46 protein-coding genes and 1 pseudogene (2 of these 47 running past the window's edge) are annotated in these 57671 nt (G+C 71.0%); 18 read left to right on the top strand and 29 right to left on the bottom strand.

The features are described 5' to 3' along the window. Positions 1 to 680 carry the 5' portion of an acyl-CoA dehydrogenase family protein gene (locus tag C6Y14_RS05900; protein WP_107015821.1) on the bottom strand. It extends 463 nt beyond the left edge of the window, so 680 of the gene's 1143 nt are visible here — the first part of the coding sequence; its start codon is at positions 678 to 680; its stop codon lies beyond the left edge, outside the window. Between the two features lie 206 nt (positions 681 to 886). Continuing rightward, on the bottom strand, positions 887 to 1795 hold the full coding sequence (locus C6Y14_RS05890; protein ID WP_107015427.1) for an SDR family oxidoreductase: 909 nt from the start codon (positions 1793 to 1795) through the stop codon (positions 887 to 889). 101 nt (positions 1796 to 1896) lie between these two features. Between C6Y14_RS05890 and C6Y14_RS05885 the strand changes: the two genes are divergently transcribed. Further along, a complete protein-coding gene (locus tag C6Y14_RS05885; RefSeq protein ID WP_107015426.1) occupies positions 1897 to 2823 on the top strand; it encodes a cyclase family protein in 927 nt (308 codons plus the stop codon). Positions 2824 to 3311: 488 nt separating this feature from the next. Here the strand turns inward: C6Y14_RS05885 and C6Y14_RS05880 are convergent, their stop codons facing one another. The 4 genes from C6Y14_RS05880 to C6Y14_RS05860 all read right to left on the bottom strand — a co-directional run bounded on the left by C6Y14_RS05880 (position 3312) and on the right by C6Y14_RS05860 (position 7621). Continuing rightward, a complete protein-coding gene (locus C6Y14_RS05880) occupies positions 3312 to 3830 on the bottom strand; it encodes an ATP-binding protein (RefSeq protein ID WP_199854668.1) in 519 nt (172 codons plus the stop codon). 516 nt (positions 3831 to 4346) lie between these two features. After that, positions 4347 to 5264 (bottom strand): acyl-CoA dehydrogenase family protein, encoded by a 918-nt coding sequence (locus C6Y14_RS05870; RefSeq protein ID WP_107015424.1) that lies wholly within the window; start codon positions 5262 to 5264, stop codon positions 4347 to 4349. 3 nt (positions 5265 to 5267) lie between these two features. Further along, on the bottom strand, positions 5268 to 6422 hold the full coding sequence (locus tag C6Y14_RS05865) for an acyl-CoA dehydrogenase family protein (protein ID WP_107015423.1): 1155 nt from the start codon (positions 6420 to 6422) through the stop codon (positions 5268 to 5270). Next, entirely contained in the window at positions 6422 to 7621 is a 1200-nt protein-coding gene (locus C6Y14_RS05860) for an amidohydrolase family protein (protein ID WP_107015422.1), read from the bottom strand. The genes C6Y14_RS05865 and C6Y14_RS05860 overlap by 1 nt, the downstream gene beginning before the upstream one ends. Positions 7622 to 7772: 151 nt before the next feature. Here C6Y14_RS05860 and C6Y14_RS05855 point away from each other — a divergent pair, with 151 nt between their 5' ends. Further along, on the top strand, positions 7773 to 9284 hold the full coding sequence (locus tag C6Y14_RS05855; RefSeq protein WP_107015421.1) for a class I adenylate-forming enzyme family protein: 1512 nt from the start codon (positions 7773 to 7775) through the stop codon (positions 9282 to 9284). Here the strand turns inward: C6Y14_RS05855 and C6Y14_RS05850 are convergent. After that, on the bottom strand, positions 9263 to 9775 hold the full coding sequence (locus C6Y14_RS05850) for an EF-hand domain-containing protein (RefSeq protein WP_107015420.1): 513 nt from the start codon (positions 9773 to 9775) through the stop codon (positions 9263 to 9265). The genes C6Y14_RS05855 and C6Y14_RS05850 overlap by 22 nt on opposite strands. A 162-nt stretch (positions 9776 to 9937) precedes the next feature. Then, positions 9938 to 10312 (bottom strand): STAS domain-containing protein, encoded by a 375-nt coding sequence (locus tag C6Y14_RS05845; protein ID WP_107015419.1) that lies wholly within the window; start codon positions 10310 to 10312, stop codon positions 9938 to 9940. Positions 10313 to 10693: 381 nt separating this feature from the next. On the opposite strand from C6Y14_RS05845, the gene C6Y14_RS05840 reads away from it, so the two are divergent. Next, a complete protein-coding gene (locus tag C6Y14_RS05840) occupies positions 10694 to 11269 on the top strand; it encodes a sigma-70 family RNA polymerase sigma factor (protein WP_107015418.1) in 576 nt (191 codons plus the stop codon). Then, positions 11266 to 12504: a maleylpyruvate isomerase N-terminal domain-containing protein gene (locus C6Y14_RS05835; protein ID WP_107015417.1), complete on the top strand. Its 1239-nt coding sequence runs from the start codon at positions 11266 to 11268 to the stop codon at positions 12502 to 12504. The genes C6Y14_RS05840 and C6Y14_RS05835 overlap by 4 nt, the downstream gene beginning before the upstream one ends. Before the next feature lie 189 nt (positions 12505 to 12693). Here C6Y14_RS05835 and purU read toward each other — a convergent pair whose 3' ends face one another. Together purU and C6Y14_RS05825 are read right to left on the bottom strand one after the other, a co-directional pair. Further along, positions 12694 to 13545 (bottom strand): formyltetrahydrofolate deformylase, encoded by an 852-nt coding sequence (gene purU, locus C6Y14_RS05830; protein ID WP_107015416.1) that lies wholly within the window; start codon positions 13543 to 13545, stop codon positions 12694 to 12696. 167 nt (positions 13546 to 13712) lie between these two features. After that, on the bottom strand, positions 13713 to 14213 hold the full coding sequence (locus C6Y14_RS05825; RefSeq protein ID WP_107015415.1) for an SCO4402 family protein: 501 nt from the start codon (positions 14211 to 14213) through the stop codon (positions 13713 to 13715). Positions 14214 to 14330: 117 nt separating this feature from the next. On the opposite strand from C6Y14_RS05825, the gene C6Y14_RS05820 reads away from it, so the two are divergent. Beyond that, positions 14331 to 15647, top strand: coding sequence for an ABC transporter substrate-binding protein (locus C6Y14_RS05820; RefSeq protein ID WP_107015414.1), 1317 nt, complete (start codon positions 14331 to 14333; stop codon positions 15645 to 15647). A 120-nt stretch (positions 15648 to 15767) separates the two neighbouring features. On the opposite strand, the gene C6Y14_RS05815 is transcribed toward C6Y14_RS05820, so the two are convergent. Together C6Y14_RS05815 and C6Y14_RS05810 are read right to left on the bottom strand one after the other, a co-directional pair. After that, positions 15768 to 17654, bottom strand: a complete 1887-nt coding sequence (locus tag C6Y14_RS05815) for a hypothetical protein (protein ID WP_107015413.1) — start codon at positions 17652 to 17654, stop codon at positions 15768 to 15770. Between the two features lie 231 nt (positions 17655 to 17885). Further along, entirely contained in the window at positions 17886 to 19271 is a 1386-nt protein-coding gene (locus C6Y14_RS05810; protein ID WP_107015412.1) for a transcriptional regulator, read from the bottom strand. 300 nt (positions 19272 to 19571) lie between these two features. Here C6Y14_RS05810 and C6Y14_RS05805 point away from each other — a divergent pair, with 300 nt between their 5' ends. The 3 genes from C6Y14_RS05805 to C6Y14_RS05795 all read left to right on the top strand — a co-directional run bounded on the left by C6Y14_RS05805 (position 19572) and on the right by C6Y14_RS05795 (position 22897). Then, a complete protein-coding gene (locus C6Y14_RS05805) occupies positions 19572 to 20255 on the top strand; it encodes a bifunctional DNA primase/polymerase (protein WP_107015411.1) in 684 nt (227 codons plus the stop codon). 279 nt (positions 20256 to 20534) lie between these two features. Then, entirely contained in the window at positions 20535 to 21305 is a 771-nt protein-coding gene (locus tag C6Y14_RS05800) for an ABC transporter ATP-binding protein (RefSeq protein ID WP_107015410.1), read from the top strand. Continuing rightward, complete coding sequence (locus C6Y14_RS05795) at positions 21302 to 22897, top strand: transporter (RefSeq protein WP_107015409.1); 1596 nt, start codon at positions 21302 to 21304, stop codon at positions 22895 to 22897. Before C6Y14_RS05800 ends, C6Y14_RS05795 begins: the two co-directional genes overlap by 4 nt. A gap of 224 nt (positions 22898 to 23121) precedes the next feature. Here C6Y14_RS05795 and C6Y14_RS05790 read toward each other — a convergent pair whose 3' ends face one another. After that, complete coding sequence (locus tag C6Y14_RS05790; RefSeq protein WP_107015408.1) at positions 23122 to 24015, bottom strand: alpha/beta fold hydrolase; 894 nt, start codon at positions 24013 to 24015, stop codon at positions 23122 to 23124. 829 nt (positions 24016 to 24844) lie between these two features. Beyond that, positions 24845 to 25537 carry a metal-dependent transcriptional regulator gene (locus C6Y14_RS05785; RefSeq protein WP_107015407.1) on the bottom strand — a complete coding sequence of 231 codons (693 nt, stop codon included), beginning with the start codon at positions 25535 to 25537 and terminating at the stop codon, positions 24845 to 24847. Between the two features lie 272 nt (positions 25538 to 25809). Between C6Y14_RS05785 and C6Y14_RS05780 the strand changes: the two genes are divergently transcribed. Then, entirely contained in the window at positions 25810 to 26568 is a 759-nt protein-coding gene (locus C6Y14_RS05780; RefSeq protein ID WP_107015406.1) for an SIS domain-containing protein, read from the top strand. Between the two features lie 138 nt (positions 26569 to 26706). Here the strand turns inward: C6Y14_RS05780 and C6Y14_RS05775 are convergent, their stop codons facing one another. After that, a complete protein-coding gene (locus C6Y14_RS05775) occupies positions 26707 to 28083 on the bottom strand; it encodes a PAS domain-containing protein (protein WP_107015405.1) in 1377 nt (458 codons plus the stop codon). A gap of 645 nt (positions 28084 to 28728) precedes the next feature. Then, the gene (locus C6Y14_RS05770; RefSeq protein WP_107015404.1) at positions 28729 to 29829 is read right to left on the bottom strand and encodes a citrate synthase 2; all 1101 of its coding nucleotides are present in this window, start codon (positions 29827 to 29829) and stop codon (positions 28729 to 28731) included. Between the two features lie 329 nt (positions 29830 to 30158). Between C6Y14_RS05770 and pdxH the strand changes: the two genes are divergently transcribed. Next, positions 30159 to 30848, top strand: a complete 690-nt coding sequence (pdxH, locus tag C6Y14_RS05765; protein ID WP_107015403.1) for a pyridoxamine 5'-phosphate oxidase — start codon at positions 30159 to 30161, stop codon at positions 30846 to 30848. A gap of 158 nt (positions 30849 to 31006) precedes the next feature. On the opposite strand, the gene C6Y14_RS05760 is transcribed toward pdxH, so the two are convergent. From C6Y14_RS05760 to C6Y14_RS05715, 10 genes are all read right to left on the bottom strand, one after another. Continuing rightward, positions 31007 to 31621, bottom strand: a complete 615-nt coding sequence (locus tag C6Y14_RS05760) for a TetR/AcrR family transcriptional regulator (RefSeq protein ID WP_107015402.1) — start codon at positions 31619 to 31621, stop codon at positions 31007 to 31009. Continuing rightward, entirely contained in the window at positions 31609 to 32352 is a 744-nt protein-coding gene (locus tag C6Y14_RS05755; protein WP_107015401.1) for an enoyl-CoA hydratase family protein, read from the bottom strand. The genes C6Y14_RS05760 and C6Y14_RS05755 overlap by 13 nt, the downstream gene beginning before the upstream one ends. Beyond that, positions 32349 to 33914: a 4-coumarate--CoA ligase family protein gene (locus tag C6Y14_RS05750; protein WP_107015820.1), complete on the bottom strand. Its 1566-nt coding sequence runs from the start codon at positions 33912 to 33914 to the stop codon at positions 32349 to 32351. The genes C6Y14_RS05755 and C6Y14_RS05750 overlap by 4 nt, the downstream gene beginning before the upstream one ends. 119 nt (positions 33915 to 34033) lie before the next feature. After that, the gene (locus C6Y14_RS05745; protein ID WP_107015400.1) at positions 34034 to 35224 is read right to left on the bottom strand and encodes an acyl-CoA dehydrogenase family protein; all 1191 of its coding nucleotides are present in this window, start codon (positions 35222 to 35224) and stop codon (positions 34034 to 34036) included. A gap of 122 nt (positions 35225 to 35346) precedes the next feature. Next, the gene (locus C6Y14_RS05740; protein ID WP_107015399.1) at positions 35347 to 37227 is read right to left on the bottom strand and encodes an acetyl/propionyl/methylcrotonyl-CoA carboxylase subunit alpha; all 1881 of its coding nucleotides are present in this window, start codon (positions 37225 to 37227) and stop codon (positions 35347 to 35349) included. A 35-nt stretch (positions 37228 to 37262) separates the two neighbouring features. Next, the gene (locus C6Y14_RS05735; protein WP_107015398.1) at positions 37263 to 38861 is read right to left on the bottom strand and encodes an acyl-CoA carboxylase subunit beta; all 1599 of its coding nucleotides are present in this window, start codon (positions 38859 to 38861) and stop codon (positions 37263 to 37265) included. Then, positions 38858 to 40717, bottom strand: a complete 1860-nt coding sequence (locus tag C6Y14_RS05730) for an acyclic terpene utilization AtuA family protein (RefSeq protein ID WP_107015397.1) — start codon at positions 40715 to 40717, stop codon at positions 38858 to 38860. The genes C6Y14_RS05735 and C6Y14_RS05730 overlap by 4 nt, the downstream gene beginning before the upstream one ends. Next, positions 40714 to 41508: a TIGR03084 family metal-binding protein gene (locus tag C6Y14_RS05725; RefSeq protein WP_107015396.1), complete on the bottom strand. Its 795-nt coding sequence runs from the start codon at positions 41506 to 41508 to the stop codon at positions 40714 to 40716. The genes C6Y14_RS05730 and C6Y14_RS05725 overlap by 4 nt, the downstream gene beginning before the upstream one ends. 215 nt (positions 41509 to 41723) lie before the next feature. Then, positions 41724 to 42689 (bottom strand): EamA family transporter, encoded by a 966-nt coding sequence (locus C6Y14_RS05720; RefSeq protein WP_225890923.1) that lies wholly within the window; start codon positions 42687 to 42689, stop codon positions 41724 to 41726. 376 nt (positions 42690 to 43065) lie between these two features. After that, positions 43066 to 45882: an FAD-binding and (Fe-S)-binding domain-containing protein gene (locus C6Y14_RS05715; RefSeq protein ID WP_225890957.1), complete on the bottom strand. Its 2817-nt coding sequence runs from the start codon at positions 45880 to 45882 to the stop codon at positions 43066 to 43068. Between the two features lie 534 nt (positions 45883 to 46416). On the opposite strand from C6Y14_RS05715, the gene C6Y14_RS05710 reads away from it, so the two are divergent. From C6Y14_RS05710 to C6Y14_RS05695, 4 genes are all read left to right on the top strand, one after another. Then, positions 46417 to 48474 carry a sensor histidine kinase gene (locus C6Y14_RS05710; RefSeq protein ID WP_107015393.1) on the top strand — a complete coding sequence of 686 codons (2058 nt, stop codon included), beginning with the start codon at positions 46417 to 46419 and terminating at the stop codon, positions 48472 to 48474. Continuing rightward, complete coding sequence (locus tag C6Y14_RS05705) at positions 48471 to 48926, top strand: roadblock/LC7 domain-containing protein (protein WP_107015392.1); 456 nt, start codon at positions 48471 to 48473, stop codon at positions 48924 to 48926. The genes C6Y14_RS05710 and C6Y14_RS05705 overlap by 4 nt, the downstream gene beginning before the upstream one ends. Then, positions 48923 to 49279 carry a DUF742 domain-containing protein gene (locus C6Y14_RS05700; RefSeq protein WP_107015391.1) on the top strand — a complete coding sequence of 119 codons (357 nt, stop codon included), beginning with the start codon at positions 48923 to 48925 and terminating at the stop codon, positions 49277 to 49279. The genes C6Y14_RS05705 and C6Y14_RS05700 overlap by 4 nt, the downstream gene beginning before the upstream one ends. Positions 49280 to 49369: 90 nt before the next feature. After that, the gene (locus C6Y14_RS05695) at positions 49370 to 50599 is read left to right on the top strand and encodes a cytochrome P450 (RefSeq protein ID WP_107015390.1); all 1230 of its coding nucleotides are present in this window, start codon (positions 49370 to 49372) and stop codon (positions 50597 to 50599) included. 426 nt (positions 50600 to 51025) lie between these two features. Here C6Y14_RS05695 and C6Y14_RS05690 read toward each other — a convergent pair whose 3' ends face one another. After that, on the bottom strand, positions 51026 to 53935 hold the full coding sequence (locus C6Y14_RS05690) for an NACHT domain-containing protein (RefSeq protein WP_225890922.1): 2910 nt from the start codon (positions 53933 to 53935) through the stop codon (positions 51026 to 51028). 131 nt (positions 53936 to 54066) lie between these two features. On the opposite strand from C6Y14_RS05690, the gene C6Y14_RS05685 reads away from it, so the two are divergent. The 3 genes and pseudogenes from C6Y14_RS05685 to C6Y14_RS05675 all read left to right on the top strand — a co-directional run bounded on the left by C6Y14_RS05685 (position 54067) and on the right by C6Y14_RS05675 (position 56221). Further along, complete coding sequence (locus C6Y14_RS05685) at positions 54067 to 54279, top strand: hypothetical protein (RefSeq protein WP_107015389.1); 213 nt, start codon at positions 54067 to 54069, stop codon at positions 54277 to 54279. A 72-nt stretch (positions 54280 to 54351) separates the two neighbouring features. Further along, entirely contained in the window at positions 54352 to 55470 is a 1119-nt protein-coding gene (gene serC, locus C6Y14_RS05680; RefSeq protein WP_107015388.1) for a phosphoserine transaminase, read from the top strand. 44 nt (positions 55471 to 55514) lie between these two features. Continuing rightward, positions 55515 to 56221, top strand: a pseudogene (locus tag C6Y14_RS05675) (DUF6879 family protein). 162 nt (positions 56222 to 56383) lie between these two features. Here C6Y14_RS05675 and C6Y14_RS05665 read toward each other — a convergent pair. Together C6Y14_RS05665 and C6Y14_RS05660 are read right to left on the bottom strand one after the other, a co-directional pair. Continuing rightward, positions 56384 to 56569 (bottom strand): DUF397 domain-containing protein, encoded by a 186-nt coding sequence (locus tag C6Y14_RS05665; protein ID WP_107015386.1) that lies wholly within the window; start codon positions 56567 to 56569, stop codon positions 56384 to 56386. Then, positions 56566 to 57435, bottom strand: coding sequence for a helix-turn-helix domain-containing protein (locus C6Y14_RS05660; protein ID WP_107015385.1), 870 nt, complete (start codon positions 57433 to 57435; stop codon positions 56566 to 56568). The genes C6Y14_RS05665 and C6Y14_RS05660 overlap by 4 nt, the downstream gene beginning before the upstream one ends. A 177-nt stretch (positions 57436 to 57612) precedes the next feature. Here C6Y14_RS05660 and C6Y14_RS05655 point away from each other — a divergent pair, with 177 nt between their 5' ends. Next, positions 57613 to 57671 carry the 5' portion of an ATP-binding protein gene (locus C6Y14_RS05655; RefSeq protein ID WP_107015384.1) on the top strand. The gene runs 355 nt beyond the window's last position, so 59 of the gene's 414 nt are visible here — the first part of the coding sequence; the start codon lies at positions 57613 to 57615; its stop codon lies off the right edge, out of view.

Genomic DNA, 57671 nt, shown 5'->3' with positions numbered 1-57671 from the left:
GCGACCTGCCAGCCGTTGCCCTCGCCGCCGACGAGATGTTCGACGCGTGCGTGCGCCCCGTCGAAGAAGACCTCGTTGAACTCGCTGGTCCCGGTCATCTGCCGGATCGGCCGTACCTCGATCCGCCCGGGCTGGTCCATCGGTACGAGCAGAAAGCTCAGCCCGCGATGCCGCCGCGACCCCGCCTCCGTACGCGCCAGCACGAAACACCAGTCCGCCTCGTGCGCCAGCGAGGTCCAGATCTTCTGCCCGCTGATCCGGTACCCGTCGGCCTCCCGCACGGCCTGCGTACGGATCCCGGCGAGATCGGACCCGGCCCCGGGCTCGCTGTACCCCTGGCACCACAGCTCGTCCCCGGAGGCGATGGGCGGCAGGAACCGGTTCCTCTGCTCCTCGCTCCCGTGCGCGATGAGCGTGGGAGCCAGCAGCTTCTCCCCGATGTGCCCACTGCGCGCAGGCGCCCGGGCCCGCGCGTACTCCTCGGCCCACACGACCTGCCGCCCCAACCCGACAGCCCGATTCCCGTACCCCTCCACCCCCCACCCGATCCCGATCCACCCACCGGCCCCGAGCGTCCGCTCCCAGCCTCTGCGATCCCGGGCGCCCCCCAGATGCTCGGCGAGCCACCGCCGAACCTCCCCCCGAAACGCCTCGTCCTCCGCGGTGACCCCAAACTCCATGAACCCCTCCACCACCTACCGCCCGACCCACCCAGGGGCGCGGGGAACGGCGCAACCAACCACAGCCGACCCGCACCCAGTGCCTTTAGGGGCGCGAGGAACTGCGCAACCAACCACAGCCGACCCGCACCCAGTGCCTTTAGGGGCGCGGGGAACTGCGCGACCAGCCACAACGCACCCGCACCCACCCACCCACGTCAGCCCCCCTACGTCGCCCCCCTCGCGGCCCGAGCGGCCCGCTCCATATCCCCCACCCGCGCAAGCAACGGCATCGGATCCACCCCCACCGCCCCCGGCAAGAAGTCAGCAATCCGCTCAGGCGTCCACCCCCCTTCCGCATACCCGGAACGGAGTTCCCGCGGCTGAGCCCACACCGCGATCTTCGGCCCCGCGACGGTGTACACCTGCCCGGTGATGCCCTCCTCCCGGGCCCGCCCGGACAGCAGGTACACCACGAGCGCGGCCACATCCTCCGGCTCACCGATCTCCGTCAGCTCCATCGGCACGTTCGCGGACATCCGCGTACGGGCGACGGGCGCGACCGCGTTGGCCGTCACCCCGTACTTGTGGAGCCCGAGCGCCGCGCTGCGGACGAGCGAGATGATCCCGCCCTTCGCCGCGCTGTAGTTGGCCTGCGAGACGGACCCCTGGTGGTTGCCGCTGGTGAACCCGATCAGCGTGCCGGAACCCTGCCGCCGCATCACGGCCGAGGCCGCACGGAACACGGTGAACGTGCCCTTCAGGTGCGTGGCGATGACCGGGTCCCATTCGTCCTCGGACATGTTGAAGAGCATCCGCTCGCGCAGGATGCCCGCCACGCAGACGACTCCGTCGAGCCGCCCGTACGTCTCCAGGGCCGTGTCGACGATCCGCTGTCCGCCCGCCATGGTGGAGATGTCGTCGGCCACGGCGACCGCTTCCCCGCCGGCCGCCCCGATCTCCTTGACGACGGCGTCGGCGACCGTACTGCTCGGCTCCGAGCCCTCGATGGAGACGCCGTAGTCGTTGACGACGACCCGTGCGCCCTCGGCCGCGGCGGCCAGTGCCACCGCGCGTCCGATGCCCCGGCCCGCCCCGGTCACGGCGACGACCCCGCCTTCCAGGAAGTTCCCCACGTCCCGGCCCCTTCCCGCAGTTTCTGACGGTCCGTTAGATTTGCTACGGCTCAGATTCTACGACCCGTCAGATACCTGGAGACAAGCCCCGGGGAGTACTCATGTCACTGCCGGCCGAGTTCCACGAGATCGCCAAGCGCGTGAACAACTGGGGGCGTTGGGGTGCCGACGACGAGATCGGCACCCTGAACCTGATCACCGACGAGGTCGTGCGCGAGGCCGCCGCGAGCGTCCGCACCGGCCGCCGCGTACCGCTCGCACTCCCCCTGCGTCAGGACGGCGTGCAGACGGGGATGATCCCGGGCCGGGTCGATCCGCTGCACACGATGGTGCAGATCAACCAGGAGCTGTTCGGCCCCGGCACGATCGCGTGCAGCGACGACGCCGTGACGATGGGCCTCCAGGCGGCCACCCACTGGGACGCGCTCAGCCATGTCTCGCACTCGGGCCGGCTCTACAACGGCCGCCCCGCCGGCACGATCACCGCGCACGGGGGCGCCGAGTTCAACGGCATCGACAAGCCCCGGCACATCGTCTCGCGCGGCGTCCTGCTGGACGTGGCCCGCGCACGCGGCGTGGAGCGCCTGGACAGCGGGCACGCGGTGACCCCGGAGGACCTGGAAGCGGCCGAGGAGCTGAGCGGCACGAAGGTCGGCGCGGGCGACGTCGTCCTCGTACGCACCGGTCAGATCCAGCTGCTCCTCGCGGGCGACAAGCAGGGGTACGCCTTCCCCTCACCCGGCCTGTCCGTGCGCACCCCGGAGTGGTTCCACGCCCGCGATGTCGCGGCGGTCGCGAACGACACCCTCACCTTTGAGATATTTCCTCCCGAGATAGAGGACTTGTGGCTGCCCGTCCACGGCCTCCACCTGGTGGAAATGGGCATGCTCCAGGGCCAGAACTGGAATCTCGAAGAGTTGTCCACAGCCTGTGGAGAAGTCGGCGGCTCTACGTTCCTGCTGTCGGCGATGCCCGAACCGTTCACCGGCGCCACGGGAACCCCCGTAGCACCGGTCGCGATCCTCTGAAGAACCCAGAACCCAGAACCCGGCACCCGGCCGCCCGGTCACCACGGGCCGGACCGCCGGGGGCCGGCTGGCGGCGCGTCTCCCCCACGGACGAACCGCACCCGGGCGAGAGGTGCCCCCACCCCACCCCGGGCGCGGCATCGCGCGCCGCCATCCGGCTCTCCGGCGCGCCTGCCCCTGGCCCCGCAGGAGCCGACGCCGAATCGCGATCCGCGCTCGCCGAGGACTCCCGTCACCGAAGGCCTCGACGTCCCCTCACGGCGAATCACTGAACACAAGCGTGACGAAACGGACACGCGCCGTCAACACCTGTTCGGGGATTCATGCCATTAGCGCCTTTTGTGACGCGCACGAACGGAAGCACGGCCCGGCGCACTCGGCATCACCGGACGCCCGGACTCCGGACTCCGTGCCATCCGTGCGCCAGCGGGCGCACCCGTGCCCGAGCGCCCGCTCCCGCGTGACGAGCCCCAGCAGGGTGCCGGCGCCTACACGGCCTCGTACGCCAGATCCCCGTAGACCACGGGAGCTGCCACCGAGGACACCACCGGCGCCGCGTCGCATCCCGTGACAAGAGTGGTCGCCGACGAACATCGGTCCACCTCGCACCAGATGCGCTTCCCGGCGCCCTCGGCGCTCCAGCCCCACCGGTCGGCGAGGCCGTCGACGAGTGCGAGGCCGCGGCCGTTGGTGTCGTCGCCGTCCGCGCAGCGCGGGCGCGGAGCCCGGGTGCTGGCGTCGACGACCTCCAGGCGGACGGTCGCGACGACCTCTCCCACGGCCCGCTCACCGGCTGTCGGCGCGCTCGCCGCGTCCGGCACGAACAGCCGCAGGACGGCGGGGCGGCCGGTGTGCACCACGGCGTTGGTGACCAGCTCCGAGACGAGCAGGATCAGCGTCTCGGCCAGTGGCTCATCGGCCTCTATCCCGGAACCCGCGAGCCGCGAACGCGCCCACCTCCGGGCTCGCCCCACCTCCGCGGGGTCGGGCCGGATCTCCAGCTGCACTTGAAGCACCTGCACCGCTCACACCATCCGAACCGGCGGACACATCGCCTCGCGCCTCGCAAGGGCCACGATCGTGGTCAGAAAAGGGCTCACGGAACGTGATTCCCTCAGGAGACAGCATGGTTGACGTTCAGTCACCCCAACAAGCGCTTCGGGCATATTCCAGCGCGAAGGAGTACGCGTGCGGCATACTGTGCGACGCTCGCCACGGGGAGTCGAACAGGCAGGAACGGTCCTGCTTCCTGCCCTGCGAGCGGCGCGCATCGCCGGATCCGGGACTGCCCCAGGGGCAACACCGTGATGGCCCGGCCTCAGAACCACTCGCATCCCACACAAGGTACCGGAGCAGGCCGCCGACTCCAGGCCGTGACGAGTCACGCGTAGGACACAACCCGATATCAACGCTCGGTAATTCCGGTATGCCACGTTCCGCGACTTCCGTCCCCTCGGGCCGTTCCCGGCGCTCTCCCGCATGCCACGATCGGCGTCATTCGAAAGCGCCCGGCCCCCGGCGGCTCACGCCCCGGACCGCGCCGCCGACGTCAGCAGATCCTCCGCGAGCGCCTCCTCGGCCGCCGCGGCGCCCTCCCCGCGACGGGCCCGCGACCAGGCCCGTTTGAGGTGGAGATGGACATCGGACTCCCAGGTGAATCCCATCCCGCCGTGCACCTGGAGGCAGTCGCGGGCCCCGCGCTCGGCGGCCTCGTCGGCCAGCAGCCGGGCCGCCGCGATGTCCAGCGGATCGCCGGTGACGGCCGCCGCGTACACCGCCGCACGGGCCACTTCCACCCGCACCAGCATCTCCGAGCACAGGTGTTTCACCGCCTGGAAGGCCCCGATCGGCTGCCCGAACTGCTCACGGGTCCGGGCGTGTTGCACGGCCAGCGCACAGGTCCACGCGGCCGAGCCGAGCTGCTCGGCGGCGGTCAGCAGGGCGGCGACCGGGTCGGGAGGCGCGGCGCGGGGCACCCGGTGCAGGGGCGTCAGCGGATCGACGGACCGCAGGGCGACGGCTCCGCCCACGTCTCCCCGTACGACGTCCGCCTCGTCCAGCCATTCGACGAGGCTGCCGTCGACGGCGGCGACGACACACGTGCCGGTGGCCGCGCCGGGCACCTCACCGGCCGCGAGGTGGGTGGCCACGAGCGGTCCCGGCAACAGCGCCCGGCCGGCCTCCTCGAAGGCGAGCACCGCCTCGGGCAGCCCGAGCCCGACCCCGCCCCGCTCCTCCGGCAGCCGCAGCGCGAAGAACCCGGCCTCGCCCAACTCACGCCAGAGCGCCCGATCGAGCCCACCGACAGCTCGCCGACCCGCGGAGCCCCCTCCTCCCGGGCCCACGGCGGCCCGCAACCGCTCCCGCCCGAACCGCCGCACCAGCAACTCGCGCACCCCGGCCCGTAACGCCCGTTGATCATCCGTGAGTTGGAAGTCCACCGGTCACCGTCCCTTCGGGAGGCCCAGGATGCGCTCGGCCACGATGTTCCGCTGGATCTGCGAGGTCCCGGCCGCGATGGTGTACGAGAGTGACGACAGCCGGTCGACCGTCCACTCCCGGCCCAGATCGAGCGCCTCGGGGCCCAGCACCTCGGCCGCCGCGTCGTACAGCTCCTGCCGCGCCTGCGAGTACCGCAGCTTGAAGACGGAGCCGCCCACACCCGGCACCCCACCGCCGCGCTCGGACTCGCTCACGTTCCACTGCGTGAGCCGCCACAGGGCCCGGAACTCGGCGTTGAGCCGGCCGAGCCGACGGCGCAACGGCACATCGTCCCACCGGCCGTTCTTCCGGGCCTCCCGCGCCAGTTCGCCGAGCACCCGCCGGCAGGCGACCACCTCGCCCACGAAGGCGGTGCCGCGTTCGAAGGACAGGGTCACCATGGTCACGCGCCAGCCGTCGTTCTCCTCACCGACCCGGTTGGCGACGGGCACCCGCACCTCGTCGAGGAAGACCTCCGCGAACTCCGCGGACCCGGCGAGCGTACGAAGCGGCCGCACGGTGATGCCGGGCGCGTCCATCGGCATCGCCAGCCAAGTGATCCCCCGGTGCTTCGGCGCCTGTGCATCGGTCCGCACCAACAGCTCGCACCAGTCGGCGACTTCGGCGTGCGAGGTCCAGATCTTGGAGCCGCTGACCACGTAGTCGTCGCCGTCCCGCCACGCGCGCGTGCGCAGCGACGCCAGGTCGGACCCGGCGTCCGGCTCGCTGAACCCCTGGCACCACACCTCCTCGCCCCGCAGCACGGGCGGCAGCCACCGCGCCCGCTGCCGGGCGCTCCCCTCGGCGGCGATGGTCGGCCCGGCATGCAGCAGCCCGACGAAATTAGCCCCTACGTAGGGCGCGCCCGCCTTCTCGGTCTCCTCCAAAAAGATCAGATGGCGGGTCGGCGTGGCACCACGCCCCCCCGCATCAACCGACCAGTGCAACCCCGCGTACCCGGCGTCGTACAGCAGCCGCTGCCACCCGAGGTCGTACGCGCGCCGGCCCGGCCAGTCGTCGGCCGAGGGCTTGGCCGGCAGCCCCGGAAGCACCTCGCCCAGCCACTTCCGCAGCCGCGCCCGGAACTCCTCGTCCTCGGCGGAGTACGAGAGATCCATTACCTGTCGCGGTCCAGGTCGAGGCCCAGCATGCGGATGGCGTTGCCGCGCATCAGCTTGTAGACGGTCTCGTCGTCGAGGCCCTTCACATGGTCGAGGGCGACTTCCTTGGTGTGCGGGAAGGTCGAGTCGACGTGCGGATAGTCGGTCTCGAAGGTGGCGTTGTCCCGCCCCACCACGTCCAGCGAGGCGACCCCGTGCTTGTCACGGAAGAAGCAGCAGAAGATCTGCCGGTAATAGTAAGTAGAAGGCGGCTCGGGAATCAGATCCCGCACCCCGCCCCAGGCCCGGTGCTCCTCCCACACGTCATCGGCACGCTCCAGCGCGTACGGGATCCACCCCATCTGCCCTTCGCTGTAGGCGAGTTTGAGTCGGGGGAACTTCACGAGCACCCCGCTGAACAGGAAATCCATCATCGAGGCCATGGCGTTGTTGAAGCTCAGGGACGCCTGAACAGCAGGCGGGGCGTCCGGTGACGCGGCGGGCATCTGACTGCTGCTGCCGATGTGCATGTTGACGACCGTGCCGGTCTCCTGGCAGACCGCGAAGAACGGGTCCCAGTACCCGGAGTGGATGGACGGCAGCCCCAGATGTGTCGGTATCTCCGAGAACGTCACAGCCCGCACCCCCCGCCGCGCATTGCGCCGGATCTCGGCAACGGCGAGGTCGATGTCCCAGAGCGGAATGATGCACAGCGGGATCAGCCGTCCCCCGCTGCCCCCGCACCACTCCTCGACCATGAAGTCGTTGTAGGCGCGCACGCAGGCCAGCGCGACCTCCTTGTCGTGCGCCTCGGCGAAGGTCTGCCCGCAGAAGCGCGGGAAGGTGGGGAAGCACAGGCTCCCCTCCACGTGATTGGCGTCCATGTCCTTGAGCCGCTCGACCGGATCCCAGCACCCGGGCCGCATCTCCTCACGGGTGATGCCCTCCAGCGTCATCTCGTCCCGGTCGAACCCGACGGCGGCGATGTTGCGCTTGTACGGGAATTTCAGGTCCTCGTAGATCCACCAGTCGGTCGGCGGCCCGTCCGGATCCATGGTGATCCGGTACTTGCCGGCCACGTACGCCAGCTCGCCGATCCCGGCCGTCAGCGGTTTCGGCCCGCGGTCCCGGTATTTCCTCGGCAGCCAGGTCTCGAAGAGGTGGGCGGGCTCGATCACATGGTCGTCGACGCTGATGATCCGAGGCAGTTCGGTCATGAGTCCAGCCCTCTCCGGCGGCAAATCTGATGACCCGTCAGAAGGCAGGCTAGCCCCGCACCCCTGGACCGACAAGGCACAGACGCCTACGCTCTCCACCCGACCTGACTACCCGTCAGTTCCCTTTGCCGCAGCGATGAGGAGCACGGGCATGCCCACGGACACCGCGCACACACTCGACACCTCACGCACCTTCTGGGAACTGGTCGAACGCCGCGCCGCACTCACCCCGGACCGCCCGGTCCTCCTCCAGGAGGACCGCACCCTGACCTTCGAGGAGCTGCGCGCCGGCGCCGAACGGACGGCGGCGGGCCTGCACGCCATGGGCGTACGCCCCGGAACAGTGGTCGCCTGGCAGCTGCCCACCCGCATCGAGACCGTCGTCCTCGCGATGGCCCTGACGCGACTCGGCGCGATCCAGTCCCCGATCATCCCCTTCTACCGCGACCGCGAGGTGTCCTTCGCGCTCCACACCTCACAGGCGGAGTTCTTCGCGGTCCCCGGCACCTGGCGCGACTTCGACCACACCGCCATGGCCGAACGCATATCCGCCCGCGGCACCTTCGAGGCGTACGCCGCCCTCCCCACCGGCGACCCCGCGTCACTCCCCGCCCCACCCGGCTCCGGGACGGACGTGCGCTGGATCTACTGGACGTCCGGCACGACATCGGACCCCAAGGGCGTCCTGCACACGGACCGTTCACTCATAGCGGGCGGCAGCTGCCTGGCCCACGCTCTGCACCTCTCGGAAGCCGACACGGGCTCGATCGCGTTCCCCTTCGCCCACATAGGCGGCCCCGACTACCTGGTCATGCTGCTGCTGTACGGGTTCCCGGCGGTCCTCTTCGAGAAGTTCGCACTGCCGGACGCACTGGAGGACTACCGCAAGCACGGGGTGACGGTGGCGGGCGGTTCGACGGCGTTCTACTCGATGTTCCTGGCGGAACAACGCAAGCAGCCGGACACCAGACTCATCCCCACCCTGCGCCTCCTGGCCGGCGGAGGGGCGCCGAAGCCTCCCGAGATCCACCACGCGGTCGTACGCGAGATGGGCGTCAAACTCACCCACGGCTACGGCATGACAGAGGTCCCGATGATCACCATGGGCTCCCCGGACGACACGGAGGAGAATCTGGCGACGACGGAGGGCAGACCCCCACCGGGCATGGAGATCCGCATCACGAACGACGAAGTACGCCTGCGCGGCGAAGCGGTCTGCGCGGGCTACCTGAACCCGTCCCACACAACGGAGGCCTTCGACGACGACGGCTTCCTGATCACGGGGGACCTCGGCCACCTCACCCCCACCGGCCACCTGGTCCTGACGGGCCGCCTGAAGGACGTGATCATCCGCAAGGGCGAGAACATCAGCGCCAAGGAGATAGAGGACCTGCTGCACGGCCACCCGGCCATCACCGATGTCGCCGTGATCGGCCTCCCCGACGCGAAGCGAGGAGAAAGAGTCTGCGCGGTGATCGAGCAGACCACCGGAACCACACCCCTCACCCTTGCCGACGTGACGGCCCATCTGCGCGCGGAAGGACTGTCCCCCCACAAGCTGCCGGAGCAACTGGAGGTGGTGGACGCCCTTCCGCGCAACGAGACACTGCGCAAGGTGCTGAAGTACCGGCTCAGGGAGCGCTACTCGGGCACGGTGAAGTAACGGGCGAAGGCGCTCACGATGTCGGGCTCGGTGACGACGCCGTCGGCGTCCGAGTCGAGAGCACCGGCCGCGGTGGCGGCGGTGTCCCCGGGCACACCCAGAGCCTTGAGAATCCGCACGGTCTCATCCAGCGTCACGGAACCGTCCCCGTCGCCGTCCGCGACGGCGAGCGCCGCGTCCAGGAAGGGGCGGGCGATCTCGGCGAAGCGCTCCGGGTTGTCGCGCAGCCGCTTCACGGCCCCGTTCACGAACTCCTCGCGGGTGATCCGCTGGTCGCCGTCCCGGTCCGCTATGCCGGCCATGCCCTGCCAGAAGGCCTCCGCGCCGATGTACAGGGCCTGACCCTTGTCGCAGCGGGCCGTCGTGCCGAACTCGGCGAGCAGCGCCTTCGTCGCCGCGTTGAAGTCCTCGCGGTCGATATAGCCGTTGCCGTCCTGGTCGAAGCCGGCGAACCGGGCGGCGATCTTCCGCTCGTACTCGGTACTGACCATGTCTTTCGGGCCGCCTTACCTCACGTGGGTGCGTCTGGCAGGAGCGTACGACGACCAGCACCCTCGCGGAGCCGGAAAACGACGCTTGCGCCAAGACCGGGGAAAATCCGCGACAACGCCGTCACGAACACACCCAACGACCTTCCCCCTGTATGACGGGAATCACGCCGAAAGGGAACTCGCCTCATCGTCCACCGCGGCGTCGACATCGACATACGCGTCGAAGAGCCTGCGTACACCGAGGGCACCCAGCACCCGGTTCACATGGGACCCGTCCTCGGCCCCCTGCGCGGGGAGGATCACCCGCAGACGCCCCTGACAGGACCGGATCAGCCGCCGCGAGGCGATGAGCACACTCACGCCACTGGAGTCGCAGAACAGCACCCCGGACAGATCGAGCACCACATCCCGCCGCCCGTCGGCGACGGCCTCGTGCACCCGCTGCCGCAGCACGGGCGAGGTCACCAGATCCATCTCACCCGAAACCCGCACGACGGCCCAGCCGCGCTGCTCGCCTTCGGTCACCCTGAGCGTCACGCGTCTGTCCCTCGCTAGACGATGCCGAACCCGGAAACGGAAGCCACAACTACGCTTCCCTGCTGCGTGGCTGCCCCACCCCCGCGCCGCGAAACACGGAATACCGAATCGAAACGCACCCCACACGACCGCTTCCGATCAACCAGCCGCAGACCCGGCCACCCCAATCACCACAATCCACCCCACCCCTCAACCCAAAGTATCAATAGCCACACACACCGCAACAATCCCCCTACCACCCCGCCCCCTCCCCGGGGCGCGCATTGCCACAAAGGGGCGTGCGTCACCGCGGGTGCCGACTACATTCGTGAGGAGACCGGAGAGGAGAATCCGGTGGACACGGGCACAGGCGCACGGCACGAACAGGGGCGAGGGGGCCGCATGGCCAGGAGGGACACGCCACCCCGCTGGGACCGCAAGATGCAACAGCGGCTCGCACGGGGGGAGGCCGCCGCACTCGGCGAGCTCTATGACCGCTTCGCTTCACTCGTGCACGGTCTCGCCCATCGCGTCCTCGGAGACGAGCACGCGGCCGACGCCATCACCCGCGAGGTCTTCGCCCGCGTCTGGGAGAACCCCGAGTCGTACGACCCCAAGCAGGGCCCCCTGCGCTCCTGGGTCGCCACCCTGACGCACCGCCTCGCCGTACAGCGCCTGCGCACCACGGAGACCGCCGCACTGGCCCAGGACGGCACGGACGACACCGACGAACTGGAACGCAAGGTCCGCCGCGCCTCGGTGGCGGCCCGCGCCGACTACATCGTGACGTCCATGCCGACCCCACTGCGCACCGCCCTGGAACTCGCCTACTTCCAGCGCCGCGACTACCGCCAGACAGCCGCGGACCTGGGCGTCACAGCGGACGAGGCCCGCCGCCGCCTGCGCCTCGGCCTCCAACTCCTCTCCACGGCCCACGACACACCAGGAACACCCCCCGCCCAAGGGGGCACAAGGTGAACAGCGCAAACCCCGAGCCCAACGACGACCAGCACCCCCCACGCATCCCCATCCCCCGCACCTCCATAGAGGACACAGGCCTCCCCCTCCCCACCCAAACCCCCACCTCTCCCCCTCCCCCTCCCCTCATCCTCGAACACCGGGTGCTGAAGGCGCTGCTCGGTGCCTGGGCGCTGGCGGCCAGCTCGCCCGAGGAGACGGCAGCGGTGGAGGACCATCTGGGCGACTGCGGCGCCTGCGCGGACGAGGCCCTGCGCCTACGTGAGGCGGTCGGCCTCCTGCACCCGCCGGAAACCCTCGACCTGGACCCGGCCCTACGCACCCGAGTCCTGCAGGCCTGCCTGACCCGCCGCCCGCCCCGCATCCCGGTGCCCTCCTGGGCCACCCCGTACGACGCGGAGACCGCCCGCCTGGACGCCCTGCTCCAGGACATCGGCGACGCCGAGTGGCACGCCCCGGTACGACTGCGCTGGTTCGACGGCAAGGAACCCACCAGCCGGCGCACCACCGTCGCCGGAGTGATCGCCCACCTCCTGACCGTGGACGGCCTGGTCGCCGTCACCCTGGGCCTGGAAGACCCCCTGGAAACCCGGACGGACACCCCCACACCCGCGGCCCGCACCGAGGCCTTCTGGCGCGCCGCCCACTTCCCCCCGACCCGCTCCGTACGCGGCCCCTGGCGCGAGCAGTCCCACAACCTCGTCCGCACGGTCGCCTTCGCCGGCGGAGGCTCCGGCCGCCTCCCCGTCCCCTACGGTGACTTCGAACTTCCGCTCCGGGACTCCATGCTGGACCGGGCCTTCGAGACCTGGGTCCACGCGGGAGACATCGCCGACGCGGTCGACTACCCCTACGAGCCGCCCTCGCCCCGCCATCTGCACGCGATGATCGACCTGGGCGCCCGCATGCTCCCCTCGGCCCTGGCCGCCCGCCGCCAGGCAGGCCTCGCGGCCCCCGGCGAAACCCCCCACCTGGTCCCGGCCGGCACCCCCGGCCGCAGCCTGCGCCTGGAGATCGAGGGCCTGGGCGGCGGCGAATGGCTCATCCCGCTCGACTCCCCCGGCGCCCTCGCCTCCCCCGACCGCGAGGTGGCCCACGTGGCCCTGGACGGCGTGGAGTTCTGCCAACTGGCAGCGGGCCACGTCTCCCCCGAAGAAGCAGCGGCAGGCCAATCGGGCGACCGAGAGGCAATCAGAGACGTCCTGTTCGCAGCAGCATCACTGAGCCGCATGTAACAGACAGCAGCCACCCCCGGACGCGCACCCGCACGAGACCGGAGGGGGCCGGGGCGACGTGTCCGCCCGCAGCGGCCGGCGCGTCCACCAGGGTCCCCTCAAAAACAAACCACATCGCGCCGGACCGAGGACGGACACGTCGCCCCGGCCCCCGCCACCCCCTCACAGCGGGCGCGGCAGCCAAAAGCCTCAGTCAAAGACGACGGTCCGCCGCCCGTTCAAAAGAATCCGCCGCTCCGCATGCCACTTCACGGCCCGGGCGAGCGCCTGGCACTCCACATCCCGCCCCACAGCCACCAGCTGCTCCGGCGTGACCTGGTGCCCCACCCGCTCGACCTCCTGCTCGATGATCGGCCCCTCATCAAGGTCGGCCGTCACATAGTGAGCGGTGGCACCGATCAGCTTCACACCCCGCACATGCGCCTGGTGATACGGCTTGGCACCCTTGAAGCTAGGCAGGAACGAGTGATGAATATTAATAATTTTCCCACTCAACTGCTTGCACAGATCATCCGAGAGCACCTGCATGTACCGAGCCAGCACAACCAGCTCGACACCCTGCTCCCGCACCAACTCCAGCACCTGCGCCTCAGCCTGCGGCTTGTTCTCCTTGGTGACCGGAATATGCCGAAACGGCACGTGGTACGACTCCACCAGCTCGGCGAACTCCGTGTGATTGGACACCACAGCCGCGATCTCGACAGGCAACGCCCCGATCCGCGCGCGGAACAGCAGATCGTTCAGGCAGTGCCCGAACTTGCTGACCATCAGCACGACCCGCATCTTCTCGTCGGCGCGGTGGATCTGCCAGTCCATCTGGAAGGAGTCACCGATCGCCGCGAAGCTCGCGCGCAACTTGTCCACCGTGACGGGGGGCTCCGCGGAGAAGTGGACGCGCATGAAGAACAGTCCCGTGTCGTGGTCACCGAACTGCTGGCTGTCCTCGATGTTGCAGCCGGTCATGAAGAGGTAGCTCGACACGGCGTGCACGATGCCCTGCTTGTCGGGGCAGGAGAGCGTCAGGACGTACTGGTCGTTCATTTCGCCAGGGTCCCACAAAGGTGTGGCCCCCTAGGCACCAGCCCGAATCCCGGACTTCGCGCAGTTCCCCGCGCCCCTGAAAGCGGGGCCGCGCCCCGGCTTTCGCCCCTAAGGGGCGCGGGGAACTGCGCGGGCGACCCCCACCGGCCCGCACGTACGAGGCCCCCTCAAGCGGAGCGGGTCATGATCTGCAATACCTCAAGCGTGCGAGGCGGAACGTCCGGATCCTCCCCGTCGCTCACAGCCATCCGCACATGCGCATCCCGCGCAGCCCGAACCGCATCGGCCCACCCCGCATGTTCGAGATACACGGAGACAGCCGCATCAGGCCCCACCTGATGCATGATCCGCAGCACCCGCAACACCGCGGAGTCGACCAGCGCCGCCTCCTGCGAGTCCCGGAAGATCGTCCCCACATATTTCTCGGCGGACCAGTTGTCCAGCCAGGTGTCCTCGACAAGGCGATAGACGGCGTCGGTCACATCCCCGTACCCGTCGACCCCCGCGAGCCATATCCCCCGCTGGAACTCGGTGTCGGAAAGCATGTGCAGCGCGGAGCGCACATTGCTGCGCCAGCGCCACCACGGCATATCGTTCAGTGGCATGCCGCCCATGGTGGATGAGCGACGCCCGCGACGGGAAGAGTTCTCCGAACCTTGCACGGTCACCGATCGTACGTTCCCGCCGAACCGGCCCACCCCGCACCCCGGTGTTCACCCGGACGTCACCACGCGTTGACCAAGGGTCACACCAGCCGTAGCGGTGTGACGGAATCGTGCGTAACCATGACCGGCCGGCGACGCACCCGCAGCTTCCTCCCCGCCCTGCACCTCCACCCCCGCCTGCGCCTCCCCGTCGCCAGGGCGAGAGTGCTGTCGGCGGGCGCGCTGGCGGTGTGCCTGTCGACGGCCGTCGGCTGCGGTGTCGTCCCCGGTGTCACAGGGGGTTCCGGGGACGACACGATCACGGTCATGACGTGGGCACCGGAGAAGACAAAAACAACCAACAAGCCCGGAATGCCCGCCCTGGCCAAAGCCTACGCGCGCTGGGTCAACTCCCAGGGCGGCATCAACGGCCGCAAGCTCAAGGTCCTCACCTGCAACGACCACAACGACACGGTGTCAGCCGCGAGCTGCGCCCGCCGCGCCGCCGCGGAGAACGTCGTCGCGGTCGTCGGTTCGTACAGCCAGCACGCCCGTTCCTTCCTCGCGCCGCTGGAGGCGGCCGGCATCCCGTACCTCGGCGGATACGGCGTCACGGACGACGAGTTCACGAGCCCGCTCTCGTACCCGGTGAACGGCGGCCAGCCGTCCCTGCTGGTCGGCCTCGGCCAGCAGCTGGCCGAATCCTGCGGCCCGGTCACCCTCGTCCGCCCCGACACGATCGCGGGCGACGAACTGCCCGTGCTCCTGGACTCCGGGCTGACCTCGGGCGGCCACCGGGCCTCCGTCGACCAGCGGGCGGCCGAGGACGCCACGGAGTTCTCGGGACACGCCCAGCGGGCCCTGCAGCGGGTCACGCGGGACCCCGAGGAGGAGGGCTGCGTGATTCCCGCTCTCGGCGACCGCACCGACACCTTCATGGACTCGTTCCGGCGGACCCGCCAGGACTACCCGACGGTACGGACAGCTTCCGTCCTGGGCAGCATCGACCAGTCGATGATCGACGCGACGGGAAGCATGTACGAGGGCTCGTACGTCACCGGCTGGTACCCGGCGTCGAGCGACAAGCGGTGGAGCGCGATGCGCGAGGTCATCAGCAAGGAGGCGTTCGGCGACAACCGGATCGACGCCTCCGATCCCGGCGTGCAGACGACCTGGATCGCGTACACCGCCCTGAAGAAGGCCATCGAGGCGCTGGGCGAGGGCGACGTGACCGCGCGGTCGATCAGGCGCACGCTGGACGACGGACTGAAGGTCGACACCGGCGGGCTCACCCCGACCCTGAACTGGAGCTTCCAGGACCTGATCGCGGCGAGCGGCTTCGCCCGGCTGGTGAACGCGGACGTGACCTTCCAGGTGGTGCGCAAGGGCAAGCTGGTCACGGAACGCAAGGGTTTCGTGAACGTCTCAAAGGTCCTGGAAACAACCCAGACGTCCTGATCATCCTCGCAGATCACAACGGTCCGGCCCCGAACTCAGCCGTCCCGTCAACAAACCGATCCCTCGATCGAACCGAAACCGGAACCGAACAAGCCGAACAAGCCAGACAGGCCAGACAACTCAGAGCTGCCCCGGCTGCCGCTCCGTGAGCCCATAGGTCTGCGCGATGGAGTTCCACAGCTTCGCGGCCTTGGCCTTCTGCGTGGTCGCGGTACCGCTCTCGCGGTTGCCCGCGGCGGTCTGCCCCGTGGACCGGGCCTGGCCCTTGTGGCAGCCCTTCTTGCCCGCGGTCTGGTCCGCCCACGCGGCGTAGTGGGTGTCCGCCGCGGCGGAGGCCTTCCACGCGCTCTTGAGCGCGGCGGTCAGCTGCGCGTGGTTCTCCAGCTTGTCCACGGACAGTTCCGCGAGACGCGTGACCAGCCCGTTGCGCTGCTCGGCGGCGTTGCGCAGATCGGACGCCGCCTGACCGAGGTCGGTGCACTTGCGTACGTTGTCGACGGCCTTGACGACCGAGTCACGGCTGTTGCCGCTGTCCGCCAGGAGCTTGTCCAGGGCCACGGCCTGCTCCTCCTCCGGCCCCGCCGAGGACGAGCCCGAGCCGTCGGTGGCCGGCGCGGTCGCCGCGACCGTCGTGTTCTCGTCGCCCTTGTCCTCCTCGCCCCCGCCCCCGCTGAGCAGGGCGCCCGCGCCGATGCCCAGCACGGCGATGCCCACGCCGACGGCGGCTATGAGGGGAACGCGGGAACGTGAACGGCCACCGCGGCCGTGGTCACCGTCCGCCGCGGCCCGGCGTGCGCCACGCCCGCCGGGGCCCCCGGGCGCACCGGCACCGCCGGCGCCACCGGAGGCGCCGAATCCACCGGGCGTACCGAAACCGGCCGGAGCGCCGAACTCGGGCGAGGCACCGCCCGGTTGTCTGCCCCGCCGCGCCCGCGGCTGGTCGACCGGGGGCAGCTGCTGGGTGGCGCCTCCGCCGTCGGCCCGGAAGAGATTGTCGAACTCGGCGGGCGGCTGCTGCCGCTCCTCCGGACCAGGCATCTGCCCGGGCCCCTGCCCAGGTCCCTGTCCGGGCCCGCCCGGCCGCACCCCGAATCCGGCCGCACCGGGCTGCGAGGGCACCGGCGCCATGAACTGCGTGGGCTGGGCGTCGGGATCGACGGCGGCGGGCAGCGGCCCGGGCGCGTCCGACGGAACCCGCCCGAGGTACTGCGTGGAGTCACCGGAAGCAGTACCCGCTCCCGTAGCCGCACCCGCACCCGCCGCGGGCATCTCCGGAGGCAACGCCCCGGGCCCCACCGGCGGAAGGAACTGCGTGGCGCCCTCGTCCATGGGCGCTGCGGGGACGGGCGGCAGGAACTGGGTCGCGCCCTCGTCCATCGGGGCGGCGGGCGGCAACGCACCCGCTCCGGAGACGTCCGGGTAGCCGTAGCCACCCTGTCCGTGCGAGCCGGAGCCGCCGGGGTGCTGCGTCTGGGAGACGCCGTACCCGTTACCGGTCCGGCCGTCGTACTGCTGCTGTGGTTGCTGCGACTGCTGCTGCTGCGACTGCTGGTGGGGTATCGCGCCGCCGGGCGCCTGCGAGGCGGCCCCCCACTGCCCACCGCCCGAATCCTGCTCCTGCGCCCCGTACGGCCCGGCAGGGGGCTCGGCGTACGGCGAGACCTGCCCGCCACCACCGGACGCGCCCCAGCCCGAGCCGGGCGCACCCTGGCCCCCGGCACCCTGCGGCCCGGCACTCCAGCTGGATATCTGCGTATCCGGCGCCTGAGCGGGCCCACCGGTACCGGCCCCGCCACCCCTACCACCCGTGCCACCCGCACTGCCCCACTCGTCGGCCTGCGGAGCGGACCGCGGACCCCACGGCTGGTCCCAGGCCTGACCGCCCGCCGGGACCGCGCGGTCGCCGGTCTGGCCCGGCAGGAGGGGCTCGCCGCCGTCGGACGGCAGCACGATGCCTTCGCGCGCGGGTCGCGCCGAGGGCTCGTCGCCCTGTCCGTTGTGCGTCACCGGGACTCCTACGAATGGGGGACCTTCGGAATCGTCGGTTCACGCTACCGGGTCCCCAGGAGCCCATGCCACGCAGCACGGGACGTGACAACCGCCACCGGGGACAGTGAAGGACAAACCGCCCCCGGAAAGCTGTTCGGGCCCCCTTTTTGCGCCTCCTCTCCCAACGCGTGCTTCTTTTCTCACACGTTCACGCCGGGCCGCCGGGGGTCGACCCTCGCCCCGGTGACGTCAGGCAGCGGCCTGAAGCTCCATCCGCGCCCCGAACTCCCGGACCACCGGCTCGTCCCGGTACGGCTCCAGGCGCTGCTGGAAGTCGTCCAGGTACTCGGCTCCGCGGTTGGAGCGCAACGTGCCCAGCAGTTCGACCGCGCGCAGACCCGTGTGGCAGGCCTCCTCCACCTCGCGCTGCTGCACCTGCGCGCTGGCGAGGAGCACGTACCCGATCGCGCGCCGCCGGGCCCGCGACTCCGGGTGCCCGTCGAGGGACTCCTGCGCGCGCCGCGCCGCCGCCTCGGCCTGCCCCAGGTCACGGTGACAATGCGCCAGTTCGTCGGCGAGATAGGCCTCGTCGAAGTGCGCGATCCAGCGCGGGTCGTCCCCGGACTCCGGATCGGCCTGCTCCAGCGCCGCCACGGCCCGCCCGGACGCCGACTGCGCCGAACGCGCGTCGCCCAGCAGGGCATGCCCCCGCGCCTCCGCGGCGTGGAACATGGACTCCGCGCGCGGTGTGACCCGCCCGCGCGCCCCCTCCTGCGCCGCCCGCGCCAACTGGGCGATCTCCCGGGGGTTTCCGAGCTGTGCGGCCAGGTGGCTCATGGACGCGGCGAGCACGTACCCGCCGTATCCACGGTCGCCCGCCGCCTGTGCGAGCCGCAGCGCCTGGATGTAGTAGCGCTGCGCGAGGCCCGGCTGCCCGGTGTCGATCGCCATGTAGCCGGCCAGCTCCGTCAACCGCGCGACGGCCGCGAAGAGTTCACGCCCGACCGCTTCCCGGTACGAACCCGCCAGCAGCCCGGAGACGACGCTGTTCAGGTAGTGCACGACGACCGGGCGCACATGCCCGCTGCCGTACTGGTGGTCGAGGTCGACGAGCGCCTGGGTCATCGCGATGACCGCCGACACGTCGGACTGCCCGACCCGTGGCCCGGCCGAGCGCGAGACCTGCGCGTCCGGCGAGGAGATCAGCCAGTCGCGGCTCGGCTCGACGAGCGCGGAGGCCGCGACGGACGAACCGGACAGGAAGTCCCGGCGCCCCACGTCGCTGCGCCACAGCTCGCAGACCTGCTCGATCGCGCCGAGGACCGTCGGCGAGAACTGCAGACCCACGCCTGAGGCGAGGTTCTTGCCGTTCGCCATGCCGATCTCGTCGATCGTGACGGTCCGGCCCAGCTTGCGGCCCAGCGCCTCGGCGATGATCGCCGGCGCCCGGCCGCGCGGCTGCTGTCCGCGCAGCCAGCGCGCCACGGACGTCTTGTCGTAGCGCAGATCGAGACCGTGTTCCGCGCCGCACATGTTGACCCGGCGGGCCAGACCGGCGTTGGAACAGCCCGCTTCCTGAATGAGCGCCTGCAGTCGTTCGTTCGGCTGCCGCGCGACGAGAGGCCTTGCGGCCATTGGCGTACCCCCTGTGGCTGCGGTGCCTGCCCACGCGCACCGAGTTGATGAGCTCTCAGTGACCGGGCCCCTCCGCCCCTGCGAGAGGAACGAAAAGTCCGGCCTCGAAGATCAATGCCCCGCGGACATACCGAAGATGCGAGACATGCGAGGATTGCCGGGTAAAGGCTGCTGCCCGCCCCACACAGGGCTACCCACCACCCGCTGCCGCCTCCCATGCGCGCCCCCACAGATGCATCCATGCGCCCCACGCGTGGGATCGGTGCTCCTCCCCCGCGCGCGCAGGGCCCGTAACCCCTGATGGGTGCGGGAGTTGAGCTCCACGTGGAAGAGACGATCGCAGGCACCGAGACCGCCCAGATCCCGAAACAGCGTGGCGAGTCGCTGCAGGACACAGCCGTGCGCTATGCCGAGGAACGCCACTGGGACGTGTTCCCCGGCACCTGGCTGGAGGCCGTCGAGGGCGTGCAGTGCTGCTCGTGCGGCGATCCCTCGTGCGCGGCGCCCGGCGCGCACCCGGCGCGTGACGACTGGGCGACGGTGGCCACGGGCAGCGCGACGGTCGCGCGCCGACTGTGGGCGAAGCAGCCCATGGCATCGATCCTGCTGCCCACGGGGCGGACGTTCGACGCGATCGACGTGCCCGAGACCGCGGGATTCCTCGCGCTCGCGCGCATGCGGCGGATGGAGCTGACGCTCGGGCCTGTGACGTGTACGCCGGATCGGCGCATGCAGTTCTTCGTGCTTCCCGGGGCCGCGGCGAAGGTGCCCGATCTCGTCCGGAAGCTGGGGTGGCCGCTTGCGTCCCTCGACCTGAACGTGCTGGGGGAGGGCGAGTACGTGGCCGCGCCGCCCACGCGGTTCGGGGCGCGGGGGGCTGTGCAGTGGGCCTGCCGGCCCACGCCTGCGAATCGGTGGCTGCCCGACGCGGAAGAACTGATCTCCCCGCTGTCCTACGCGTGCGGCCGCGACGCCCGTCGGTGACGCCCGCCCCCCGCGGCGGACCGATGGCATCTGACGGCCCGGTGGGGGTTGGCCGCGCAGTTCCCCGCGCCCCTCAAAAGCGGGGCTGCGCCCCAGCTTTTGCCCCTTAAGGGGCGCGGGGAACTGCGCGGCCAACCCCCACCGGGCCCGCACATACCCCCAAGGGGCGCGGGGAACGGCGCAATCTTTTGCCTTCAGGGGCGCGGGGAACTGCGCGGGCAACCCCCACCGGGCCGCACGGACCGACAGCGCGCGTCGGCGACCCGTATCGTGCCCAGCATGACGGTCGCGGTGCGTGTACACGGGCTCTGGAAGCGGTTCGGGGAGCAGATCGCCGTCGCGGGGATCGATCTGGAACTGCCCGCGGGCCAGTTCATCGGCCTCGTCGGCCCCAACGGCGCGGGAAAGACCACCACCCTCTCCATGGTGACCGGCCTGCTCCGCCCGGACCACGGCACCGTGGAGGTCGTAGGACACGACGTGTGGCGCGACCCCACCGAGGTCAAGGCCCGCATCGGCGTACTCCCGGAGGGCCTGCGCCTCTTCGAACGCCTCTCGGGCCGCGAACTCCTCGCCTACACCGGCCGCCTGCGCGGCCTCCCGGGCCAGGAGGTGGACAAGCGCGCCACCCAGCTCCTCGACGTGCTCGACCTCGCCGGGTCCCAGCACAAACTGGTCGTCGACTACTCCACCGGCATGCGCAAGAAGATCGGCCTGGCCGCGGCCCTGCTGCACAACCCCGAAGTGCTGTTCCTCGACGAGCCCTTCGAGGGCGTGGACCCGATCTCCGCCCAGACGATCCGCGGAGTACTGGAGCGCTACACCGCCTCGGGCGCCACCGTCGTCTTCTCCTCCCACGTGATGGAACTCGTCGAGTCCCTCTGCGACTGGGTCGCCGTGATGGCCGCCGGCCGCATCCGCGCCCACGGCCCCCTCGCCGACGTACGCGGCGCCGCCCCCTCCCTCCAGCAGGCCTTCCTGGAACTCGTCGGCGCGAACGGCCGCAGCACCGGTTCCGACCTCGACTGGCTGGGAGGCGGCGCCCGGTGAGCGCCGACTCCGTCACCCCCGTCGTCGTACGCCTGAAGCTGTCCCTCCTGCGCAACGGTCTGCGGCAGTCGTCCGGGCGCAAGGCCGCGTACGTGGCCTCGCTCGTCGTCGTACTCCTCTTCGCCGCGCTCCAGCTCCTCGGCCTGATCGCGCTGCGCGGCCACCCGCACGCACTGAACGTCACGGTGCTGCTGACGGCCGTCCTGGCGCTCGGCTGGGCCGTGATGCCGCTCTTCTTCCCCGGCGGCGACGAGACCCTCGACCCCACCCGTCTGGTGATGCTCCCGCTGCGTCCCCGTCCTCTCGTACGGGCCCTGCTGGCGGCGTCGCTGATCGGCATCGGCCCCCTCTTCACCCTGACCCTGCTCGTCGGCTCGGTGATCGCGACGGCGCACGGGGCGGCGGCGTACGTCACCGGCGTCGTCGCGACCGTTCTCGCGCTCCTGGTCTGTGTGGCCCTCGCGCGGGCCGTCGCGACCGCCAACCTCCGTCTGCTGACCAGCCGCAGGGGCCGTGATCTGGCCGTACTGAGCGGCCTGGTGATCGCGGTGGGCGCCCAGGTCGTCAACTTCGGCGCGCAGCGGCTCGGTTCGTCGGGCCTGGCCACGCTGGACCCGGCGGTGGACGTACTGCGCTGGGTGCCGCCCGCGTCCGCGCTGGGCGCCGTGGACTCCGTCAGCGAGGGCTCGTACGCCGTCGCCCTCGCCCAGCTCGCGCTGAGCGGCTTGGCCCTCGCGGCGCTGCTGAGCTACTGGCAGCGGACCCTCACCCGGCTGATGACCTCGCCGGACGGTTCGACCCTGCAGGCCGCCGAACCCGTACGGGACAAGGCGGGGCGTTCCTCCGGGCTCGGCCGGCTGTTGCCGGCCGGGCGCACGGGCACGGTCATGGAACGCAGCCTGCGATATGTGTGGCGGGATCCGAAGACGAAGGCCGCGTGGGTGACGTCGCTCGCGATCGGCCTGATCGTGCCGGTGTTCAACGCGTTGCAGGGGACCGGCTCGATCTACTTCGCGTGCTTCGCGGCGGGGATGCTCGGCATTCAGATGTACAACCAGTTCGGGCAGGACACGTCCGCGTTCTGGATGGTCGCGATGACGATCTCCTCGACCCGGGACGCGTACGTCGAGCTGCGGGGGCGGGCGCTGGCCCTCCTCCTGATCACCCTCCCGTACACCGCTCTCGTCACCGTCCTGACGACGGCGCTGCTCGGCGACTGGGCCGCTCTGCCCGAGGTGCTCGGCCTGTCCTTCGCGCTGCTGGGCGCGATGCTGGCGACCGGCGCGTGGTCCTCGGCGCGTTTCCCGTACTCGATCCCGCAGGAGGGCTACAAGAACGTCGCTCCCGGGCAGGCGGGGCTGGCCTGGATCTCGATCTTCGGCGGCATGGTCGCGGCGGCGCTGCTGTGCGCGCCCGTCATCGCGCTCACCATCTGGCTGAACGTGTCGTCCACCGGCGAGAACTGGACCTGGCTCCTGCTCCCCCTGGGCACGGCCTACGGCACCCTCCTCACCCTCGCCGGCCTCCACCTGGCAGCCCCCCGCACAGCCCACCACCTCCCAGAAATCCTGACAGCAGTAAGCAAAACCTGACCCCCACTGCAGTCAGGGGCGCCGAGAGTCTCTTAGGCCCACGAGGACCGACGCAATCTTTCGCCCCCACCCCCCAGAGGCCGCGGGGAACGGCGCAGTCTTTCGTCTTCAGGGGCGCGGGGAACGGCGCAATCCTTTAAGGGGCGCGGGGAACGGCGCGACCAGCCCCCACCGGGCCCGCAGCCGGACGACACCCCTCCCCCGGCCCCGCCCTCCCCGGCCCCCTACCGAAGCACCTCGTCCAGGAACGGCTCAACCGCCCCCCGCCAAGCCTCCGGCTGGTCATAGTGGACAAGATGCCCCGCATCCACCACCTCCGCATACCGCCCATCAGGCAGCACCCGAACCATCTCCTGCGACTCGGCCCGCCCCAACTCCCCGTCGAGCCCCCGCACGACCAGCGTGGGGCACCGCACCTGCGCCAGTTCCTCCCAGTGCGCGTCGTACACCCACGTCTCCCGCGACTTGAGCATCTGCTCGGGCTCGAAGACCGGCCGCCACCCGTCCTCGTGCTCGGCCATCACCTCGGCGTAGAACTCACCGCGCGAGGTGTTCGGCCGCTCCACCCAGGGATCGTCCTCGCCGAACCACTTCCGGACGTCCGCGAGCGTGGCGAACGGCACCGGCCAGGCCTTGAACCACTCCTCCCACTCGCGCTGCGAGGCCGCCCCGAGCGCCGAGGCCCGCATGTCGCAGATGACCAGGCCCCGCACCAGGTCGGGCCGTCTGGCGGCGAGCTGCCAGGCCGTCAGGGCCCCCATGGCGTGCCCGATGAGGACGGCCGGGGCGAGGCCCAGCTCCTCCAGAGCGGCCTCCGCGTCCTCGACGTACGCCCCGCGTGTGTACTCCGTCTCCGGCGGCTTGGCGCTCTGTCCGTGGCCCCGCTGGTCGAGCGCCACGGCCCGGTGCCGCTCGGCGAGCCAGCGGGCGGTGGACGCCCAGTGCGAGGCGCGGCCCATGAGCCCGTGGAGTAAGAGCACGCCGGGCGCCTGCTCGCTGCCGCCGCCCCTCGCCGCGCCCGCACCGCCCCTGCCCGGATCGGTCTTGGGAGGGTCGGCGAACTCCCAGGCAGCGAGGCGTATCCCGCTCGCACCGGTCACGTCGATGCGCCGCACCATACGCTGGCACCCCCCTTGATCCGCTCGGCCTGCTCGTCCCGCACGAGCCCGCCGGTTCTCTCGTACCGTTCGCCGTGCCGTTGCTCCTGCTGGTTGTTCCTGCGTAATCAGTGGTCGATCCGTCACCCATACGCTATCGAATGCGTATTCGAAAGTGGGCTTCTCGGCGGTAACACCCCTCCTTCGAGTGACCTCGCTCAAGGATTGACCGCCGCCGCCGAGGGGAGATCTTCAACGGGAGGCGGGCCGCTCGGGGAAAACGGTCCGAAGGGGATGACCCTGGGAGCTCGGGGCTCCGGGTCAGTACAGGGGAGGACAGGCCTCGGCGCCTCAGGGCGCCGAGGCTTTCCTCACGTCCGCGGCACATCCTTGCGCCCCCTCCCCGACCGCGCCTCGGCGCCGCTGCCGTCCCGGTCCAGAGCCCTCAGGTCATATGCCTCTCGCGACAGCCTCGCATGGGAACGGCGCGTTCGCTGCGATTCCGCGCACTGAATCTCTGTTTCTGCGGTAACCCCCAGGTGGGGCAACTGAGGTCCCTGTTATGGGAGTTGACGGCGTGCTGCGGAGCAGCGAGAGGCCGCCGCGAGAGACCCTGGTCAAGGCCGCGCTTCCCGGTACGCGCCGGTGTACGCCGCTGCGCACGACGGCGCCCGGACAGGCGTACGGATCACCGCACGGCCGACGCGGGAAGCGTCTGCGGACGCCCTCGTTCCCCCTGCGGTCCTGTGCGCACAGCGCACGGCACACAGCACACGAGGGGGGCGACACGCAGTAGTTTTCCCCGCTCCTGCTACCTCTTCCTGCTACCTCTTCCTCTTCCTGCTTCTTCCTACCTCTTCGCCACGAACACGTGGGACGCCACGTCCGACTCCAGCTCCGCGGCCTCCCCGCCACTGCCCACGAGCACGCCGCCCGCGGACTCCGTCACGCTCACGACCGAACCGGGCTGTACGCCCGCCCGGCGCAGCGTGTACATCAACTGCGCGTCCGTCTGGATCGGCTCGCCGATGCGGCGTACGACGACCGTCTTGCCGTCGAGCCCCGGGTCGAGGTCGGCCAGCGAGACCATGCCCGCGTCCAGGAAGGGGTCCGCCCCGTCCTTCTCGCCCAGCTCCTCCAGGCCCGGGATCGGGTTGCCGTACGGCGACTCGGTCGGGTGGCGCAGCAGTTCGAGCACGCGGCGCTCGACCGCCTCGCTCATCACGTGCTCCCAGCGGCAGGCCTCCGCGTGCACCTGCTCCCACTCCAGACCGATCACGTCGACGAGCAGGCACTCGGCGAGGCGGTGCTTGCGCATCACGCGCGTGGCCAGCCGGCGGCCCTCCTCCGTGAGCTCCAGGTGGCGGTCGCTCGCGACAGCCACGAGACCGTCGCGCTCCATGCGCGCCACGGTCTGGCTGACGGTCGGCCCGCTCTGGTCGAGCCGCTCGGCGATCCGGGCGCGCATGGGGACCACACCTTCCTCCTCCAGCTCAAGGATGGTGCGGAGATACATCTCCGTGGTGTCGATCAGTCCGGACATACGTGCCCCTCGATTAGCTCTGCCGGAGGCTGGGTGGCTCACCGGCGTGTGCGCTGGCCCTGGCATCAATTCTGACGCATCCCACTGACAACCGTGCCGCGCCGTGGGAACCACGTGGTGACGAGTGCCTGCGCGATGCGGCCGGGCCCGGCACCCGGCCGGGTTGGAGAGGGACCCTCGTCACCCAGTGTCGCCCCTGTGGAGCGTATTGACACAGCAGTGGTCCAGACCGCAACGTGATCCGCGACACGACAGCGGAAGGGGCTTCGCCGATGAGCGACAGCAAGCTGGCCGGGCAGTTCTTCGACGCCGCGATCGGCCTGCTGCAGCGGGTACGGGACGAGGAGGCCGCGTCGATCGAGGCGGCCGGGACGTTGATCGCCGACACGGTCGCCGACGGCGGCCGGCTGTTCGCCTTCGGCGCCGGGCACTCGTCACTGGCCGCGCAGGACCTCGTCTACCGGGCGGGCAGTCTCGCGCTGATGAACCTCCTGTCCGTGCCGGGCGCGGTCGGCGTCGACGTCATGCCGGCGACGCTGGGCTCCGCGCTGGAGCGGGTCGACGGGCTCGCGAGCGCGGTCCTCGGCGCCAGCCCGGCCCGTTCCGGGGACCTCCTGGTGGTCATCTCGCTCTCCGGGCGCAACGCGCTGCCCGTCGAGATGGCGATGAGCGCCCGCGCGCTGGGGCTCAGGGTCATCGGGGTCACGTCGGTCGTGTACGCGTCCGAGACGGCGTCCCGGCATGCGTCGGGGACGTATCTGAAGGACCACTGCGACGTCGTCCTCGACTCGAAGATCGCGATCGGGGACGCGGAGCTCAGCCTCGACACCATCCCGGCGCCGTTCGCTTCCGCGTCCACCGTCGTGACCTCGGCGCTCCTCCAGTCCGTCATGGCGACGGCGGCGGGTGTCCTCGCGGACCGCGGGCTCGAACCTCCGCTTCTGCGGTCGGGGAACGTGGACGGCGGGCTGGAGTGGAACGACCGGGTGTTCGAGGAGTACGGGGACCGGATCTTCTACTGGCAGCGTTAGCCTGCCGGCCGGAGCGCCGTGAATGCGGGGCTCCGCCCCGGCACCGGGCACGTTGTCGTGTGCGGGTCGCCCGTGGCTGGTCGCGCCGTTCCCCGCGCCCCTGAAACGACGGGGCTGGGGGCACAGCCCCCAGGGGGGTCACGGAAGGGTTGCCGCCAAGTCCAGGGCCGCCGCGATGCGGACGGCGACATCCTCCGCGTACGTCGCGTCGAACCGTTCGAACTGCGTGCGGCTGGCACCCCGCAGGAACGTGACGACGCCCAGCGTCCGCCCCCGGCTGCGCAGCACGACGCACAGGGCGTGCACCGAGTCGGCGGGCCACTGCCGGGCCACGGCCCAGTCGCGCATGCGGTCGGGCTCGGCCGACCCCGCACTGGCGCGTACGGAACCGATCCGCTCGACGCACTGCAGCGCCGGATGCCCGTCGGAGTAGCGCACGGGCAGCCCGGCCCGGCCCGCGGGCAGGCTGGGCCCCGGCGCTCCGGAGGGCGTCGCGGGTCCTCGTACGAGCCGGACCGGACCCTCGCCGTCCGCCACCGAACCGCCGGCCACCCGGTCGATCAGCGCGTGGTCGGCGAACCCGGCCAGCGCGAAGTCGAGATGGACGGACGCAGCCTCCGCGGGGTCCTCGCACTCGGCGGCGGCCCGCGCGGCCCGGTGCAGCTGATTCGTCCGGAAGCGCAGCAGCGCCGCTTCCTGCTCGGTCTGCTTGCTCTCGGTCACGTCCTGGAAGAGCCAGCCCACCCCGAGCGGAACCGGTTCCTCCGTGAGCGGTGAGGCGAGCCGCAGGAAACCGCTGCGCCAGCAACGGCGCTGCTCCCCCTCCGCGGTCCGCAGCGTCACCCACATCTCGGCGGGCGCCGGCGGCGCGCCCTCCGCGAGAACGTGCGTGAGCGCGCTCTCCAGCTCCTCCACGCCCTGCGCGATCAACTCGCCCAGGGGGCGGCCCAGTACGGCCGTACGCCCCGTGCCGAGTGCCCGCGCGGCGTGTCCGTTGACCACGGCGGGCCGCAGATCGGCGTCGACGAGGACGACCCCCCAGGAGGCGTCGTCGAACAGGGCCTCGCTCAGGGCGATCGACCGCTCCAGATCGATCTGCGCGTGCACCTCGCTGAAGGCGCAGTACACCCCGGCCGGCTTCCCGTCGGGCCCCGGCACGGCGGCCGACTGGGTCCGGACGAGCACCCGGCCGCCCTCCTTGGTGAGCAGCGCGAACTCGTGGACCTGCCGCCCCGGGGCCTGCATCGCGGACAGCAGCCGGTTCTCGATCTCCTCGGCGTCCGCGGGCCGCACGGCCCAGCCGGCGAACCCGTGCCGGCCGACCGCCTCGGCCGCGGTCCAGCCGAGGATCCGCTCGGCCTCCCGGTTCCAGTGCGTCACCACTCCGTCGGCGTCGAACGCGCACAGCGCCGCGTCCATCCCGTCGAGCAGAGCGGCCAGCAGATCGGCCCCGTCCCGCTCCGGCTCGTCCGGCCCGAGCTCGTCCGTGGTCCCACTACGCCGCGAAGCACTCACCTGGCACCCCCTGCAGGCCGTGTCGGCGTGTCCTGCGCGGTGTGCCCGCGCGTCTGTTCACTCACTACGAATCACTCACTAGGAATCATTCAACTCGAACGTGACGCAGCCCACATCTGGTTCCCGCAAGATTGCGGAAATCGTTGTGCGCGGGCACTTCACCCCCGGTCGGCCGGATCTCCGTCGTCCCGGCCCCCTCCACAAGATCGCTTCCCTCGTCGACGCCGTCAACGCGTAGGAGCCCCGGAAAATCGCCGTCCCCGAAAATCACTTGAGCGAAGCCGCGACGCTTCTTAGTGTGTGTCGCACGCCGAAAGGAGGTGATCGGGTACATGTCTGAAACCCGGACCAGCGAGGTGGCTGCGGGCTAGCGGCCCGTCACCACACACAGTGCGGTGCCGGACCAGCGCGTGAGACGAGCGTGCAGCCGGCCCAATCTCAGCAGTCACCCGACCCGCGTGCTCGCCGGTGAGTCCGGCCGGCCCCCTCCTCGGAGGGGACCCGAGCACGCGGGTCGTCTGCGTTCCCGGGGCGACGCCCGCCGAACCGGAGCCGGCCGTACGTGCCCCGCGTGTCACACATAGGGCGACGCTCCCCATGGCCTCATGGAAAGCGCCGCCCTATGTGCCGAGCACCCATACGAAATCAGTGGGCGATGTCTCCGTAGCCCTCGATCTCGGCCGGGTTGCGGGTGCCGGGTCCGATGTAGCGCGCGGAGGGCCGTACGAGGCGGCCGGTGCGCTTCTGCTCCAGGATGTGCGCGGACCAGCCGGCGGTACGGGCGCACGTGAACATCGAGGTGAACATGTGGGCCGGCACCTCGGCGAAGTCCAGGACGATGGCGGCCCAGAACTCGACGTTCGTCGCCAGGACGCGGTCCGGGCGGCGGGCGTGCAGTTCGGCGAGGGCGGCCTTCTCCAGGGCCTCGGCGATCTCGAAGCGGGGCGCTCCCAGTTCCCGGGCGGTGCGGCGCAGCACGCGCGCGCGGGGGTCCTCGGCGCGGTACACCCGGTGGCCGAAGCCCATCAGGCGCTCGCCCTTGTCGAGGGCCTGCTTGACGAACGCGTCGGCGTCGCCCGTGCGTTCGATCTCCTCGATCATGCCGAGGACGCGCGAGGGGGCACCGCCGTGCAGCGGGCCCGACATGGCGCCGACGGCCCCGGAGAGGGCCGCCGAGACGTCCGCGCCGGTGGAGGCGATGACGCGGGCGGTGAACGTGGACGCGTTCATGCCGTGCTCGGCGGCGCTGGTCCAGTAGGCGTCGACCGCCGCCACGTGCTTGGGGTCGGGCTCGCCGCGCCAGCGGATCATGAAGCGTTCGACGACGGACTGCGCCTTGTCGATCTCGCGCTGCGGGACCATCGGCAGGCCCTGTCCGCGGGCGGACTGGGCGACGTACGACAGGGCCATGACGGCGGCGCGGGCGAGGTCCGCGCGCGCCTGCTTCTCGTCGATGTCGAGGAGCGGTTTGAGGCCCCACACGGGGGCGAGCATGGCGAGCGCGGACTGGACGTCCACGCGGATGTCACCGGAGTGGACGGGGATGGGGAACGGCTCGGCGGGCGGCAGGCCGGGGTTGAACGCTCCGTCCACGAGCAGCCCCCAGACGTTGCCGAAGGAGACGTGGCCGACCAGATCCTCGATGTCGACGCCCCGGTACCGCAGGGCGCCGCCCTCCTTATCCGGTTCGGCGATCTCCGTCTCGAAAGCGACGACTCCCTCAAGTCCGGGTACGAAGTCGGACATCAGGCGGCTCCTCATGATGTGTGCGACAGACGATGTGTGGGATGTGCGCTGTGCGGGGTGTGCGCTGTGCGGGGTGAGCTGTGCGTGGGGTGGGTGGTGCGGTGTGGTGGTGCGGTGTCCTTGGTGGGTGCGAGCGTGCGGTTCCGCGGTCGCCTCGTGGACTCGCGGTCCGTACGTCACTCCGGTCATGCCCCGTGCGGTCGGCGGTCACCCAACCTCTTGGCAGCAGGACGATATCCCTTGGTGTCACCTTTGGGGAGAGTACGCGGCACTCAGTGCCAGTCAGTGATGAAGCCCACGCCCGGCGGCGAGTACGGCAGGATGACCGGGTGACCGACAGTGACCCCCTTCTCGGCCCCTCGCTCGACCCCGCGTCGATGCGCAAGCAGTACCGGGCCGCGGGACTCGACGAGACCGAGCTGGCCGACCACCCCATGGAGCAGTTCGCGCGCTGGTTCGTACAGGCCGCGGCGCACGGGGAGGCGCAGGGCGGGGTGTACGAACCGAACGCGATGGTCGTGTCCACGGCGGACGCCGAGGGGCGGCCCAGTTCCCGCACGGTGCTGCTGAAGCAGTACGACGAGCGGGGCTTCGTCTTCTTCACGAACTACGAGTCCCGCAAGGCGCGCGAGCTGGGCGGGAATCCGAACGTGTCGTTGCTCTTCCCGTGGCATCCGGTGGCGCGGCAGGTCGTCGTCACGGGGACCGCGCGGCGTACGGGGCGGGACGAGACGGCTGCGTATTTTCGTACGCGGCCTCATGGGTCGCAGCTGGGGGCCTGGGCCAGTGCGCAGTCTTCTGTGGTCGGTTCGCGGGACGAGCTCGATGCGTCGTACGCGGGGTTGGCCGCGCGCTATCCCGAGGGGGAGCAGGTGCCTGTGCCGCCGCACTGGGGTGGGTTCCGGGTTTCGCCCCGGGCGGTCGAGTTCTGGCAGGGGCGGGAGAATCGGTTGCACGACCGGTTGCGGTACGTGGCTGTGCCCGACGGGCAGTGGCGGGTCGAGAGGCTCAGTCCCTGAGGGGGGTTCCCTCCGACCCCCTCGCGGTAGGGGGTGCCGCCTGGGCATCGAGTGCGTCTGATCCGCCGTCGTGGCCGGTCGCGCAGTTCCCCGCGCCCCTTCAGGGCGAAAAGACTGCGCCGTTCCCCGCGCCCCCTTTTTTTTGGGGGGGGGACGGCTCAGCCCAGTGCGTTGTCCAGGATTGCTGCCCATTGGGTGACCACCCTTGCGCGGCGGGCTGTGTCGTCCGTGAGGAGGTTGGCCAGGCCCAGGCCTCGGGACATGTCCAGGAAGCCCTGGACTGTTTCGCGTGCGCCGGGGCGGGTCTCGTCGGCGTTCAGGAGGTCCACGGCGATGCGGTGGGTCTCGCGGCCGACGCGGCCCTCCAGCTCGGTGACGCGGGTGCGCAGCTGGTCCTCGTTCGACGCGGCTACCCACAGGTGGAGGGCGGCGCGGAACAGGGGGCCCGTGTAGAGGTCGACCAGGGCGGCGACGACGGCACGGCGGTCCGTGGCGCCCTCGGGGAAGAGGGCGCGCAGCGCGGTGGAGCGTTCCTCGGCGACGTACTCGACGGCCGCCGTGAAGAGGTCCTCGCGGGTCGGGAAGTGGTGCTGGGCGGCGCCTCGCGACACCCCGGCGCGTTCGGCGACGACGGAGACAGTGGAGCCCGCCCAGCCGCGTTCGGCCAGGCAGGCGACCGCGGCTTCGAGGAGGCGTTGCCGGGTGGCGCGGCTGCGGTCCTGTTTGGGGACGCGCTCCACCGGCGCCTGTGCCGCGCCGTTCACCACACCCATGAGGGATCCCGTCGTTCGAGGAAGGCCGTCATTCCCTCGCGGGCCTGCGCGGAGGAGAACAGCCGGGCCGAGAGCGCGGTCAGGTCGGCCGCGTCCCGGTCGAAGGTGTCCAGCACCTTAGCCGTGAGCAGCCGCTTCGTCTCGGCCAGCCCCTGGGGGGAGGCGCGGCGCAGTCCGTCGAGCACCGGCGCGAGTACGTCTTCCACGTCCTCCCCCGCCGCTCCCGCCACGGTGACGAGGCCGATGCGGGCGGCCTCGGCCGCGTCGAACTTCTCACCGGTGAGGTAGTAGCGGGCCACCGCGCGCGGGTCGAGGCGCGGCAGGAGGGGCAGCGAGATCACGGCGGGGGCGACCCCGATGCGTACCTCCGTGAAGGCGAACGTGGCCTCCTGGGAGGCCGCCGCGAGGTCGCAGGCGCCGAGCAGTCCGAGGCCGCCCGCGCGGACGTGTCCGGTGACGCGGGCGACGACGGGCTTGGGCAGTTCGACGATCTGCCGCAGCAGGGCGACGAGCGTGTCGGGGTGCGGCGGGTCGTTCAGGTCCGCGCCGGCGCTGAAGGTGTTGCCGGTGTGGGTGAGGACGACGGCGCGTACGTCACCGTCCTTGCCGGTTTCCGTGAGCGCGTCCGCCAGGTCCCCCACCAGCCGGGCGGAGAGGGCGTTGCGCCGTTCGGGCGCGTCGAGCGCGAGGGTGGTGATCCCACGCTCGTACGACCGCAGCACCGTGGTCATGCGCGCTCCCGCAGTTCTCGTCGGAGGATCTTCCCCGAGGCTGCCCTGGGCACCGCGTCGAGGAACGTCACGTGCCGGACCTTCTTGTACGGGGCGACGCGCTCGGCGACGTACTCCATGACGTCGTTCTCGGTGAGGTCGGGCGTGGCCGGCTGGCGTACGACGTACGCGTGCGGCCGCTCGTTGTTGTCGGTGTCGTAGACGCCGATCACGGCCGCGTCGGCGATGCCGGGGTGGGTCAGCAGGAGGGCTTCGAGTTCGGCGGGGGCCACCTGGAAGCCCTTGTACTTGATGAGTTCCTTGACCCGGTCGACGACGTACAGCCAGCCGTTCGCGTCGACGTGGCCGACGTCCCCGGTGGAGAGCCAGCCGTCGTCGTCGATCATCGCGGCCGTCTCGACGGGGCGCCCCAGGTACCCCTTCATCACCTGGGGACCGCGGATGACGATCTCGCCGCGTTCACCGGCGCCGAGGTCCTTTCCGGGGTCGTCCAGGGAGACGATGCGCATCTCCGTGCCGGCGATGAGTTTGCCGACGCTTCCTGGGGGCGCGTTCGTCTCCTCCAGAGGGACTACGTGGGTGCCGGGCGAGAGTTCCGTCATGCCGTACGCCTGGCCGACCGGCGGCAGGCCGAGCCGGCGCGCGCACGCTTCGGCGAGTTCGGCGTCCAGGGGCGCCGCCGCGCTGATGACGTACTTCAGGGACGACAGGTCGTATCCCTCGACGGCCGGGTGCTTGGCGAGGGCGAGGACGATCGGCGGCGCCACATAGAGGCCGGTGATGCGGTGTTTCTCGATGGCCGCGAGGAACGTGTCGAGGTCGAAGCGCGGCAGCACGACGACGGTGGCGCCCTGCCTGAGGGGCGCGTTCATGAGGGCGGTGAGCCCGTAGATGTGGAAGAACGGCAGCACGGCGAGGATGCGGTCGCCGGGGCCCATCGGCATGGTGGGCGTCAGCTGCGCGAGGTTGGTGGCGATGTTCCGGTGGGTGAGCATCACACCCTTGGGGGTGCCGGTCGTCCCTGAGGAGTACGGGAGGGCCGCCACGTCCGTCACCGGGTCGATGTCGATCCGCGGCTCGGGGGCGGTGGAGCCCAGCATGTCGAGCAGCGAGCGGTGCCCCTCGGCCTGGTCGCAGACGAGGATCTCCCGTATGCCGCCCGCGAGTTCGGCCGCCGCGCGGGCCGTCTCCAGGAGTGGCGACACCGTGACGATCCACCGGGCGGCGCAGTCCCGCAGCTGTTTCGCGAACTCCTCGGGCGTGGCGAGGGGGTGCACGGTGGTGACCGACGCCCCCGCGCGCGTGGCGGCGTAGAACGCCGTGGGGAAGGCCACGGTGTTGGGGCTGTGCAGGGCCAGTACGTCGCCCTTGCGGACGCCCAGTTCGGCGAGCGCGGCGGCGATCCGGCGGTGGAACGTGTCGAGTTGGGCGTAGGTGAGGGTCATGCCGTTCACGCCGTCGATCAGCGCGGGTGCGTCGCCCCGGGAGGCGGCGCTGCCCAGCACCGCCTCGTGGATGGGTTCTTCTACGGCGGGAACGTCTTCGTACTCGCTGCGGAACACCATGGCGGGCCCTTTCCAGGAGCCGGAAGTTGCACGGAAGCCGGAGGCTGTACGGACGATGGAGGCTGTACGGACGATGGGAGCTGTACGGACGATGGGGGCCGTACGGGAGATGGTGCCTAATAGGACTTGGGCAGGCCCAGGGTCTGGTGCGAGACGTAGTTGAGGATCATCTCGCGGCTGACGGGTGCGATCCGGGCCACCCGGGACGCGGTGATGAGCGACGCGAGGCCGAACTCGCCGGTCAGGCCGTTGCCGCCGAGCGTGTGCACGGACTGGTCGACGGCCTTCACGCACGCTTCCGCCGCCGCGTACTTGGCCATGTTGGCGGCCTCCCCGGCACCGACGTCGTCCCCGGAGTCGTACAGGAGGGCGGCCTTCTGCATCATCAGACGGGCGAGTTCGAGGTCGATGTGGGCCTGTGCGAGGGGATGCGCAATGGCCTGGTGCGCGCCGATGGGCTCGCGCCAGACGGTGCGTTCGCGGGCGTAGACGAGGGCCTTGGAGAGCGCGTAACGGCCCATGCCGATCGCGAAGGCGGCGGTCATGATGCGTTCGGGGTTGAGGCCCGCGAAGAGCTGCAGCAGGCCCGCGTCCTCGTCGCCGACGAGCGCGTCCGCGGGCAGCCGTACGTCGTCCAGGGTCAGCTCGAACTGCTTCTCCGCGCCGTGCAGTTCCATGTCGATCTGCCGCCGCCCGAAGCCGGGGGCGTCGCGCGGGACGATGAACAGGCAGGGCTTGAGCTTGCCGGTGCGGGCGTCCGCCGTGCGGCCGACGACGAGGGTGGCGTCGGCGATGTCGACGCCCGAGATGAACACCTTGCGGCCGGACAGGATCCAGTCGGCCTGGCCCTCCGCCTGTCCCGCCGGGCCGTCGGTCGCGCGGCGGGCGGTGGTCGTGATGCGGTGGCTGTTGGAGCCGGCGTCGGGTTCGGTGATGCCGAAGGCCATGGTGCGGGTGCCGTCGGCGAGGGCCGGGAGCCACTCCTGTTTCTGCTCTTCGGTACCGAAGCGGGCGATCACCGTGCCGCAGATGGCCGGTGAGACCACCATCATGAGGAGGGGGCAGCCCGCGGCGCCGAGTTCTTCGAGGACGATGGAGAGTTCGGCTATGCCGCCGCCTCCGCCGCCGTACTCCTCCGGAAGGTTGACGCCGAGGTAGCCGAGCTTGGCGGCTTCCGCCCACAGCTCGGTGGGGTGTGCTTTTTCCGCGATGACCTTGGCGAGGTATGCGCGACCGTAGCGGTTGCCGAGGGCGGACACCGCTGCGCGGAGGGCTTTGTGTTCGTCTGTTTCGAGGACCGATGCCATGGGAGCTCCTCAGGGGGCTGGTGTCGGGTGGAGGGTGCGGGTGCGTCGTGGCTGGTCGCGCAGTTCCCCGCGCCCCTGAAAGACAAGGACAAAGGCAAAGGATTGCGCCGTTCTCCGCGCCCCTAAAGGGGCTCAACCACTGCCAAGAGGGTGCCGACCTCGACCTGCTGGCCCGTACTCACGCGCAGGGCCGTCAGTGTGCCTGCCGCCGGGGCCGTGATCTTGTGTTCCATTTTCATCGCCTCCAGCCAGATCAGGGGCTGGCCCGACTGGACCGGGGTTCCTTCCGTGAGGCCTTCCGCCAGGCGGACCACCGTGCCGGGCATGGGGGCCAGGAGGGAGCCCGGGGCGTGATCCGGCTCGGGGGCGGGGAAGCGGGGCAGGGCCGTGAGCGTGGTGCCGTTCACGTGGACCCGGTCGCCGTACCGGGACACCGCGAACTTGCGGCGTACGCCTGCTATTTCCAGTACGACGAGGTCAGCGGCCACCTGGACCACCTGGACGCCGTCGGCGGCCGGGCCCTGCCGGGTGTGCCGGTAGTGGACCTCGGGCTCCTCCCCCGCCACGAGGTAGCGCCTGCTCTGCGGCTGCGAGGGCAGGTTCCGCCAGCCGCCGCCGAAACGGGAGCGCCCGTGCGCGTCGGCGAGCGCGGCGGCCAAGGGCGCGTACGGGTCCGGGGCCCCCTTGGTGAGGTCGGCGAGGTGGTGGGCGTAGAAGGCGGTGTTCATGCGGGCCGCCGTGAACTCCTCGTGGCGCAGGGAGCGTACGAGGAGGTCGCGGTTGGTGACCGGGCCGTGGACGGTCGCCCGCTCCAGGGCTCCGGCGAGCCGGCGGATCGCCTCCGCGCGCGTGGGCGCGTGGGCGACGACCTTGGCGATCATGGCGTCGTAGTGGACGCCGATCGTGTCGCCGTCGCCGTAGCCGGTGTCCAGGCGGACGCCGGGTACGGCCAGCCGGTGCAGGGTGCCGGTCTGCGGGGCCCAGTCCTGGGCGGGGTCCTCGGCGTAGAGGCGGGCCTCGACCGCGTGGCCGGACGGGGCCGGCGGATCGCCCTCCAGGGTGCCGCCCTCGGCGACGCGCAGTTGCAGGGCGACCAGGTCGGCCCCGAACACGGCCTCCGTCACGGGGTGTTCGACCTGGAGGCGGGTGTTCATCTCCAGGAAGTGGACGCGGTCCTCGCCTACGCGATCGGCGGAGACCAGGAACTCCACCGTGCCCGCGCCCGTGTACGAGATCGTGCCGGCGGCTGCCGTGGCCGCCGAGAGCAGACGCTGCTCCGTCTCGGGGCCGAGGCCCGGCGCGGGGGCCTCCTCGATGACCTTCTGGTGGCGGCGCTGGAGGGAGCAGTCGCGGGTGCCGAGCGCCCACACCGTGCCGTGGCCGTCGGCGACGATCTGGACCTCGACGTGCCGCGCGTGCTCGACGTACGGCTCGACGAAGACCGTGCCGTCCCCGAAGGCGCTCTCGGCCTCCGCCGAGGCCGCCGCCAGCTCATCCTTCAGGTGGACGAGTTCACGGACGACGCGCATGCCGCGTCCGCCGCCGCCCGCCGACGCCTTCACCAGAACGGGCAGGTCCTTCTCCGTCACGGCGTCCGGGTCCAGGGGCGCGAGCAGCGGCACCCCGGCGGCGGCCATCAGCTCCTTTGCGCGGGTCTTGGAGGCCATCGCCTCGATCGCCTCGGGGGACGGGCCGACCCAGACGAGGCCCGCGTCGAGGACGGCCCGCGCGAAGTCGGCGTTCTCGGAGAGGAAGCCGTAACCGGGGTGCACGGCGTCGGCGCCCGCCGCGACGGCCGCCTGCACGATCAGCTCGCCGCGCAGATACGTCTCGGCGGGCGAGGCGCCCGGCAGGCGTACGGCGGAGTCGGCCACCCGCGTGTGGAGGGCGTTCGCGTCGGCGTCCGAATACACGGCGACGGTACGGATGCCCAGCTCGTGGCAGGTGCGGAAGACACGGCAGGCGATCTCACCGCGGTTGGCGACCAGCAGACTCGAAATCATAGGACCTCTCACATCAGTCACGCCCGTCACGCCTCTCACATCCGGAAGACGCCGAAGCCGCCGCGCGCGCCCTCGTAGGGGGCCGTGTGGAGGGCGGACAGGCACAGGCCGAGGACGGTCCGGGTGTCGCGCGGGTCGATGACGCCGTCGTCGTACAGCCGCCCGGACAGGAACATCGGCAGGGACTCGGACTCGATCTGCTGTTCCACCATGGCGCGCAGGGCCGCGTCGGCGTCGTCGTCGTACGGCTGCCCCTTCGCGGCGGCCGACTGCCGGGCCACGATGGACAGGACTCCGGCGAGCTGCTGCGGGCCCATGACGGCGGACTTGGCGCTGGGCCAGGCGAAGAGGAAGCGCGGGTCGTACGCGCGACCGCACATGCCGTAATGGCCTGCTCCGTAGGAGGCGCCCATCAGTACGGAGAGGTGCGGGACGCGGCTGTTGCTCACCGCGTTGATCATCATCGCGCCGTGCTTGATGATGCCGCCCTGCTCGTACTCCTTGCCGACCATGTAGCCGGTGGTGTTGTGCAGGAAGAGCAGCGGGATGTCGCGCTGGTTGGCGAGCTGGATGAACTGGGCGGCCTTCTGCGACTCCTCGCTGAACAGCACGCCGCGCGCGTTGGCGAGGATGCCGACGGGATAGCCGTGCAGGCTCGCCCAGCCGGTCGTCAGGCTCGTCCCGTAGAGGGGCTTGAACTCGTCGAAGTCGGAGCCGTCGACGATACGGGCGATGACCTCGCGCGGGTCGAAGGGATGCTTGAGGTCGCCGGGCACGATGCCCAGCAGCTCCTCCGGGTCGTACTTGGGCGGCTCGGCCGGTACCGGATCGGCGTACGCCTTGCGGTGGTTGAGCCGGGCCACCACGCGCCGCGCCTGCCGCAGGGCGTCCCGCTCGTCCACGGCGAAGTGGTCGGCGAGACCCGACACGCGCGCGTGCATCTCGGCGCCGCCCAGGGACTCGTCGTCGCTCTCCTCACCGGTGGCCATCTTCACCAGCGGCGGACCACCGAGGAAGACCTTCGCACGCTCCTTGACCATGATCACGTGGTCGGACATGCCGGGGATGTACGCGCCCCCGGCCGTGGAGTTGCCGAAGACGACGGCGACGGTCGGGATACCGGCCGCCGAGAGCCGGGTGATGTCCCGGAAGATGGCGCCCCCGGGGATGAAGATCTCCTTCTGGGAGGGCAGATCGGCGCCGCCCGACTCGACGAGGCTGATGCTCGGGAGACGGTTGGCGTACGCGATGTCGTTGGCCCGCAGGGCCTTCTTCAGGCTCCAGGGGTTGCTGGCGCCGCCGCGTACGGTCGGGTCGTTGGCCGTGATCAGGCACTCGACGCCCTCGACGACACCGATGCCCGTGACGAGCGAGGCGCCCACCGCGTAGTCGCTCCCCCAGGCGGCGAGCGGCGACAGTTCGAGGAACGGGGTGTCGGGGTCGAGCAGCAGCTCGATGCGTTCACGGGCGAGCAGTTTGCCGCGTTCGCGGTGCCGGGTCACGTACTTCTCGCCGCCGCCCGCGAGGGCCTTGGCGTGCTCGGTGTCGAGGTCGGCGAGCTTGCCGAGCATCGTCTCGCGGTGGGCCGCGTAGTCGGCGGAGGAGGTGTCCAGCGCGGACGCCAGGACCGTCACAGCAGTACCTCCGGTATGTCGAGGTGGCGGGAGCGCAGCCATTCGCCGAGGGCCTTGGCCTGCGGGTCGAAACGGTGCTGCGCGGCGACGCCCTCGCCGAGGATCCCCTCGACGACGAAGTTCAGGGCGCGCAGATTGGGCAGGACGTGCCGTACGACGGTCAACTGTGCCGTCTCCGGCAGGAGTTCGCGGAACTTCTCGGTGGTGAGGGTGTGGGCGAGCCAGCGCCAGGCGTCGTCCGTGCGCACCCAGACGCCGACGTTGGCGTTCCCGCCCTTGTCGCCGCTGCGGGCCCCGGCGACGAGGCCGAGGGGCGCGCGGCGCACGGCGGACCCGGCGGTCGGGAGGGGTGCGGGGAGCGACGGTTCCTGAGAGGGCCCGAGAGGCTGGAGTACGAGGGTGTCGTGGGGCGGCGACACAGCGATCCGGCGCCCGTCGTGGAGGACCGCCACATGGTCCACGTCCACATGGGGGACGTACACATCCTCGAAGACCCCATAGGGGACGCCCTTGCCCGGTGGGGCCAACACATGGAATCCGGGGTAGCTGCCCAGGGCCAGTTCGATGGCGGCTCCGCTGAGCGTGCGGCCCACGGCCTCCTGGTCGGGGTCGCGCACGACGAGCCGGAGAAGGGCGCTCGCGGTCTCCTCGGTGGGCGCGTCGGGACGGTCGGTGCGGACGAGTTCCCAGCGGATCTCGGCGGGGCGGGACTTGGCCCCCACGAGCGCGGCCTCCAACTGGGCCCGCACGAACGCGGCCTTCGCCTCGATGTCGAGCCCGGTCAGCACGAAGACGACCTCGTTGCGGAAGCCGCCGAGCCGGTTGAGCCCGACCTTGAGCGTGGGCGGCGGCGCCTCGCCCCGTACTCCCGCGCCCCGCACTCCCCCGCCCCGCACTCCCCCGCCCGGCACCCCGTCGATGCGTACGCGGTCGGGGCCCTCCTGGGTGAGGCGGACGGAGTCGAGGCGGGCGGTGACGTCGGGGCCCGCGTACCGGGCTCCCGCCGTCTCGTACAGGAGCTGGGCCGTGACCGTGCTGAGGTCCACGACGCCGCCGGTGCCGTCGTGCTTGGTGATGACGCTCGTGCCGTCCTCGTGGAGCTCGGCGACCGGGAAGCCCGGGTGGTGCAGCCGGGCCGGGTCGTGCTCGGCGAAGAAGGCGTAGTTGCCGCCGGTGGCCTGGGTGCCGCACTCCAGCACGTGCCCGGCGACGACGGCTCCCGCGAGCCGGTCCCAGGCGTCGGGCGCCCAGCCGAAGTGGGCGACCGCGGGGCCGGTGACCAGCGCGGCGTCGGTGACCCGGCCGGTGACCACGATGTCCGCGCCCTCGCGCAGACAGGTGGCGATGCCCGCGCCGCCGAGGTAGGCGTGCGCGGCGAGGTGCCCGGGGCCGGGGTACCGGGCGGTGAGGTCGTCGCCCTCGACGTGGGCGACCCGTGCCGGAATGCCGAGCCTGGCCGCCAACTCCCTCACGGCGTCGGCGAGTCCGGCCGGGTTGAGGCCGCCCGCGTTGGCCACGATCCGTACGCGCCGCTCGTGCGCGAGACCCAGGCATTCCTCCAGCTGGCGCAGGAAGGTGCGGGCGTAGCCGCCGGCCGGGTTCTTGAGGCGGTCGCGGCCGAGGATGAGCATGGTCAGTTCGGCGAGGTAGTCGCCGGTCAGGACGTCCAGCGGGCCGCCGGTGAGCATCTCGCGCAGGGCGTCGAAACGGTCGCCGTAGAAACCGGAGGCGTTGCCTATGCGGAGGGGGCGGGTGGCCGGGGCCGGAGCCGGTGACGGGCTGGGGGCGCCGGGAGCAGGGCGGTCTGTGGCGGGACCGTCGGGGGTGGGGCCGTCGAAGGTGGGGCCGTCGGTCATTCCGCGGTTCCCTTCGGGGCGCGGCCCGTGCCGGGTGGGCCCGCGAAGGCCTGGGCGATGTCCAGCCAGCGATCGGCGTCGAGGCCTTCCGCCCGTACCGCGAGGTCGACACGGTTCGCCCGCTGGGTGACCAGGAGGCAGAAGTCGAGCGCGGGACCGGTGACGCGCTGGGCGGCGCCCTCGGGGCCGTACGCCCACAGCTCACCCGAGGGGGCGGTGAGCTCGACGCGGAACTCCTCCTCGGGCGGGGTGAGCCCCCGTACCCCAAAGGCGAAGTTCCGGGCCCGCACACCGATGCGCACCACATGCCGAAGGCGGTCGGTGGGTGGCCTCGTCACATGCAATGTGTCCGCGATGTCCTGGCCGTGAGCCCAGGTCTCCATAAGACGGCCCGTCGCCATGGAGGCGACCGACATGGGCGGCCCGTACCAGGGGAAGCGCGTTCCGGCGGGTGCCGCGCGCAGGGCCTTCTCCAGCGCCTGCCGTCCGGCACGCCACTTCGCGAGAAGCCGGTCCGGGGGCAGCGCGGCCCCCTCCTCCGCACCCTCGTCCACGAAGCCGTCCGGCGAGGCGAGCGCCTTCTCGACCTCCCGCGCGAAGGCCGCCCCGTCGGTCACGGCGAGCAGGGCGGACCGGTCGGTCCAGGCGAGGTGCGCGATCTGGTGGGCGACGGTCCACCTGGGGGCCGGGGTGGCGAGCGCCCAGCGCTCCTGCGCCAGATCCCCCACCAGGATGTCGAGTTGCTCGCTCTCCCGGCTCAGATCGTCGATCACGGACGACGGGTCGGACACGATGGCGCTCCCCTCGGGGCACGACGGTGTGCGGTGCGCGGCGCATGGTGTGCGGTGCGTTCTGGAGCATGGCAGCGGCCGGAGAAACAATCAAGCGTGCTTGCATTGATTGCTACGCGATTGATCGCTACGCGGAAGAGTCGGCGGTGAGCTTGGCGCGGCGCCCCTTCTGATTCATGACACCCCGACCCCGGGGCGCGCCGAGGCCCGCATCCCTAGCCCACGTTCTTGGCTCTGCCCCGGCCCACCTGGGTGCGTACCGCTCCCATGCTCGCCGCGATGACCAGGCCGATCGCGAGCCCTTCCGTGACGGACAGCGTCTGGCTCAGTACGAGGAAGCCGGCGATCGAGGCGACGGCCGGTTCCAGGCTCATCAGGACCGCGAAGGTCGAGGAGGGCATCCGGCGCAGGGCGAGCAGTTCCAGCGTGTACGGGAGGACGGAGGAGAGGATCGCGACGGCCGAGCCCAGCGCGAGGGTGGTCGGGTTCAGGAGCTTGCCGCCCGACTCTACGAGGCCCAGGGGCAGGAACGCCACGGCCGCGACCACCATGGCCAGCGCCAGCCCGTCGGCCTGCGGGAAGCGTCGCCCCGTACGCGCGCTGAAAACTATGTACGCGGCCCACATGGCGCCTGCCGACAGGGCGAAGGCGACACCTATGGGGTCGAGTGTGCTGAAGCCTCCGCCTCCCAGCAGGAAGACACCGCCGAGGGCGAGGCCGGCCCAGACGAGGTTGACGGCCCGGCGTGAGACGACCACCGAGAGGATCAGCGGGCCGAGCACTTCGAGGGTGACGGCGGGGCCGAGCGGGATGCGGGCCACCGACTGGTAGAAGAGGCCGTTCATCGCGGCCATCGTGACGCCGAAGACGAGGACCGTGCCCCAGTCCGCGCGTGAGTGGCCGCGCAGCTTGGGCCGGCAGATCACCATCAGCACGATCGCGGCGACCGCGAGGCGCAGGGAGACCACGCCGAGTGCTCCGACGCGAGGCATGAGGGTCACGGCGAGGGCGCCGCCGAACTGGACGCTGACGCCTCCGGCGAGGACCAGGCCGACCGGGCCGAGGGCCTTGACGCCTCGGGGAGTCGCCTCCGCGGAGGGTTCGGACGTGGGGTCCGGGGTCGCTGCGGCGGTGGCGGGGTCGGCGACCGGGAGGGGCCGGTCGGCGCGGGGGATGGTCACGGGGCGTCCAGGAAGTTCGGGTCGGGTGCACGGTGCGTACATCTTGGTGGACTTGCCAGTCCAGGGTAATGGACTTCGTCAGGGTTGTGAAGCGGTTTTGGAGCTTACGGGTGCGCTCCGCTGGGGGTGGGGGGCCTTGTGGGCGGGGGTGGGGGTTGTGGGGGAGTGCGGGTGCGCTGTGGCTGGTCGCGCAGTTCCCCGCGCCCCTTAGGGGGTGGGGGTGAAGGTCGTACGGTCTGTGCGGGTGCGTTGTGGCTGGGCGCGCCGTTCCCCGCGCCCCTTGGGGGGTGGGGGTGGAGGTCGTACGGTCTGTGCGGTTTTGTTGTGGCTGGGCGCGCCGTTCCCCGCGTCCCTTGGTGGCCGGTCACCGCGTCGCTTAAGGGGCAGGGCGGTTCGTTGGGAGGGCTCTTGCCAGGATTTCTGCCAAGTGGTGGCCCTGTGCCCTTGCCGTCTGGTGCAGTTGGGTGCGGCAGGAGAAGCCGTCTGCCAGGAGTACGGCGTTCTCGGGGGCCTCTCGGACCGCCGGCAGCAGTTGTTCCTCGGCGCAGGCCGTCGACACCTCGTAGTGGCCCTTCTCGAAGCCGAAGTTGCCCGCGAGACCGCAGCAGCCGCCCGCAAGCGTGCCGGTCAGGCCTGCGGCCTCGCGCAGGCGGCGGTCCGCCGCGTCTCCCAGGACCGCGTGCTGGTGGCAGTGGGTCTGGCCGACGACGGGGCGGTCCAGTCGCGGGGGCGTCCAGTGCGGGGCGTGGCGTTCCAGCGCCTCGGCGAACGTCACCACCGCCGCGGCCAGGCGCCGCGCGCGCGGGTCGTCGGGCAGCAGCTCCGGCAGATCCGTACGCAGGGCCGCCGCGCAGCTCGGTTCGAGGACGACGACGGGTGGGGGCGCGGCGGCGGACGCCGGGTCCGTGACCGGAGCGAGGAGCGGGTCCATGAGGTCGAGTGTGCGGCGCATCACCGTGCGGGCGCGGTCCAGCTGGCCCGTCGAGACGTAGGTCAGGCCGCAGCAGACCCCCGGGCCGGGACCTCGGGAGGACGGTCGGCCGCCGGCGGTCACGGGCGTCACGTCCATGCCCGCCGCCTCCAGGACCCGTACGGCCGCCCTGCCGACGGACGGGGAGAGGTGTTCCGTGAAGGTGTCCGGCCAGAGGAGGACCGACCGGACCGTCCTCGGTGGGGCGGACTCCGTCGGCGGTTCCGCGGGCTTTGGCCGCGTGCCGCCGTCCCGGGCGGCCCACCACCGGCTGAACGTCTCCCCCGCCACCCTTGGGATCTCCCGCTCCGGCGCGATGCCGCCGAGCCGTTTGGCGAGCGCCGCCAACGGGCGTACCGCGGCGAGGGAGTTGACCAGCCGTGCCGTACGCGTGCGGTCCACCAGGCGGAGCCACAACGGCAGCCACCCCATCGCGTAGTGCGCCGCCGGGCGCCTGCGGCCCTTGTAGTGGTGGTGCAGGAACTCCGCCTTGTACGTGGCCATGTCGACGCCGACCGGGCAGTCCGTGCGGCAGCCCTTGCAGGACAGGCAGAGGTCCAGCGCGTCGCGTACCTCCGTGGAGCGCCAGCCGTCCGTGATCACCTCGCCCGCCAGCATCTCGTGCAGCAGCCGCGCGCGCCCCCGTGTGGAGTGCTCCTCCTCGCCGGTGGCCCGGAAGGACGGGCACATGACCGAGGAGCCCCCCGCGGTCGCGGTGCGGCACTTGGCGACGCCCACGCATCGGCGTACCGCCGCCGAGAAGTCCCCGCCGTCGGCCGGGTAGCCGAACTCGACGTCCACCGGTTCGCGCGGGAGGACCGCGAACCGCAGGTTCTCGTCCAGCCGGTGCGGCCTGACCAGCATGCCGGGATTGAGCAGGCCGTCCGGGTCCCAGAGGTCCTTCACGCGCTCGAAGAGACCGACGACCTCGGGCCCGTACATCTTCGGGAGCAGTTCGGCCCGTGCCTGGCCGTCCCCGTGCTCTCCCGACAGCGAACCGCCGTGCGCTACGACGAGTTCGGCCAGCTCCTCCGAGAAGCGGCGGAAGCGGCCCACGCCCGCGGGTGTCAGCAGGTCGAAGTCGATGCGTACGTGGATGCAGCCGTCGCCGAAGTGGCCGTACGGCGCCCCGCGCAGTCCGTGGGACGTCAACAGGCTCCGGAAATCGCGGAGATACGCGCCGAGGCGGGCCGGCGGCACCGCGCAGTCCTCCCAGCCGGGCCACGCCTCGGTGCCGTCCGGCATCCGGGTCGCCGTGCCGCTGGCGTCCTCGCGGATGCGCCACAGGGTGCGTTGCGCGGCGGGGTCGGTGACGACCAGGGAGTCCGTCACGTCCGCCGCGCGGGCGATCGCCTCGGCACGCGCGCGTGCCTGCGCCGCCGTGTCGCCGCCCGTCTCCACGAACAGCCAGGCGCCGCCCCGGGGCAGGTCCGCGTCCGGGGGTACGAGGTCGGCCGCCATCCCCTCCACCGTCAGCGGCCCGTGGGGCAGCAGGCCGGCCGCCGCTTCCGCCGCCGCGCTCTCGTCCGTGTAGGCGAGAACGGCGAGCGCACGCGCGCGGGGTGCCTCGACGAGGCGTACGACCGCCTCCGTGAGGATGCCGAGGGTGCCCTCGGAGCCGCAGAGGAAGCGGGCCACGTCCGCGCCCCTCTCGGGGAGCAGCGCGTCGAGTGCGTAGCCGGAGATGCGGCGCGGAAGGGTGGGGAAGCCGGTGCGGAGGGTTTTCAGTTCCTGTTCCACCAGGGTCCGCAGGCCGTCCGGGGCGCCCGCCCAGTCGGGGCCGGGGCGGAGCCTTTTGCCGTGGGCGGTGAGTACGGAGAGTTCGCGTACGTTGTCCGCCGTCGTGCCCCAGGCCACCGAGTGCGAGCCGCAGGAGTTGTTGCCGATCATTCCGCCGAGCGTGCAGCGGCCGTGGGTCGAGGGGTCGGGGCCGAAGCGCAGGCCGTGCGGGGCGGCGGCCTCCTGGAGGCGGTCCAGGACGACTCCTGGCTGGACCACGGCCGTGCGGGTGTCCGCGTCCACGGAGAGGACGCGGTTCATGTGGCGGGTGAAGTCGAGGACCACGCCCGTGCCCGTCGCCTGGCCGGCGATGGATGTGCCGGCGCCTCGGGCCACGACCGGTACGGCCAGTTCGGCGCACGCCGACAGGGTTGCCGCCACGTCCTCGGCGTCTCTTGGGGCGACCACGCCCAGGGGGACGCGGCGGTAGTTGGACGCGTCCATGGTGGTGAGCGCTCGGGCGGTCGGGTCGAATTCGACCTCGCCGCGCACGGTGCCGGTCAGCGCCGCGTTCAGCTCGCGCTGCAGTTGCGACTGCCTCTGCGGGTGCGACTGCCTCTGCGGCTGACTCTGCGGGTGCGGGTGCGGGTGCGGCTGCCTCTGCGGCTTGCGCGGGTCCGTTTCGCTCATGTGGGCAAGCATGTCCCTGCCGGGGGGTGCGCTGGTGACTGGGTCTCGGCTGGCCCGCCGTCGTGGCTGGGCGCGCCGTTCCCCGCGCCCCTTACGGGGCCTCGGCCCCGACCTCGGCTGACCCGCCGTCCTGGTTGCGCGCGCCGTTCCCCGCGCCCCTAGTGGGGCGCTCGGGGTGGGGCGTTTCGTGCGCCCCGTTGTGCGCCGGGGCGGCTCCTCAGGGAATCGGGGACGAATTGTGAGAGTGCGCCAGAACGTGCCCGTTCCGATCACGAAGTCCCATATAGTGACCGCCAGTTGAGCACCAGGTGTCGCATCCCGCCCAGGACACGACCGAGGACACGATTCATGACCGCGCCCACCTCGCAAGCGCGCCCCACAAAAGATCGGCCGTCCCTCGCACAACTCGGCAACGCACGACCCCGTCTGCGTGCCGTCGCGGTCGCTCCGCTCCTGACCGTCGTACCGGCCGGTTTCGCCGTCGGAGCCGCGGTCGCCCTCGCTCCCGCTCAGGCGCGCGTCCCCCTCGGCTGGGGCCTGGGCGCGGCCCTCCTCCTGCTGTGCACGGCCGTGGCCGTGGCCGGCCATGCCTCGCAGACCTCCCGATTACTCCTCCGCCGTCTCGAAACGGTCTCCCAGGACGCCGGCCGATTACTCCAGGAGAAGGCCGCCCTCACGGAGGAATCCGCCAGGGAACAGGCCCGTCTCACCGACGAGTTCACCCGGGAACGCGCACGGCTCGCCGAGCAGAACGCCCACCAGAAGGTGCGGCTCGCCGCCGAACTCGACCGGGAGCGCACCCGGCTCGGCGCCGAGAACGCGCGCGTGACCGACGAGTTGCGGCAGGCGAGAACAGACCGCGCCACCGCGATCTCGGCCTCCGCCAGCACCGCCGGCCGCCTCCAGGCCCTCGCCACGAGCATGCTGGCCGACCTGCGCGCCATGGAGGAGCGGCACGCCGACGAGGACGTGCTCGCCGACCTCCTCCACCTCGACCACCTCACCGCGCAGGCGGGCCGTCTCGCCGACTCCGTAGCCGTCCTCACGGGCGCGCGCTCCGGCCGCCGCTGGGCCCGGCCCATCGGCATGGAGTCGATCCTGCGCGGCGCGATGGGCCGCATCGGCGGCTATCAGCGCGTACGCGTCCACTCGGCGAGCGAGGCGGCGGTCGCCGGGCACGCCGCCGAGGCCGTGATGCACGCGCTCGCCGAGATCCTCGACAACGCCGCGAACTTCTCACCGCCGACGGCCGAGGTGCACGTCTACGTGGAAGAGGTACCGGCCGGGATCATCGTCTCCGTGGAGGACAGCGGCCTGGTGATGGGCGAGGCGCAGCTCCGACGCGCCGAACTCGCCGTCTCCGGTACGCGGACGGGGCTCGGCGGCCTCACCGGCGCCCGGCTCGGCCTCACGGTCGTCGGCCTGCTCGCCCGCAAGTACGGCCTGACGGTCTCCTTCCGCCCCTCGGCGCGCGGCGGCACGGGCGTCCTGGTCCGCATCCCGCAGGAGATCCTCGCGACCCCGGCGACGGCCCCAGCCTCCCCGGCATCGACATCGGCTTCAACTTCGGCTTCGGCTTCGGCTTCGGCCTCTGCGTCCGGACGGGCAGCTGCGACGGACTTCGCACCGACCTACGTACCGGCCTCGGCGCCGACCGCGACACCGCCGCCGTTCCGGGCACCTTTCTCCGCCCCGACCCAGACTCCGACCTCGACACCGCCCCCCTTGCAGACCCCGTACCCGATCCCCGAGCCGACTGACACGGCCGACTCGACGGGGACGACGGGGACGACGGGGACGGCTGACACGGCGGGGACGGCTTGGACGGCCGGGACGGCGAGCCCGGTCGTACGAGGGTCCTCGGCGCCCTTCCCCGGGCCGCGCCCCGGGCCCTGGTCCGACCCGGACGACCTGGAGGCGTTCCCCTGGTCCGGCTGGTCCGGTTCCCACGGGTCGTACGCCACCTCCCACGCGGTCCCCGACCTGGATCCGGAGCCGGTTCCGGCCCACGGTTTCCGGCCCAGGCCCGCCGACCACCCGGACCACTCCAGCCAGTTCAGTCAGCCCAACCAGTCCAGCCAGCCAAATCGGTCCAACCAGTCCAGCCACTCCGATCAAGCCGATCCAGCCGAGCGCGCCGAGCACGCCGAGTTGCTCCCCAGGCGTCACCGCGGCCGCACCCTCGCCGAGGCCGAGGCCGCAAGCGAAGCAGCGGGCGAAGCCACGGCGGAAACGGCCGCGGGCGCGGGACCGGCCGGCGCCGACCGCACCCCCGACGACGTGATGCACCGCGCCACCCGTTTCAACAGCTTCCGCCAAGCCGTGCGCCGCCCTCCGGCGGACGAGCCCGTACAGGCCCGTACGAGCCCTGCCACCCCCCACCCGGAAGGCGACCCCACGTCATGACCGTCCACACCGGCACCACCTCGGCGACCGACACCACCTCGGCCACCTTCTCCGCGTCGACGACCGAGGAGAAGCTCGGCTGGCTCGTGCAGGGGCTGCTGGCGCGCACGCCGGGCGCCCGGCACGCGCTCGTGCTCTCCCGGGACGGCCTCAAGCTGTGCAGTACGGCGGAACTCTCCGTCGACCAGGCCGACCACCTCGCCGCCATCGCCGCCGGGATCCAGGCGCTGTCCCACGGGGCGTCCCTCCAGTTCGGGGACGGCACCGGGGACGTACGGTCGGCGATGACCGAGTTCTACGGCGGGATCCTCTTCATCATCGAGGCGGGCCAGGGCGCGCACCTGGCCCTGGTCACGGCCGAGGAGGCCGACGCCGGACTCGTCGGACACAACATGGGCCAGCTCGTGGAGCAACTCGACGGACATCTGAGCGCGCCACCACGCCGGCCATGAGCCGCCCGGGCAGAGACGACGCGCCCGACCGGCTCTACACCCTCACCCAGGGGCGTACCCGGTCCGCGCCCGGCACGCCCTTCGACCTGCTGACGCTCGTCGTCGCCGAGTGCGATCCGGCGCCCGGCATGCAGTCGGAGCACGCGGCGATCCTGCGCCTCACCGGGCGGCCCACCGCCGTCGCCGAGGTCGCCGCCGAGCTTCGGCTGCCGGTCACCATCACGAAGATCCTGCTCTGCGACCTGCTCGCCGAGGGCCGCGTCAGCGCCCGCCATCCCCGCAGGGCCGAACTCGGCGGCCGTCCCGACCCCCACATTCTGGAACAGGTGCTCGTTGGACTCCGCAACCTCTGACTTGTCTGAAACCCCTCATGCCTCTGGTACCCCTCGTACCTCAGGCACCTCTCATACCTCTGGTTCCTCTGACGTCCGGGGGACAGCCCGGTGAGCCCCGACCCCGTACGCCTCGGCGGTCGTCGGTTTCTCTCCGCCGAACCCGCCGCGCTGTACCGGGAGTTGCGGCGTGAGTTCGGCGCGGTGGCTCCGGTGCTGCTCGACGCGGACATCCCGGCATGGCTCGTCCTCGGCTACCGCGAGCTGCACCAGGTCACCGGGGACGCCGTGCTGTTCAGCCGTGACTCGGGCCTGTGGAACCAGTGGGAACGCGTCCCCGACGGCTGGCCGCTGCTGCCGATGATCGGACGCGGGCACTCCTCCGTCCTGCACACCGTCGGCGAACGCCATCGCGCGCGCGTGGCAGTGATCGGCGGCGCCCTCGAAGCCGTCGACCCCTTCGAACTGCGCGCCCACGCCGAGCGGATCGCCGACGAGCTGATCGACGCGGTGTGCGCCGACGGCACGACGGACCTCGTCGCGCACTACGCGGACCTGCTCCCCGTACGCGTCCTCGCCGGCCTCTACGGATTCGCCGACGAGCAGGGGCCGGGCCTCGTCGCCGCCCTGAACGACATGGTCGACGGGCGCGGGGACGCCCACGCGGGGCAGTTGCACGTGGCCGCGTGCATGGCGCGGCTGGTGGCCGACCGGGCGGCGCGGCCCGCGGACGACGTGGTCAGCCGCATGCTCGCCGCCGGGCGAACGGCGGCGGGCCCCGCGCTGACGCACGAGGAGATCGCCAAGGATCTGATCGTCATGCTGACCGCGGGCCAGCAGCCGACCGCGGGCTGGATCGGCAACTCGCTGCGGCTGATGCTGACGGATGACCGGTTCGCGGCCTCGCTGTTCGGGGGGCGGCGCAGTGTCGCCGAGGCCATGAACGAGGTCCTGTGGGAGGACACTCCCACCCGGACCGTGGCAGGCCGCTGGGCGTCCCGCGACGCCCGGCTCGGCGGGCGGGCCGTTCGCGCCGGGGATCTGCTGCTCCTCGGTGTCCAGGGCGCGAACCACGATCCTCAGATCCGCACCCATGGCACGGCTCTGACGGGCGGCAACGGCGCGCACTTCTCGTTCGGGCACGGGGAGCACCGGTGTCCGTTCCCGGCGCAGGAGATCGCGGAGGTGGTCGCGCGTACGGCGATCGAGGTGGTCCTGGACCGGCTCCCCGACCTCGACCTCGCGGTCCCGGCCGGCTCCCTGACCCGCCGCCCTTCCCCCTGGCTGGGCAGCCTGACCACCCTCCCGGTCCGCTTCACGCCGACGGCGCCACGGGGATGACCGGCCTGCCTGTGCGATGCACCGCTACCTCGGCACGTGGCGGTACACCCATATGGCCTCCACATGGCCTCCAGAACATCTCGTTCGGGCACGCTCCGTACCTCTGTCCAGGCGTGGCCCTACGCCACCTCAAAGCCGGGTTAGCCCCTCCCGCACTGTAGAGGCGGACAACTGGCGGGACGCGATCGGCGGTACGACCGGGCGACTTGACTGCTCCGCGTCTCTCAAGCGCTGTCCTCCTCGTGGGGCAATTCCTGGACGACTACGAGCCTGTCTCCTCGGCCTGCGGTGGCAACCATTTCGAGACGATGTGAATGCAATTCCGGAGGCCCCTCACGGCACGGCCGGCGCAGGAACTCGCCTGACGCACGCCCGGGGTTGCGGGGCTGAAGAAAGGATGAGCGTCGAGCTCCACTCTCAAAAGGTTCAGGTTCGCGGACGGGGATATCGGGTGATCGCACCGGGTGGAAAGTGCTCGGTGCCAAGGACGTCCTCGGCCCGGTGGATGTTGATGGTGAGATCGGCCATGCCTCGTAGTGGAGCGAGGTCGACCCGTCGGGACTCGTCGTAGCAGTTGATCGTCAGCTGCTTGAGGTTGGGAAGGGCCCTGGCCGCCGTGGCAAGGTCGTCTTCCGCCCTCCATTTGCCCAGCCACAGCTTATTGATCTGTGGTGTGGGCGGCAGCTCGGCAAACATGGACAGGCCCGCGCCGGCCTGCAACATGAGGTAATTGAGCTTGGGCAAGGCGGATATCTGAGAGAAACCGTCCACGGGACCGCACAGGTTCAGGGACGTGAGATTGGGCCAGTGGGTGATGCCCTCAAGCGTGCGAAGATGTTCGCAGGCCCGGATGCCGAGCCACAGGTTGGTGAGATCCGCGCCGACCGGAAGTACTTCGAGATTCCAGTGCGGGAGCTCCCATTCGATGCTCAGGCTTTTCAGGTGGGGCAGGCCCCGGAGGTCGTCGATGCGTGCCACCTCACAATCGAAGAGTGTGAGGGCGGTGACGGGCGTAGCGGCCAGCGGCGTCAGGTCCGCGACGTTCGGACACTTGGTGAAAGAGACGACGGTCAGAGACGTGTACGACAGGAGGAAGTCCAGGTTGTCCAGCACAGAGTTCTGAAAGAAGCTCAGCGATTTGAGCTCCTTCGGCCTGATCGCGCGAGTGATCTCGCTGCTCGTGAGGTGTCCGGTCAAGCTGACACTGGTGGGCGCTTGCAGGTGGCGCAGCGCCGTAAGTTGTTCGGCTGAGCGCACCGTCACATAGTGGGCTCCTGAGGCGTGGGCGAGGACTTCGCGCGCGTAGTCCTCGGTGTCGAAGTTGCTCCAGTCGGCATGCAGCGCGGACTGAACGCGGACGTCGGTGCTGGCGCGGAATTTCTTCATGACAGTGAGAGCGGCATCACCTCCGATCCGGCCAGCCGTGGCGACGACGGCTCCGGCCTCGTCGTCCTCCAGCCCCTCCGGGCCGGGGAGCAGATCCAGAATGACCGGACCGACCGCAGCCAGAGTGCGGGCTTCTTCATCGCTCCGTGGGGGCAGCAGAGCGGCCGTGCGCTGCTGGACGTCCTCCCGGACAGCCGGGTCGAGTTCTGTCGCGTGTTCCAGGCAGGCCGTGGCCAGCAGATGCAGCCGGGTGCGGTGTTTGGGGGTGCGGTCGCCGCGGGTGATCAGGCGGCGAAGCAGGCTCGCGCGTTCATGGGGACGGGCATGGGCCACGGCCATACGCAGGACGTCCTCCCATTGATCGTCATGGGCGTGACGGACCAGCAGGGGGATGTCACGTGCCTCGATGGCGGCCTTGGCACCGAGGTAGTCCTGGAAGGTGCGGTGGACGAAGTCGATCGTTTCGGCGGTGGGCTGTCGTAGCAGCCCGGAACGGGCGAGCAGGTGGGTGAGGACGGCATCGGCCTGCCGGGCGATGTGCGGCATGGCGGGTAGGGCGACTTCGATGAGAGCGCGTGCCGTGTCGTGGTCGAGTTCGGTCTGGCCGTTGCGAATGAGCCAGTAGGCGAGGCGCTGCAGGAGCTGGACGCTCTGGTGCTCGGTGAGACTGAGCCCCTCGGGCTCCTCGATGTCGCGTTCGCGGTCACGCCGGTGCATCAGCATGGAAAGGGCGGCTTCATAAAGTGCCATCCGGCCGTGCGGCAGGTGGCCGCGCCGGTCGCGGTGCAGGGCGCAGACCAGCGCGCACAGCAGTGGGGTGGTGGTCAGGCGGGCCAGATCGCGCTGGGAGCGCACGGTGTCTTTGAGCGTCTCCTCCAGAGTGGTCAGGTGAGCCCGCTCCTGAGCGTTGGTGGCGTTGGTTGCGGCCGCGGTGTGCCAGCGGGTGACGAACACCGCCACGTCCCGGGTGCTCATGGGCCGTACGGTCAGTTCGGTGAATCCACCGTCGGCGAGCCAGCCCTCGGGTACGGCGGACGGCCGCGTGGTCACCAACAAAGCGGCCTGCGGATAGGCGGCGAGCAATTCGCGCAGCCACTGCCGGGTCTTGGTCCGCTGGGCCCGGGGTACTTCGTCGAGGCCGTCGATGAGCAGCAGGGCGCGGCCGTCGACCAGGGCCCGGTCGGCCCAGTTCGCCGGCTGAGCGCCATCGCGCGGGCAGCCGACCGCGGTCAGGTATTCGTGCGGGGCGGGCAGCCCACCCCGGCGTACGAGGGTCCGCAGCGGCAGGACGAACGGCAGGCACTCTGCCAAGTGGTTCAGCTCGGGCGGCAGGCTGCGGCGTGCGGTGGACACGGCGAGCCATTGCAGCAGGGTGGTTTTACCGCTGCCGGCCAGCCCTCGCACGAGGGTTCGGCGCTGTCCGGCCAAGGCCTGCTCGGCCCGCTCCACCCGCACCTCCAGCCCTCGGTCTCCGGCGACCGTCCCGCCCCGGCTGCCGGTGGGCTCGACACCGTGGACAGGGGTGGCGAGTTCCAGGCTGAGGTAGGCGGCGTCGAGCGGCCAGCAGGCGCGCTCCGGCCGGGACAGGTCCAGCCCGATCACCGACAGTTGCCCATAGCGCTGTTCCAGATAGTGCCGGTACCAGTTCTCGAACCGCGTTTCCGGATCCGGAACCACGTCGTCCGTCGTCGTGACACGTGCGGTAGGCGTCAGAGCGCGGGCCCGCAGTCGCAGCAGCGGTTCAGCATCGGCCCCCAGAGCCACCGCGAGTGCCACGACGGTCGCCTCGCTCGGCATACCGGTGCCGTTCAGTGCCTGGCTGACCGTGGTGCGTCCCAGCCCCGCCCGCCCCGGCAGAGCAGTCATCGACAGCCGTCGCCGCACCCGCAGACTCCGCAGCCGCTCCTTCAGTTCCGCCAGCGCTTCCTGTCTGCTCTCGCTCGCCCCCACTCCGGCCCCCTCCACCCACAGCGCCGCCCCCGTTGTTCAAGCCCGTTCATCTTTGTCCATCCGAACGCCGCCGTACGCGACTTCGGCCACCTTCGTTCCATCGCCCAGCTCACGGAACGGAAGAAGCCCTCATGACCACCTCGCCCACGCGCCTGGCCCTGCTGACCCTGGCCTTGCTCGCCGTCTCGCTGATCGCTCTGCTGGCCGCTGTCACCGCGGGCTTGCTCGCCCGCTGGGACGGCGCCTCCGCGCCCGCCGCTCTGCTCCGCGCGGGAATCGCCTTCGGCGGCACACTCACCCTGCTGATCGCCATGCTGGCGCTGGTGGCCGGCGCATTGACGTAGACGCACGGACATTTCGTCTCACCGGCCGGACCGTGTTTCCACCGGGTTTCCAGGAACGGTTACGCTCCCGTTGTGGCTGATATCCAGATCCCCGCAGACCTCAAGCCCGCCGACGGCCGTTTCGGCGCGGGCCCCTCCAAGGTGCGTACGGAGTCGCTCACCGCGCTCGCCGCAACGGGCACATCCCTGATGGGCACGTCCCACCGCCAGGCCCCGGTCAAGAACCTCGTGGGGAAGGTCCGCGAGGGTGTGAGCAACCTCTTCTCCCTCCCCGAGGGCTACGAGGTCGTCCTCGGCAACGGCGGCTCCACCGCGTTCTGGGACGTGGCGACCCACGGACTGATCGAGAACAAGTCGCAGCACCTGACGTTCGGCGAGTTCTCGTCGAAGTTCGCCAAGGCCGCCAAGCTGGCGCCGTGGCTGGCGGACCCGGACGTCATCACCTCCGAGCCGGGTACGCACCCGGAGGCGGTGGCCCAGTCCGGCGTGGACGTCTACGCCCTCACCCACAACGAGACCTCCACCGGTGTCGCCGCCCCCATCAAGCGGGTCGCGAACGCCGACGACGGCTCCTTGGTCCTGGTCGACGCCACCTCCGGCGCGGGCGGCCTGCCCGTCGACATCACGGAGACGGACGTCTACTACTTCGCCCCGCAGAAGTCGTTCGCGGCGGACGGCGGCCTGTGGATCGGCATCTTCTCCCCGGCCGCGATCGAGCGCGCCGAGCGCATCCACGCGAGCGGGCGCCATGTACCGGAATTCTTCTCGCTCCCCACGGCGATCGACAACTCCCGCAAGAACCAGACGTACAACACCCCGGCCCTGGCGACCCTCTTCCTCCTCAACGACCAGCTGGAGTGGATCAACGGCCAGGGCGGCCTGGACTGGTCGGTCCGCCGCACGGCGACCTCCTCGCGGACGCTCTACGGCTGGGCCGAGGACGTCAAGTACGCGAACCCGTTCGTCACCGATCCGGCCAAGCGCTCGCAGGTCATCGGCACGATCGACTTCTCGGACGACGTGGACGCGTCGGCCGTCGCCAAGGTCCTGCGCGCCAACGGCATCGTCGACACCGAGCCCTACCGCAAGCTCGGCCGCAACCAGCTCCGCGTGGCGATGTTCCCGGCGATCGACCCGGCGGACGTCGAGGCACTCACGAAGTGCATCGACTACGTGATCGAGAAGCTCTGACTTCTCCTCGTACGACTCGTATGACTGGTACGACTGGTACGACGATGGGGGCGCCCGGGGAACACCAGGCGCCCCCATCGTCGTAGAGGTACAGGGCACGCCCGTCACCGACCCTGAGGACATCGCTCAGCTACGGCACCTCGGGCCAGGAGAGGCCGCGGTGGCCGTGCCGCGCGAACTCATCGTGAGCTGAGGGCCGAAGGAGGTGGAGCGAGTGCCGGAACTGGTCGACCGGGACACGTTCCGACGCCTCTTCGAGACCTTCGAGCACACCGCTTGGCGCCTTGAGACGCGCCGCGGTTACGCGTCGGACCGCCAGGATCCCGATTACCACGCCTTCCTGGCCACCGGATCGTCCCCCTGCGACCCCGGCGAGCCCTGGCTCACGAACATCCGCCGCCAGACCGATACCGGTAAGGCCGTCGGCCGCGTCCGTATCGCCGACAGGCCGCCCACCACGGAACAACTGTTCCTGCTCGACTACGCCAGGCACAACGCAGCCGCCGGCGAAGACATCCGCTATCTATGGCGAGAGGAGGCGGACCGCGCCGGTCTGCCCGCCGAGGACTACTGGCTCTTCGACTCCCGCCTGGTCGCTCTGCTGCACTTCGATGACGACGACAACCTGCTGAACATCGAACTGATCACAGAACCTGCGGAGGTCCTGCGGTACGTCGTGCTGCGCGACGCGGCCATCCACCACGCCGTGCCGTACGAGAAGTTCGCCACGCTTGTGGCCGAGACCGATTGACGCATGTGACCGGTGAGCACTGACTATCAGCAGGCACGGGAGGCGTGGGAAGCACGGCTCCGTGAGCTCCGTCTCTCGTGCGGCGTGGGCCGAAGCGACGGAACAGCGCGGCGCCTACCCGGAACCGGCCGCGCGCCGCTGCCTGACTCCACGCGGAACGGCTTAGCCGATCAGCCGCAGGAACGCGTGCCAGGTCTCGCGGGAGACGGTGAGCAGGGGGCCGTCCGATTCCGGCTGCTTGCTGTCGCGGACGGCCCGGCCGCCGACAGCCGTGTCGGCGACCTCGACGCAGGCGTTCTCCGCGCCCGAGTACGACGACTTCCAGAAGGGGCTTATGACCTCGGTCACGATGTGTCTTCCTTCAAGCTCCGCAGCCTGCCCCGGATGAGCTTCACGCTCGCATCCGGCGTCAACGCTGACGATCGTAGTAGGTCGTATGCATTGGCGTAAGCGGCGAGATCCTCGGCTCCTTCAAGGACCGATGCACCTCGCAAGTTGTCCATGGCGACGGCCTCGACCGTCGGCTCCTCGTCGAAACTGAAGGAGGAGAAGGCAGAGGAGTAACCGGCCAGGACGCCCGCGCTGAACGGCATCACCTGCACAGTGACGTTCTTCCGCTTTCCGATCTCAAGAACAGCGGACAACTGCTCGCGGTGAATCTCGACATCCACCAGCGGCTGCGCGATGACTGCTTCCCAGAGGATGGCCGTGTAGGACGCACCGCCCTCCTCGATCTTCGCCTGTCGCCCCATGCGCACCTTCACCAACTGGGCGGCCCGTTCCGGCTCAATGCAGTGAGGGCTGGCCGCGATGACCGCTTCCGCGTAGGCCGCAGTTTGCAGCAGCCCCGGAACCATGACCGGCTGCCACTCCCGGATGTAGGTCGCGTCGTCCTCCAGCGCGATGTGATCGACGTAGTCCGGCCGCAGATGCGCGGCATGCTCAAGCCACCAGCCCCGTCGCTTCGACTGCCGGGCCAACTCCTCAAGCTTGTGCCGGACTTCGAGGTCGCGCACCCCATACGCATCCAACAGCGCCCGGATTTCGAGCGGGCGGGCGGACACATGCCCGGTCTCGATGCGACTGACCCTGGTCTGGTGCGCCGCGATCACCTCGGCGGACTGCAACTGGTCCAGTTTCGCCGCCAGCCTGTAGGTCTTGAGCGCAGCACCAAGTCGCCTGCTGCGCACAGTCGGCCGTCCCGCTACGGGCATCCCGGCCCCCTCTCCTGTCGCGACGAAACTGTATGGCATATCGCGATCGAACATACATTCAGGTGCTTACATGCACCTCTATCGATTGCGAGTCGATCTCTTGCCGCCCTACGCTCATGCAAAGCAGAGGTGGTCAGTTCCGCATCTTGACGACACATCAGGGAGTACGGCACCCCCATGCCCATGTCCGAGACCTTCCGCATCCCCCGCCACAGAAGCCACATCCCCACCGCCCG

The sequence above is a fragment of the Streptomyces dioscori genome, from assembly GCF_003024195.1.
Taxonomy (GTDB): Bacteria; Actinomycetota; Actinomycetes; order Streptomycetales; family Streptomycetaceae; genus Streptomyces; species Streptomyces dioscori.
This window is presented reverse-complemented; position numbering and strand designations above follow the sequence as displayed.

What these genes read in the sequence shown, in the direction of transcription:
- C6Y14_RS05790 (WP_107015408.1), bottom strand. Translation starts at nt 24,015, where the DNA reads ATGGTGCGGCGCATCGACGTGACCGGTGCGAGCGGGATACGCCTCGCT.
- C6Y14_RS05810 (WP_107015412.1), bottom strand. Translation starts at nt 19,271, where the DNA reads ATGGCCGCAAGGCCTCTCGTCGCGCGGCAGCCGAACGAACGACTGCAG.
- C6Y14_RS05885 (WP_107015426.1), top strand. Translation starts at nt 1,897, where the DNA reads ATGTCACTGCCGGCCGAGTTCCACGAGATCGCCAAGCGCGTGAACAAC.
- C6Y14_RS05745 (WP_107015400.1), bottom strand. Translation starts at nt 35,224, where the DNA reads ATGGCATCGGTCCTCGAAACAGACGAACACAAAGCCCTCCGCGCAGCG.
- C6Y14_RS05785 (WP_107015407.1), bottom strand. Translation starts at nt 25,537, where the DNA reads ATGTCCGGACTGATCGACACCACGGAGATGTATCTCCGCACCATCCTT.
- C6Y14_RS05850 (WP_107015420.1), bottom strand. Translation starts at nt 9,775, where the DNA reads ATGGTCAGTACCGAGTACGAGCGGAAGATCGCCGCCCGGTTCGCCGGC.
- C6Y14_RS05710 (WP_107015393.1), top strand. Translation starts at nt 46,417, where the DNA reads ATGACCGCGCCCACCTCGCAAGCGCGCCCCACAAAAGATCGGCCGTCC.
- C6Y14_RS05805 (WP_107015411.1), top strand. Translation starts at nt 19,572, where the DNA reads ATGGGTGCGGGAGTTGAGCTCCACGTGGAAGAGACGATCGCAGGCACC.
- C6Y14_RS05800 (WP_107015410.1), top strand. Translation starts at nt 20,535, where the DNA reads ATGACGGTCGCGGTGCGTGTACACGGGCTCTGGAAGCGGTTCGGGGAG.
- C6Y14_RS05700 (WP_107015391.1), top strand. Translation starts at nt 48,923, where the DNA reads ATGAGCCGCCCGGGCAGAGACGACGCGCCCGACCGGCTCTACACCCTC.
- C6Y14_RS05715 (WP_225890957.1), bottom strand. Translation starts at nt 45,882, where the DNA reads ATGGACGCGTCCAACTACCGCCGCGTCCCCCTGGGCGTGGTCGCCCCA.
- C6Y14_RS05705 (WP_107015392.1), top strand. Translation starts at nt 48,471, where the DNA reads ATGACCGTCCACACCGGCACCACCTCGGCGACCGACACCACCTCGGCC.
- C6Y14_RS05740 (WP_107015399.1), bottom strand. Translation starts at nt 37,227, where the DNA reads ATGATTTCGAGTCTGCTGGTCGCCAACCGCGGTGAGATCGCCTGCCGT.
- C6Y14_RS05820 (WP_107015414.1), top strand. Translation starts at nt 14,331, where the DNA reads ATGACCGGCCGGCGACGCACCCGCAGCTTCCTCCCCGCCCTGCACCTC.
- C6Y14_RS05865 (WP_107015423.1), bottom strand. Translation starts at nt 6,422, where the DNA reads ATGGATCTCTCGTACTCCGCCGAGGACGAGGAGTTCCGGGCGCGGCTG.
- C6Y14_RS05855 (WP_107015421.1), top strand. Translation starts at nt 7,773, where the DNA reads ATGCCCACGGACACCGCGCACACACTCGACACCTCACGCACCTTCTGG.
- C6Y14_RS05860 (WP_107015422.1), bottom strand. Translation starts at nt 7,621, where the DNA reads ATGACCGAACTGCCTCGGATCATCAGCGTCGACGACCATGTGATCGAG.
- C6Y14_RS05685 (WP_107015389.1), top strand. Translation starts at nt 54,067, where the DNA reads ATGACCACCTCGCCCACGCGCCTGGCCCTGCTGACCCTGGCCTTGCTC.
- C6Y14_RS05780 (WP_107015406.1), top strand. Translation starts at nt 25,810, where the DNA reads ATGAGCGACAGCAAGCTGGCCGGGCAGTTCTTCGACGCCGCGATCGGC.
- C6Y14_RS05770 (WP_107015404.1), bottom strand. Translation starts at nt 29,829, where the DNA reads ATGTCCGACTTCGTACCCGGACTTGAGGGAGTCGTCGCTTTCGAGACG.
- C6Y14_RS05840 (WP_107015418.1), top strand. Translation starts at nt 10,694, where the DNA reads ATGGCCAGGAGGGACACGCCACCCCGCTGGGACCGCAAGATGCAACAG.
- C6Y14_RS05660 (WP_107015385.1), bottom strand. Translation starts at nt 57,435, where the DNA reads ATGCCCGTAGCGGGACGGCCGACTGTGCGCAGCAGGCGACTTGGTGCT.
- C6Y14_RS05760 (WP_107015402.1), bottom strand. Translation starts at nt 31,621, where the DNA reads ATGGGTGTGGTGAACGGCGCGGCACAGGCGCCGGTGGAGCGCGTCCCC.
- purU (WP_107015416.1), bottom strand. Translation starts at nt 13,545, where the DNA reads ATGAACGACCAGTACGTCCTGACGCTCTCCTGCCCCGACAAGCAGGGC.
- C6Y14_RS05730 (WP_107015397.1), bottom strand. Translation starts at nt 40,717, where the DNA reads ATGACCGACGGCCCCACCTTCGACGGCCCCACCCCCGACGGTCCCGCC.
- C6Y14_RS05755 (WP_107015401.1), bottom strand. Translation starts at nt 32,352, where the DNA reads ATGACCACGGTGCTGCGGTCGTACGAGCGTGGGATCACCACCCTCGCG.